The organism is Bordetella tumbae (assembly GCF_965139195.1).
In the GTDB taxonomy this organism is placed as follows: Bacteria; Pseudomonadota; Gammaproteobacteria; order Burkholderiales; family Burkholderiaceae_B; genus Bordetella_A; species Bordetella_A tumbae.
Genome location: NZ_CBCSJH010000012.1, coordinates 1 through 57,671, shown reverse-complemented (window position 1 = coordinate 57,671; position 57,671 = coordinate 1). Strand labels below are relative to the sequence as shown.

The window sequence follows — 57,671 nt, the reverse complement described above, 5'->3', positions numbered from 1 at the left end:
CCGATTTTGATATCGTCCATACCGACACCTCGTCCGAGTGCCTGCTGCGCAATTTGCATGAGCATCCTTGCGACGTCGCATTGGTCGATTTTTATCTCCCCAAGCAAACCGTGGACGGCGTGGATTTCATCCGGCGACTGCGCCGCCACCACCCAAAGATGGCGATCATCACCTTTTCTGCAGGTGCTGCCGACGAAACCGAATACGCTGCATTCCGGGCTGGTGCGACGGGATATCTGCCTAAATCCGCGTCGTTGCCTACACTGGTCGAGGTCATCCGCGCCTCGTGCAATACCAATCTCGATGGCTTCATCACCTACAAAAACGGCGCGCTGAACATGACGCCGCCTCGCCACCCCGATACACGGCTGACGCTCGCCGAGATCGAGGTCCTGCGCCTGATCTCTCAAGGCCTGTCGGTCACACAAGTCTCCACTCGCCTGCTACGCAGCAAAAAAACCGTCAGCACACACAAACGCCGCGCCATGGCCAAGCTGGGCGTCGCAGACGACCTGGCCTTGGCCTTGTACCTGAAAGAGAAATTCGATCAGCCTGCCGGTCCCTGACCCTATTTCAGCGCCGACTTATGCTGCATATAGAGACTATCCTGTCGCTGTATCCCGATGATGCCACCCGGCTGTCGCTTTTGTCGCAAGCACTGGCTCACTCGCAGGCCGACTTGACTTCGCTACGCTATGCCGTCGATACCGGCGATCGCGACGCGGCCCTGGCCCACACCCACAAGGCCAAGGGCACAGCCAGTTTCCTCGGCGCCGACAAACAGACCTTGCAGCAATTCGATCAACTGACTCTGCTATTGCGAAACACGAATGATCCTGCGATTCACGTCGCGATGCCCGCCGCCATTCATCACGCATTCCAAGCCGTAGAGTCGATTTTGCAAGACCTGGAAATGTCGATACAGACCATGATCAATGGACTGGAAAACAACAAAACCCGCCTTCGCGGCAACTCATCAAAACGCTCCAAATCTAAAGGATAGTGAAGTGTCAACGAATCTTTACGATTCAGACACGTTCTGTGAGATCTCGGCCGTGAGAGCATCATCTCATTTCAACTCGATGCTTACGTAATATTTTTCCTTTACTAGACTCGTCACGTCGATATTTCACATGGCAAGTCACATGAAACCGATTAATCGCACCGACCGCATTCAAACCCTGCGCCCACGCGTATTCGAAATCGATACAGGCCTGTTTCGTGGATATGTAGATATTCGAGAACGCCAATCCGGCGTGTCGGCCTCTTCCAGATCCGAATATTGCCCAAATACTGCAGTATCCCGAGACCTGGCCGAACGGCAAGCATTGGATTTGGCCAAACACATTCGCACGGCCTCGCAACGCGTCGGCATACGCTCACAGTTGTTATGCGACAGTCTCAGTGACGGCCATGCGGGCCGTCACGAACTGGACAGCATTCCGGCATTTTTGATACGCCGCTCGGCGGCCACCCCATCGACACGCAAGCATCTGCGCGCAGTCGCTTGATATATCAAAATGATAGAAATTCCCATTTCTAATCTTACAGATTGAAATAGTCTGCGTATAATAAGGGTCGTAAGCAGCAAACAACCTGATTGAGTCGTAAAGGAGAGCCGCCCATGAGTATCGGAAGCGCCAATCCTGGCTGGATAGATGACCTCCCCACCCCCGCGGAAGCGCGAGCGCAACGAACCNTGCAGGCAGCGGAGCGTCTACTTGTCAAGCCCACCCCCGCCGCCCCGGCCGCCCCAGCCGCTCCTGTCTCTGCAGAGCATCAATTGCGTGAATATATGCAGGAAATGAGCCTGACACGCTATGGTCATGCGGGCGCCCTGCTCACGCGGCTATACGGAAAATCGTAATCGCGAAACACCGACCAAGTAACAGGGCTGCAAATCCGGCCGAAAAAAGCCGCCGTGGTCGACCATGGCGGCTTTTTTTATTCAGGCCATACGAACCCGTTTAATCATCATTAAGGAATGACACTTGAGCGCCAGGGTTATTTCCGTCTGAATAAAAATATGACTCGCATCAACTGCATTCCCGTACAAGAACTCAGCGGCCCGCATCTGGTCGCGGAATACCGAGAATTGCCCCGCGTTTTTGCGCTGGCGCAAAAGGCAGCCGCGCGCGGCATAACATCCCAACCCCGTGCTTACACGCTTGGGAAAGGCCACCTGCTTTTCTTTTATACACGACTGGATTATCTCGCCCGCCGGCATGCTGACTTGATCGAAGAGATGCGCCGCCGCGGCTACAAACCCACCTTTACTGGCATACGACGCGAAGATTATCCGACCATCCCGGACGGCTTCTGGGAAAACTGGGAGCCCACGGCAGAAGCCCTGCGCTTGAACCGCCAGCGAATCAAAGAACGGCATCAAGACGCTGAAAACAAAAAGGCCGCCAAGTTGTGATGTGGCGGCCTTTTTGGGGTAGTGATGAACTACCAGGAATCCTGGTAGGCGGTATTGGAATCGAACCAACGACCTCTACGATGTCAACGTAGCGCTCTAACCATCTGAGCTAACCGCCTGCGCAAACTGCGAAGAAATGAGATTATGCACGAGTTTTTTTAGCTGTGCAAGTTGGAGCAAAATTTCCTTGCTGTCGGGGGCATCCCCAAGGAAAAAAGCGCTCTTGGGGTGAGCCCATACATGCCACGGATGCACGCATCAACGCTGCCCGCTGGCCTGCCTCTCGTACTGAATCATCAAACGTCGAAAAGCCGTCAACACTTGCCCGGGCCGTAGCCAACGACGCCAGAGTAGATCGCGCCATCGCCCCCCGGGGATATATGCGGGATACACAATGTGCGAAGGCGCCCAGCCAGGACGCCAGGCACGCGTACGAGTCGGCCTGCCCGTCACGGTCAAAGTCGGGATTCCCAGATTGGAAGCGAGATGCCCTATTCCGGACTCATTACCGATGAACCAGCCGCATTCGTGGATGAACTTTGCCACATCGGAGAGTGATTCCGATTGAAAAACAGCCAAGCCGTTTTCTTCGAGGCAGCGCCACTGCCCTCTCTCGTGCCCGGCGAGGATATAGACCGGGTCATAGCCTGCACGCTTCAGGCGCAAACCGAGTTCGACAAAGTGCGACGCCGCCCAGCATCGTTGCTCACTGGAGGATGAAGGATGTACCGCAACCCTTCTGGCGTATTGTCGATGACGCAGACCGTTCAGAGGAACCAGACCGTTGCCTACCTCGCTATTTTTTAGACCAAGCTGATCTATGCAGTAATCCCGGATTTGATTCAGCTTGACGAAGCCTCTGCCAGTGATGACGACATGCGCGTCATAGTAAAAATATCGCCGCGCGTAGTTGTGCAGAGCATAGGGCCACCCCACATGCATCTGCGCCACGCAATCGTACTCGGACAAGGCTTGCGCTGCCTCGGACTCGGGCAACGACGGACGAACATCGATATCAGGAAACCAGGCGCGCAGTTGATACACATAGTCGCCAAAGACCGTGACGTTGCGCCCATTGATGGCCAGATTTTGCGCCATGGTCATCATGAGCAAGGTATCCCCCAGGCGCGGGGCCATGAGTATGGCTACCCTGGTGGCTTGTCTTAGATGCTGTTGATGTTCGGCAGCCAAATAACGAGATGTGCCGGAAAGGAGGGTCGCCATGCGTCAAAAATACCTCTGCCAGGCCAGGAACGGCCGCAACAGGTCAGAGGATAGACAAAATCGGACTCCCGCAGATCTGTTTGGTTAGATTACAGCACGGACATGTGAAAAATGCACGATTCTCAATTACGCCATGATGAATTATTGGCGTTGCTCATCCGCCTGCCGTACGACACGCATCAGGGCGTGGATCTTGTCTGCGGACTTCAGACCAGGAGCGGTTTCCACGCCACTACTCAGGTCGATTGCCCAGGGGCGCAAAGCCTGGATGGCCGCCGCGGCATTATCGGCGTTGAGCCCCCCTGACAGGACAATGGGCCGCGAAGCCGTATCTGCCCGGACGGTCGATAGCAAGGCATGGTCAAAAGCCAGGCCACTACCACCGTAGGCGGCACTGTAGCTGTCGAATAGCCATCCCGCCGCCCCGCCGTAGGCTCGGCACGTCTCGGCTAAACCGTCGGGCGTCTCGAGCCCAGGGGCACCGACACGGAAAGCCCGCAAGAAACGCGCGCCGTAACGCGTGCAATCCTCGACGGATTCGTCACCGTGGAATTGCAGCAGGTCGGGACCGACCTGTTCCAGCACCGCGCGAACATCGGCGGGATCTGGATCCACAAACAAGGCCACTACATCGACAAAGGCGGGCACCGTGCGGCGCAAGGCTGCAGCCTGAGCCGGGGTGACGTAACGCTTGCTGCGCGGATAGAACACGAATCCGATCGCGTCCGCCCCGGCCTGCACAGCCGAGGCGATATCTGCTTCGCGGGTCAAGCCGCAGATTTTGACGCGAGTACGCATAACGCTATTTGAAAACCAGGTTGTAAAGATTACTTGAACGCGGCGCCAGGATCGCCACCCTCGTCACCGTAAATGCTGGTGCCATAGGTCGTGTCGATTTCGATCTTGACGCTGCTGGGATCGACCGTGGACTGGCCCGCCTTATAGTGCATCACCATACCAGGGAAAATCATAACAGCAGCCACCATCACCAATTGGATGATAATGAAAGGCACCGACCCCCAATAGATCTGACCCGTGGTGACCGGCTCGATACGCTGACCGGTGACTTTGTCGCGATAGGCGTCCTTGGGCGCCACCGAACGCAGGTAGAACAGCGCGAACCCGAACGGCGGATGCATGAACGAGGTCTGCATGTTCACTGCCAGGATGATCCCGAACCAGATCAGGTCGATGCCCAGCTTGTCGGCAACCGGCCCCAAGAGCGGCACGATGATGAATGCCAGCTCGAAGAAGTCCAGGAAGAACGCCAACACGAACGTGAGCACGCTGACCACGATCAGGAAGCCCCATTCTCCGCCAGGCAAGCCAATCAGCAGATGTTCGACCCACAAGTCGCCGCTGACGCCCCGGAAGGTCAAGCCGAATACCGTCGAGCCCACCAGGATGAACACCACGAAGCAGGACAGCTTGGTGGTCGTATCCATAGCTTGGCGCAGCAGATCCAAGGTCAACCGTCCGCGGATCAACGCCATGACGATGGCCCCGACGGCGCCCATGGCCCCGCCCTCGGTGGGCGTCGCGATACCGATGAAGATGGTCCCGAGCACGAGGAAAATCAGGAACAACGGCGGGATCATCACGAAGGTGACGCGCTCAGCCAATGCAGAAAGCATTTTCAGACGGAACACCTTGTTGACGATGGCGATGACAAAGGCGGTCAGACCCCACAGCAGCAAGCTCAGGACGACCTTCTCGTCAACCGGCGCGGTGTCTTTTTCCAGCCATTGCGTCAGCAAATACGCCGAGGCAGCCGAAATCAACATCAGCACCAATAGCGAACGGCCGCCGCGGGAGCCATTCGGCTCACGAAAGGTGCGCGCTTCTTCGGGCAACGCGGGGGCCGACGATGGCTTGATGAACGACATCAGTACGATGTAGGCGATATAGGAGCCCGCCAGCAGAAACCCAGGCACCATCGCAGCACGGTACATGTCACCGATCGAACGGCCCAATTGGTCAGCCAGAATGATCAGCACCAGCGAGGGCGGAATGATCTGCGAGAGCGTGCCGGATGCGGCGATCACCCCGGATGCCAGACGTCTGTCATAGCCATAACGCAGCATAATGGGCAGCGAGATCAGGCCCATCGAGATGACCGAGGCCGACACTACGCCGGTAGTCGCGGCCAGCATCGCGCCCACCAGCACCACGGCAATCGCCAAGCCGCCACGCAGCGGCCCGAACACCTGACCGATGGTCTCAAGCAAGTCCTCTGCCATCCCCGATCGCTCGAGCACCAGCCCCATCAGCGTAAAGAACGGCACCGCCAGCAAGGTATCGTTGGACACGATGCCGAACACCCGCTGAGGCAAGGCCTGAAACAGCGAGGCGCTGAACAGGTTCAATTCCATACCGATCAAACCGTACAGAATGCCGTTCGCAGCCAGTGCAAATGCCACGGGAAAGCCCAGCAACAAAAACACCACCAAGGTGCCGAACATGATCGGCGCCATATTTGCGATGAAAAACTCCATGATCATTGGCCCTTGTTTTGTTGTTGCAGGGCCGCCGCTTCGCGATCTTGCGCTTCGCGGGCGATCTCATCGGCCAATTGCTCTTCGGCGGATTTGCCCTCGGCGCGTGCCAGCGGATCCGGCGCCTGGCCGCACAGGTAGCCCACGCATTTGATCAAGCGCGAAATCCCCGCGAGCACGAGCAGCGCAAAGCCGACCGGAATCAACAGTTTGACCGGCCAGCGGACCAAGCCACCGGAGTTTGAGGACTGTTCGTTGGAGATGTACGAATCCATGAACATCGGCCAAGACAGGTACATGATCAAGATGGCCATGGGGAGCAAGAAAAACAGCACCCCGAAAATCTCGATGTAAATTTGCGTACGCTTGGAGAGCTGGGAGGACAGGATGTCCACCCGGACGTGTTCGTTTTTGAGCAGGGTGTAGCCGGCGGTCAGCAGGAACATGGCACCAAACATGTACCACTGCAGTTCCAGCCAGGCATTCGAACTGGTTCCGAATACCTTGCGGACCACCGCATTGCCGGCGCTGACCAGCACCACCAACAGGGTGACCCATGTCACGGCTTTTCCAACCCGCACATTCAGCGCGTCGATGGCGCGCGATAAAGCGAGTAATGCTTTCATGATGGGAATAATGAGCTAGATAGAAGGTCGCAACTAGCCAAATACGGCATAGCGCACGAGCATGCAGGGCCCCGCCCGGGGTGGCCGGGCGACAGACTTCGGCAATGCGCCACTCCTGTCGCCCCAGCTTTTGGCGGACACGAAAACGAGCGGAAACCTTAGATTTTATAACGTTACGCTCGTTTGCCCGCCGCCCTGCCCTTGAGGGCCTATTTACTTGCCTCGGCCAATGGTCCCCATAAAGCCGTCGAAACTGCCTTCGGCCACGCGGAACCATGGGATCTCGTTGTCACGGAACGCCACCATGTCGTCGTAGATCTTTTTGAAGGTGGCATCCTTGGCGGAGAGCTCTTGATAGACCTTGACAGCCTCGGCGTAGCAGGCTTCCATGACCGGCTTGGGAAAGGCCTTGAGCTGAGCGCCCTGCGAGACCAGGCGGCGCAGTGCAGCCGGATTTTCGGCGTCATAGGTGGCGATCATGTCGTTGGTGGCAGCCGCGGAAGCCTGCGCCAGGACGGCCTGATAATGTTTGGGCAGCTTGTTGTAGACCTCTTGGTTGACATACAAGGAGACCTGCAGCGTGCCTTCCCACCAGCCTGGGAAATAGTAGTTCTTGGCGACTTTGTGGAAACCGAGCTTTTCGTCGTCGTACGGTCCGATCCATTCGGCGGCGTCGATTGTGCCTTTTTCCAATGAGGGATAGATATCGCCACCCGCGATCTGCTGCGGCACCACGCCCAAACGGGACAACACGGCACCGGCAAATGCGCTGGCGCGGAATTTCAGGCCCTTGAGGTCGTCAACGGTCTTGATTTCGTTGCGGAACCAGCCCCCCATCTGGGTGCCGGTGTAGCCGCAAGGGAAATTCACGATGTTGTACTTTTGGAAGAGTTCGCGGGTCAGTTTCAGGCCATTGCCATGTCGCATCCACGCGTTCATTTGGCGCGTGTTCAGGCCGAAAGGCACAGCGCCGTCAAAACACAGCGCGGGGTCCTTGCCATAGTAGTAGTACGAGGCCGTATGACCGCATTCAATGGTGTTGTTCTGCACGGCGTCGAGCACCTGCAGCGCAGGCACGATTTCGCCTGCGGGAAAGGCTCGGATATTGAATTTGCCGTCCGTTGCTTCGGCAACGTATTTGGCCAGATTCTCACCGCCGCTGAAGATTGCGTCGGCGCTGCGGGGAAAACTGGACGCCAGGCGCCAGTTGAGCGTGGGGGATTCTTGCGCGAGAACGGGTGCGGCAAGCGCAGCACCGCCAGCGGCGGCACCTAACGTGGCCTTTTTGAGGAACGAACGACGTTGCATGAAGGGAGTCTCCTGATTGGACAACGCTGCAAACGCAGGCCGCTCGTGTGAAGCGGCCGCGCATTGTGGCAGCTCGTGTAAGAGGCTGCCGTTGTTGTGTAATGCTGGGGCCTTTTTAGGACGTCGCCGCATCGCAGCAAACGTGGCCTTTTGCGTTCGCAATCATATAGTGACAATTGATTGCTGCCCCCCTGCTGATAACCCTAAGCAGACGTAAAAGGCGACAGCAGATGGGATCCGCCATCCAACTCTTTCAGCTGGAATTCAGGAGGGTATTCGATCGCGGACAGGTAAAGTCCATCAGGAGAAAACGTGGGTGCGGCCAAACGGCGGTCTCGCGCCGCCAACAGTGCAGCCATCCAGGAGACGGATTCGCGGCCCTGACCGATTTGCAGCAATGCTCCCATCAGGTTGCGCACCATGTGGTGCAAAAAAGCATTGGCGCGCAATGTGAAGACGAGAAAAGGACCACGGTCCTGGATGTCGAGTTGATGCAAAGTACGCACTGGATGGCGAGCCTGGCACTGCGAGGAGCGGAAGCTGGAGAAATCATGTTCGCCAAGCAGCGTCGATGCCGCCTGTCTCATTGCGTCTACATCCAGCGGCTGAAAACACCAGCCTGCTCGCGCGGCCCACAGGGGCGGCCGCACGCGGCCGCGCCAAAGCAGATAGATGTAGGTGCGAGAGCGTGCCGCAAAGCGTGCATGGAATTCATCCGGAACCGATTGTGCCCACTGAACGGCAATGCTGGGCGGCAGAAAGGCGTTGACGCCGCGTACCCACGATTCGTCGCGACGCGCCAGAGGCGTATCCAGATGCACGACTTGCATGGCGGCGTGCACACCAGTGTCCGTACGGCCGGCGCAAATCGTGGGCACGATGCCGTCAATGCCGCTGAAACGGCCCAGCGCCGCCTCTAGCGTGTCCTGCACCGTTTGACGGTGCGGTTGTGTCTGCCAGCCTTGCCAGGGGGAGCCGTCATAAGCCAGCCCCAATGCCATACGCGCCATGAGTGTCAGACGCGAGGCCCGCGAGCGCGAGGCTCGTCGGTCGGCGGTTTATTCAGATCCAGGTCGATGCCGTCCAGCTTGCGAGTGAGCAAGCTGGCATCCAGCACCGGCTCTCCGCCATAAGACGCGTCCTCGTCCTCGTTTTCGTCTGCACGGCGAGCGCCGGCACGGCGCAGCAGCCATGCGATGATCAGTACGATCAACGCCAGGATGGAGGTCACGACAACCAGGAGATTGTCAGTCAGCCAATTGCCTGTGGTGGACGTGGAACCCGCGCTATTGGCGCCCGAGGCAGCGGCGAGGTCCTGAGCGGCTGCCTCGGTTCCGGCGGCCTCAGTTCCAGCAGCGTTGGACGCGCCCGTTGCATTGGAGCCTGATGTGCCGGCACCTGCCGCACCGGCCCCTCCGGCTGTTGAACCCGTTGCACCTGTGCCACCGCCCCCGGCCGCGGCACCACCAGTGTTTGCACCGGCAGTATTTGCATCGCCAGTTGCGCCTGCGACACCTGCTCCTGCACCTGCCGCGCCGCTGCCTGTGGTACCTGTCCCAGCACCCGCAGCACCGCCACCTGCATTACCGGCTGCGGCACCTGCGGTACCGTCAGCACCTGCAACGCCAGAGCCACCTGCCGCATTATTCTGATTCGCGTCACTCCCCGCCGTACCACTGCCCGCAGCCTGGCTCAGCGCATCGACGTTGCCTTGCAGGGTCTCGACACGCTGCTGCGCATCCTGCAAAGCATGCTGCTCGGAGGTACGCGCATCCGCCTGGGCGTCAGCCTGGGCTCCTGCGGCGTCGGAGGAACTGAGACGCAAACGGTCTTGTGAGGTTGCGGCAGCGCTGCCGCCTGAGGGCGACGCCTCGCTCACGCGGCCACCACCGGCATTGGCACCCTCGCCGACCGCGGCCGCACCGGCAACCGCCGCGCCCGCACGGCCGCGATAGCGTGCAAAGGCCTCGGCCTGCTCGACATAGATGCGACGCGCCTCGGCCGGATCGATTGCGCGGACCGTAGCTGCATCGGGGATCGTCAGCGTTTCTCCCGCACGCACCAGATTCATATTGTTCTGGATGAACGCCTGAGGGTTGGCGCGCCATATGGCTACCAGCATCTGATATACGCTGGCGTCCGACACGCCATTACGGCGGGCAATGCGAAACAGGTTATCTCCCGCACGCACGGTCTCTGCCGAGGCGGGCGCCGCGCGGTCTGCGCTGACGGATCCAGTACGCGCCGACTGAACCGGCGCTGCGGCCGCACGCTGCGGCACCAGAATGGTGACCTGGACCTGGCGATGGCCGGAGCTGGACTGCAGATCGAGCAACAGATCCACAGCCGATGTCGCCAAGGGCTGCGAAGATTCAATGCGAATGTTTTTGCCCGTGGTTCGCGGACCATCCTGCACACTCACACGCGCAGTGTTCAGGGGCACTGGCGGCTGCAATCCCGCACGCTGCCATGCGGCGGCGTCGGCCAGCGAGACCTTGAGTGAAGCCAGCTCCTCAGCCGTGACATTGTCGAGCGGCACTACGATTTGCAGCGGCGCCCCCGGCGCGGAGATGACGCGCGAATGCCCCACGGTCGCGGCATGCGCCGTTGCCCCCATCGAGGCGCCCAATGCAAGCGCGATGGCCCATTGCGAAGCTTTGATACGGTGGGTCGGCGAAAAACGACGTGAGCGCAATGTCATGTTGGGAAATCCTGCTGGACGAATCGGGTTACCGGCCAATGCTGGGCGAAAGTGTAATAGATCGACCTTGATTCACAAACCTGCCATCAAGGCTGCGGCAAGGACAAAATGGCAGAAAGGCACCCGCAGGTGCCTTTACCGAGCCCGGCCAAAACCGGACAAGCCTGAATGCGAAACGCCGCTGTCTCAAACCGTCAGCGGCGCTGCGTACGACACTCAGGCCTCGGACAATGCGATGCGCAACATGCGGCGCAACGGCTCGGCCGCCCCCCACAACAGTTGATCGCCTACCGTGAACGCGCCCAGGTATTCGGAGCCCATGGATAGCTTGCGCAAACGGCCGACCGGAATGTCGAGGGTTCCCGTCACCGCGACCGGCGTGAGCGCACGCACGGTGTCTTCTTTGGTGTTGGGGATGACCTTGGCCCATTGGGTGCCTTCGGCAATCAGGCCCTCGATTTCGTCCAGAGGCACATCACGCTTGAGCTTGATGGTCAGCGCCTGGCTGTGGCAACGCATGGCGCCGATCCGCACGCACAAGCCGTCGATCGGCGTAGCGGGCGTACCGAAGGCCTCGCCACGGCCCAGGATCTTGTTGGTCTCGGCTTCGGCTTTCCACTCCTCGCGCGACATGCCGTTGCCGAGGTCCTTGTCGATCCAGGGGATCAGGTTGCCGCCCAGCGGCACACCAAAGTGCTCTTGGGGCAAAGCGGGATCTTGTTGAGCGGTCAACACGCCGCGGTCGATTTCGAGAATGGCCGAGGCCGGATCGTCCAGCAGAGGCTTCACAGCCTGGTTCAGCAGGCCGAATTGCGTCAGCAGTTCGCGCATGTGCTGCGCGCCACCACCCGATGCGGCCTGGTAGGTCATGGAGGTCATCCATTCCACCAGGTCGTTGTTGAACAGGCCGGCCAGGCCCATCAACATGCAGCTGACGGTGCAGTTGCCGCCGACGAAATTGCGCACGCCGCGCTTGAGCGCCGCGTCGATCACCGGGCGGTTGACCGGATCGAGCACGATGATGGCGTCGTCCTTCATGCGCAGGGTGCTGGCAGCATCGATCCAGATGCCGTTCCAGCCCGCGCCGCGCAGCTTGGGGTAGACCTCGGTCGTGTAATCACCGCCCTGGGCAGTCACGATAATCGGCAGTTTTTTCAGAGCATCAATGTCGTAGGCATTCTGCAACGGACCAGCGCCCTCGGCCCACGTGGGCGCGGCACCGCCAGCGTTGCTGGTGGAAAAGAATACGGGATCGATCAGGGCGAAGTCGTTTTCGTCACGCATGCGCTGCATGAGAACGGAACCGACCATGCCGCGCCAGCCGACCAGGCCTACTGCTTGCGTCATGTTCAATGCTCTTGAGGTTGATAAATAAGAAAAAAAGCTAACGATTCCGACAATTTATCAGAATAAGCGGGATTATGTTGCGCTGCGGTGGTATTAGGGACAAACCACGGCCCACATTGGCGTTGCGAAAGCGCCACCAAGGCAGCTACGGGTGCACTCTGTGCGCGAAAAGTCTGGATCAGGCTGCGCCGCGCCTAATGGCACCGCCCCCGGACATGAGGTCATGCCCGGGGGCGGCTCAATCAAGCAGAGGAGGATCAGCCCAGTGCTTTCACCACGGCATCGCCCATTTGCGAAGTGGACACTTTGGTGGTGCCTTCTTCGTAAATATCAGCGGTGCGCAAGCCATCGGCCAGTACCTTGCGTACGGCAGCTTCGATACGGTCCGCTTGCGCGTTCTGGTTCAGCGAGTAGCGCAGCAGCATGGCAGCCGACAGAATCGTCGCCAGCGGGTTCGCAATGCCTTGGCCCGCGATATCCGGCGCCGAGCCATGGCTGGGTTCGTACAGGCCCTGCCCCGACTCGTTCAATGCAGCCGAAGGCAGCATGCCGATCGAGCCTGTCAACATGGCTGCCTCGTCAGACAGAATGTCGCCGAACAGGTTACCCGTCACGATGACGTCGAACTGGCGCGGGTTGCGTACCAATTGCATGGCCGCGTTATCGACATACATGTGCGAAAGCTCGACATCCGGATAGTCACGCGCGACTTCGATGACGATGTCGCGCCAGAACTGCGAGGTCTCGAGCACGTTGGCCTTGTCTACGCTGCACAGCTTTTTGTTGCGCTTGCGAGCCGATTCGAAACCGATGCGCGCGATACGGCGCACTTCGGAATCCGCATAGCGCATGGTGTCGAAGCCTTCGCGCTCGCCGGCGAAAACACCGTCTTCGGCAGTACGCACGCCGCGCGGGGTGCCGAAGTAAATATCACCGGTCAGTTCGCGAATGATCAGGATATCCAGGCCCGACACGATCTCGGGCTTGAGCGACGAGGCGCTGGCCAACTCGGGATACAAGATCGCCGGACGCAGATTCGCAAACAGGCCAAGCGCCTTGCGCAGGCCCAGGATGGCCTGCTCGGGACGGAATTCGCGCGGCAGGCTGTCGTATTTCCAGTCGCCTACGGCGCCGAACAACACGGCATGCGATTTGCGCGCGAGCTCCAGCGTCGCCGGCGGCAGCGGATGCTCGAATTGGTCATAGGCGGCGCCGCCCACGGGGGCTTGTTGAATATCGAGCGGCAAACCTAATGCACTCAGCACGCGCACAGCCTGCTCGACAATCTCGGGACCAATGCCATCACCAGGCAGCACTGCAATGTTATGTGTCATGAAAAAAACCTATGTAGGAAGACTCAAGCAATGGGCCGGCTTTCCAGCCAGGGATGACGCGCCAGGCGTTCTGCCTCGAACGCACGGATCTTGTCGGACTGACGCAAGGTCAGGCCGATGTCATCGAAACCATTGATCAAACAGTACTTGCGGAAAGGCTCGATATCGAACGACATTTCGCGGTTGTCCGCCGCGATCACGACTTGGCGCTCGAGATCGATGCGCAGCTTATAGCCGGGGAATGCCTTGACCTCGTCGAACAAACGCGCGACTTCCAACTCGGACAGCACAATAGGCAAGAGGCCGTTCTTGAAGCTGTTGTTAAAGAAGATATCCGCGTAGGACGGCGCGATGATGGCGCGAAAACCGAACTGCGTCAGCGCCCAGGGGGCGTGCTCACGGCTGGAGCCGCAGCCGAAATTTTTGCGCGCCAGCAATACCGAAGCGCCGCGGTAGCGCGGCTGGTTCAGCACGAAATCCGGATTCAACGGACGCTTGCTGTTGTCCATGCCAGGCTCGCCGTGATCCAGGTATCGCAGTTCGTCAAACAGGTTCGGACCAAAGCCGGTGCGTTTGATGGATTTCAGGAATTGCTTGGGGATGATGAGGTCGGTGTCGACGTTCTCGCGATCGAGCGGGGCCACCAGGCCTTCGTGAGTGGTAAATGCTTGCATGATGTCTGAGCTCTTAGCGGAAGTTGCGGACGTCGACGAAATGACCGGCTACGGCAGCAGCGGCGGCCATGGCGGGGCTGACCAAATGGGTGCGCCCCCCCTGTCCTTGGCGGCCCTCGAAGTTGCGGTTCGAGGTCGACGCGCAGCGCTCTTCGGGTTCGAGGCGGTCGGCGTTCATCGCCAGGCACATCGAACAGCCCGGTTCGCGCCATTCGAAGCCGGCTTCGATAAAGATCTTGTCCAGGCCTTCGCGTTCGGCTTGCTGTTTGACCAGACCCGAACCCGGCACCACCATGGCTTGCTTGACGTTGGAGGCCACGTGCTTGCCACGGGCGACGGCGGCGGCCTCGCGCAGGTCTTCGATGCGAGAGTTGGTGCACGATCCGATGAACACGCGATCGACGCGGATGTCGGTCAACGGGGTGTTGGGCTTGAGACCCATGTATTGCAAGGCGCGCTCCATGCCGCTGCGGCGCACGTCGTCTTTTTCGCGATCGGGATCGGGCACACGGGAATCCACCGACAAGACCATTTCGGGCGAGGTGCCCCAGGTGACTTGCGGTTTGATGTCTTTCGCATTGACCTCGACCACGCGGTCGAATTTGGCGCCCGCGTCGCTATGCAAGGTGCGCCAGTAGGCAACCGCCTGGTCCCACAATACGCCCGAGGGCGAGAACGGACGGCCACGGAAATATTCGATGGCCTTGTCGTCAACGGCAACCATGCCGGAACGTGCACCAGCCTCGATGGCCATGTTGCAGACCGTCATGCGGCCTTCCATGGACAAGCCGCGAATGGTGCTGCCGGCGAATTCGATCGCGTGGCCGGTGCCGCCTGCCGTGCCGATGATGCCGATGATATGCAGCACGACATCCTTGGCCGTACAGCCGAAAGGCAACTCGCCCTCGACCTTGATCAGCATGCTTTTGTTCTTTTTCATCAGCAGCGTCTGCGTGGCGAGCACGTGCTCGACCTCAGAGGTGCCGATACCAAAGGCCAACGCGCCCATCGCGCCGTGCGTGCTGGTATGCGAATCGCCGCACACCACCGTCATGCCCGGCAGCGTTGCACCCTGCTCCGGTCCGATGACGTGCACGATGCCTTGGCGCAGATCGGCCATGCGGAATTCGGTAATGCCGTATTTGTCGCAGTTGGCGTCCAGTGTGTCGACCTGCAGTTTCGAGATCGGGTCATCGATACCGCGATTACGGTTGATCGTGGGCACGTTGTGATCCGCGACTGCCAGGTTGGCACTGATGCGCCAGGGCTTGCGGCCAGCGATGGTCAGGCCTTCAAAGGCCTGCGGACTGGTCACCTCGTGCAACAGGTGCCGGTCAATGTAGAGCAAACAGGTGCCGTCGGATTCCTGGTTCACGACGTGCGCGTTCCAGAGTTTGTCGTAGAGGGTTTGGGCCATGAATAGACTCGCGGAATATCCGGCAGCGCCGGTGGGGACATCAGAATCGATGTCTCATTATGCCCATGCTCTCAACCTAGTACAACGGCAGCATTTATCCTAGTATTGGAACCACCACCTTTCTGATGAGCAATGGCGGGCGGCAAACCGGATGTCCTCAAACAGAACCGCCCCATCAGGTGGGGCAGTTCTGCTCAAAGCCCGCCGCAATTGCCATAGCGGAAGCACTCGCACCATTGCACCGCTATTTTTTGCCCTTTGCCTGGTCGTATAGCGGCATCACCCGTTCCGACGCAGCCTGCAATTCGCTGATGCGTGTCTCCGCCGAGGGGTGGGTCGATAGGAACTCGGGCGGCGCGCCACTGCTGGCGGTGCCCATTTTTTGCCACAGTGTCACCGCGGCGCGGGGATCATATCCGGCCCGCGCCGCGAGCTCTACGCCCATCATGTCGGCCTCGCTCTCGTGGGTCCGGCTGTTGGGCAGCGTGAACATGACGTCGGTGAGCTTGCTGCCCAGGTCCGTCGATACGCCCGTGGCAATCGACAGCACGGACAGGCCGACGTTGGTGACCATCTGCTGCGACATACGCTCGCGCGCGTGTTCGCGCAACGCGTGCGCGATTTCATGCCCCATGACGGCTGCCAGCTCAGCATCAGTGGGCTTGATTTGCGTCAACAGCCCGGTATAGACGGCCATTTTCCCGCCCGGCATGCACCATGCATTGACCTCGTCAGACGATAAGACGTGCACTTCCCAATCCCAATTCGCAGCATCCGGCCGGAATGCACCCACCTGCGCGATTAACCGCTGGGAAATCGTGCGCACCCGGGATACCTGGGAGGCATTACGGTCCAATGCCCCCTGGGCCTTGGCCTTTTGGATGAGGTCGGAATACTGCTGGCCGGCTTCTTGCTCAAGCTCTTTTTCCGGCACCATGCTGGACATGTACTGTGTACGCTCAACGCCCACTGTGCCGGATTGTGTGGTCTGCACGCTGGCGCAACCGCTCACGGCCAAGGTGCCAATTATTGCGGCCCCGCCAAGCAGTTGGCGAAACAGCATTCGGAATGTCACGCTCATGGTTCTCCCCCCTCGATAAACGTTGCCGACCCGACGCCACGCATCGCGACACGATAGGCTAGCGCACGACGCAGCGGACTCAGCTTCGCCAACTAGTCTGCATCACTCCTCGCGCGGCCCATTCTCATGACGTCTGCGGTCACGAAACGTGGTTTAACCGCACTGCGCCCGATGGCGCAAGGCGTGGTCCATCAAAACCAGTGCGAGCATGGCTTCGACAATCGGCGTGGCACGGATGCCGACGCATGGATCGTGGCGGCCCAGCGTTTGCACCATGATGGGTTCGCCCTCGCTATTGATCGAGTGGCGCTCGACGCGGATGCTCGAGGTCGGCTTGATCGCCAGAGATACCGTCACCGGTTGCCCGGTGGAAATCCCGCCCAGCACGCCGCCGGCGTTGTTCCCGATAAAACCTTCGGGCGTGATCTCGTCTCCGTGCTCGGAACCACGCTGCGTGACACAATCAAAACCCGCACCGATCGACACGCCCTTGACGGCATTCAGGCCCATCATGACGTGCGCGATATCGGCGTCAAGACGGTCGTACAGGGGCTCGCCCCAGCCGACCGGCACGTTTTCTGCGACGACCTCCACGCGTGCGCCTATCGAGTCCCCATCGCGGCGCAACTGATCCATATAGGCTTCGAGCTCGGGCACAACGCCGGCATTCGGCGCGTAAAAGGCATTATTGGGCACATCGTCCCAGGACACGAACGGAATGGGAATGGGCCCCAACTGGCTCATGTAGCCGCGCACCCGGATACCGTGCTGCTCGGCCAGCCATTTTTTGGCAATCGCCCCTGCCGCGACGGTAGGCGCGGTCAGACGCGCGGAGGAACGTCCGCCGCCACGCGGATCGCGCAGCCCGTATTTGCGGGTGTAGGTGAAATCTGCATGGCCGGGGCGGAAGGTATCCGCAATATTGGAATAGTCCTTGCTGCGCGCATCGACATTGCGAATCAGCAATGCGATGGGCGTGCCGGTCGTGACGCCCTGGTACACCCCGGACAGAATCTCGACCTGGTCGGCCTCCTGGCGCTGCGTCACGTGGCGCGAGGTGCCCGGGCGGCGGCGATCCAGTTCGGCCTGGATATCGGCAGCCTCCAGTGCCAGCCCCGGCGGGCAGCCATCCACCACACAGCCAATGGCAGGGCCATGGGATTCGCCAAAATTCGTGACGCAGAAAAGAGTACCGAGAGTATTGCCGGACATGGGACGTTAAGAAATCAGAAAAGCATTAGAAGGCAGGCCTGATTATGACATTGACGGGCGGCCGCCTGCGCAGGTGGATGCAAAAGAGGCGTTTATGACGAACAACTGACCTCGATCCCCCCCGCCCAATCCGGCGGCAGCCCGGCGTAGGCTTCGTAGCCGGCCCTCTCGGTATAGGGGTCGCGCAGCAACTGCAGCAGGGTATCAATTTCGCCGGCATCGCCGGTTTTCGCCGCGCGGATCGCCTGCTCGGCCAAGTGATTGCGCAGTACATACAGCGGATTGACGGCGTCCATGGCCTGGGCACGTGCCTGCGCAGCGATATCCGGCTGGCTCGCCCCGGCCGAGGGCGCAGCCTCAGTGGTTGAATCACGGGTTGCCTGCCTCGTTGAGCCGCCAGAGGCCTTGCCTTCATCAATGGGATCCTGCGCATGGCGCGCCGCCAAGCGCTCGTACCACGCGCGTGCCGCCTCACGGTCAATGAAGAGATCTTGAAACCCCTGCGTGCGGCCCCGCACGGCATCGGCCAGGCGGCGGAATGTCAGGGTGAAATCGGCCCGTTGATCGTGCATGAGCTTGAGCAGCGCATCCAGCAACGCCTCGTCATCTGCCTGCCAGCGATGGAGCCCGAGTTTCGCGGCCATCCGTTGGTGAAAAGCCTGGATAAAGATGGCCTCGTAGCCATCCAATACCCCGCGCAATGCTTCGACGTCGGCCACCAGGGTATGCAAGCTGCCCGCCAGACGATAGAGATTCCAGAGCGCCACCGAGGGTTGGCGGTTCCAGGAATAGCGGCCTTCGGTGTCTGAATGATTGCAGACGTGATCCAGCCTGAACGTGTCCATGAATCCGTACGGGCCATAATCCAGCGTCAGCCCCAAAATGGACATGTTGTCGGTGTTCATCACCCCGTGGCAAAAGCCGACGGCCTGCCAGTCCGCCATGAGCAATGCCGTGCGGCGGGTCACTTCGGTCAAGAGACGCAATATCGCGCCGTCGTTGCCCGGGGCACCACCCGTTTCGACGTCGCGGCATTGGGGATAAAACTTGTCAATGACATAGTCGGTCAACACCTGCAACTCGTCCGGCTGGCGGCGCGAGGACCAGTGCTCAAACGATCCGAATCGCACAAAACTGGGAGACATGCGGGTGACAATCGCCGCCGTTTCCATCGTTTCGCGTCTGACGGGATCATCGGAAACGACCAGGGCCAAGGCGCGCGTGGTCGGGATCCCCAAGCCATGCATAGCCTCGCTGGCCAGATACTCGCGCACGGACGAGCGCAGCACCGCCCGGCCGTCGCCCATGCGGGAATACGGCGTCATCCCGGCGCCTTTCAGCTGTAATTCCCAATTGCCATGCGGACCCACCACTTCGCCCAACAGATGCGCACGGCCATCACCCAATTGCCCGGCCCACACGCCGAATTGATGACCGCTGTATACGGCCGCCAGCGTGGCCCCGCCCGGCAAGGGCTGCTGGCCTGAACAGACGCGCAGAAACGTCTCGGATTGCAGGGCCTCGGGCGACAGGCCGATCAGCTCAGCAGCCTGCTCGTTAGCATGCAACAGCCTGGGGGCGGTCAGCGGCTGCGCCGCCAGCCGCGTGTAAAACGCAGGCGGCAGCGCGGCAAAGGAATTGTCCACCCGTAAGGCGTCCAGTTGATGCAGCAAGGTCGGTGAATCGGTCATAGTGGAAAATGAATCTTCAGAAATCGCGGAGGCTGCCGTGGTATCTCGGCCCGTGGACAGAGATCCAGACGCTGAACGGGATCAAGTATGGCCCGCCAGGCGACGCGTGGATCCCGGCCGGTACGTCATCGCGGCACGCCGGCACGCGCCCGGNCGCGCGCTTGGCAGGCCGTACATACAGGATAGCAGCGATGAAAAACACCAGCGACAGCGCAATTTCCAGGCCTGCCAGCGCAGCCGACATCGGCGCGGGGTCGGACATGGCGCGCACGACGCCCTCCATCAAATACAGCAATGCCAGCATCGAGGCCCACTGATAGGTGTAGAGATTGCCCCGCAACACGCCGCGCAGCGGAAAGGCCAACGGCAACGCCTTGAGAAACAGCCACGAACCACCCGGCCGGATCGGCGCCAGCACGGTTTCCCACGCCACGCACAAGACGATCAGGGCCAACAAGGCTGCCGACGCCAGACGCCGCAGATTGGGATTCAATTCAACGTTCATCAGTGGTCTCGAGAAGTCACGTCCCGGCTCAATACTGTGTGAAGCCGTCTACACCTGCCCCAAGCATCCCGGCATGCAGGCCTGGAGATGCCATGAAGGAAGCGCCCAAACTGCTATTATCGCCCGATGAGCCCCTCTGCCGAGCCCGCTACCGCTGCGCCGGAGCCGCCCCCAGTCACGCGCACGCGTACCTCCTGGATCACGCGCGTCGGTCGGGTGTTCCGTTTTGCCGCCCAACGGGCTGACGAGGAACGGCTGCTGCAGGTGGCATCCAGCCTGACTTTCACCACAGTTTTGGGGCTCGTCCCCATGTTGGCAGTGGTGCTGTCGCTGTTCACGGCTTTTCCGGTGTTCCAGGATTTTCGGCTTGCGCTCGAGGATTTTCTCACGCACAGCCTGATGCCGCCGGCCGTGTCCGACAACATCATGAATTACCTGAACCAGTTCGCCCGCCAGGCTACGCGGCTCACCGCGATTGGCGGCGCCTTTCTGGTGGTCACGTCGATCTTGCTCATCATGACCATCGACAAGACCTTTAACGATATCTGGCATGTGACGCGCCAACGCCCTATTCCGCAGCGCGCGCTGGTGTATTGGGCCGTCGTGACACTAGGACCGGTGGTGGCGGGCGCCAGCCTCTGGGCGACCTCTTTTGTGGCTCGCGAATCCATGGGGCTGGTGCGCGATGTGCCGGAGATCCTGAGCCTGATCATTTCGTTTGTCCCCGTCATCCTCACTGGGCTGGGTTTTGCGGCGTTGTTCGTGGTGGTGCCCAATCGCCAGGTGTTTTGGCGCGATGCAATGGCAGGCGGCTTCGGGACGGCGATTGTGCTCGAGCTCATGAAAGCCGCGTTTGCATACTATCTGACACGTTTTCCAACATACACCGTGATTTACGGCGCGTTTGCCACGCTGCCGATTTTCCTGCTGTGGATTTATCTATCGTGGTTGGCGGTACTGTTTGGCGCGACCGTTGCGGCCAGTGTGCCGCTGATCCGCCTGGGGCGCTGGGAAATCAACCGCAGTCCCGGTGCGCCCTACATCGACGCCATGGCCGTCCTGCGCTCGCTGCATGCCGCCCAGGGACGCCGGCCCGCCGGCCGCAGCACCAGTTCCTTGGCCAAACGCCTGCATCTGCACCACGACGAGTTGAATGCCGTCCTGGAAAAACTGGAACAATTGGACATCATCGCCCGCACGTCAGAACAACGCTGGATACTGGCCTGCGATCCGCGCAAGATCCCGCTGTCGCCAGTTGTTGATCATTTTCTGCTCGATCGGCAACAGCCCAGGCTGCAAGACGATCCGCACATTTTGGACGTCGCAGCGGCCGCCCTGGGCAGACAGGACACCCCCACACTGGAAGAACTCTCTCAGCTGGCGCACAATACGCCTATGGACGCGGCTGCGCCCGCGCCGCCGCATGCGGGCCAGAATACAAAATCGGGGCAACAGTCCCCAGGAGAAGCATCATGTTGAAAGTCAGTGAAATCCTACGAGTAAAGGGTGATACGCTTTATACGGCCTCGCCCGATATGCCCGTATCCCTGGCCGTCCAGACGATGAGCGAACAGGACATCGGCTCGCTGGTCATCATGGAGTCCGGCATGTTGACGGGCATGCTGACCTTTCGCGAAATCATCCGCCACTTGCATGACCACACGGACGGTGAATGGGGCAAGACCACCATCCGCGCCATCATGGACGACGCGCCGGTCAGCGTGACCCCCAACACCAGCGCCGACGAGGTGCAGCGCCTGATGCTGGAAAAGCATGCTCGCTACATTCCCGTCATGGACGGCCCCATGCTGATGGGGGTGATCTCGTTCTACGACATGGCCCAGGCCATCGTGGCTGCGCAGCAATTTGAAAACAATATGCTCAAGGCCTATATCCGCGATTGGCCCGTGGATGGCAACAACGCCTCCGCAGAACCCTCCTGAGCGGCGCCATGAGGTCCGTACAGGCAACGTACGGACCTCATGGCTGTCATCAAATTGATTACAGACAGCCCCCGCGACTGACGCAGTCAGTCTGTATGCGCCTGACGCTGTGAGCGGATTACGCGATCTGCAGCGGGTCTATCGGCCTAGCCGGCCGGCATCTCAGCGGCGGCCGGCACGTGCGAGGGGCTCTGCAGACTGCGCCACGCTTCGTAAATCAACCCTGGCTCGTTCCCTGCCAGACGCGCCGGATCGGACAACATGCGCCGCCAACGCCGCGCCCCCGACTGGCCATTGACCAGTCCCAACATAGGACGCGTCATCACACGCAGCGGCACCCCACGGCTCACCTGCTCCGCCGCGTAGCGCACCATGGCGTCGACGACCTGCGCGTCCGTGGGCAGACGGCCCGAGGGCCATAATTGCAGCGACACCTCCGACAACACGCGCGGCGTGTGCCAGGCGGCACGCCCCAACATCACGCCATCGAACTCATGCGCCGCAGCCACCGATTGATCCGCATCTGCCAAACCGCCATTGAGCACAAAAATACTGTCGGGAAAATCTGCCTTAAGCTGCTTTGCGACGTCATAGCGCAGCGGAGGGATCTCGCGATTGTCTTTGGGCGACAGGCCCTTTAATACGGCATTGCGCGCGTGCACGACAAATACCCGGCAACCGGTGTCGTGAATCATGCCCACGAAATCCCGCACAAAGGCATAAGACTCGTCGTAATCGAGACCGAGACGATGCTTTACCGTCACCGGAATATCGACCGCATCCTGCATCGCCTTGATGCAATCGGCAACCAGGGCGGGCTCGGCCATCAGACACGCCCCGAACGCGCCGCGTTGCACGCGCTCCGATGGGCAGCCGCAATTCAGGTTGATCTCGTCGTATCCCCATTGGCGCCCCAGCCGTGCCGCCTGCGCCAGCGCGTCAGGCTCACTGCCGCCGAGCTGCAGCGCCACAGGATGTTCGGCCTCGTCGAAATCCAGATGACGCTCCACATTGCCGTGCATCAGCGCACCGGTAGTGATCATCTCGGTATAGAGACGAGCGCGCGGCGCCAGCAGCCGGTGAAAATAACGGCAATGCCGGTCTGTCACATCGATCATGGGGGCGACACAGAGCCGCCAGTCAGAGGGGTTCAACATTACGTAACGCACAAGAGGAATGCCGTATTTTACGGCGTTCGCGAGAATCAGCCGCGTTGCCCGGCGGCTGGTCTGGCGCGTAGACTAAAATTGTCGCGCCGCTCCAGGCAGAGCCCCGTCAGGGCCCTGCCCCATGTCCACCCTTACTCGCTGATCCATGGCCGTTTTTACCTCTGTTTCCGATAACGACGCCCGCGCCCTGCTGGCGCATTTTGATCTAGGTGACCTGGTGTCGCTGCGCGGCATTACCGCCGGCATCGAAAACACCAATTATTTTCTGGTCACGACGCGTGGCGAGTATGTGTTGACGATATTCGAGGTACTGACCCAGACCCAGCTGCCCTTTTATATCGAGCTGATGCACCATTTGGCGTCGCGCGGTGTGCCGGTGCCGCAGCCTCAGACCCTGCGTGACGGCAGCCGCCTGACCACGCTGCATGGCAAACCGTGTTCCATCGTCACGCGCCTGCCCGGCGGCTATGAGCCCGCGCCGAGTGCGGCCCATTGTGCCTTGACCGGCGCCACCCTGGCTCGCGCGCATCTGGCCGCCCAGGACTTTCCCCTGCAGCAGCCCAATTTGCGCGGCCTGGCCTGGTGGACTGAGACCGCCCCGAAAGTCCTGCCGTTTCTGGATCCGGCCCAAACTCAGTTGCTGACCCAGGAATTGTCGGCTCAGCAACAGGCGGCCCAGAGCCCCGCATGGCAGAGCTTGCCCGCCGGGCCAGCCCATTGCGACCTGTTTCGCGACAATGTCTTGTTTGCGGGCACGTTTGACAGCCCGCTCATGGGCGGTTTTATCGATTTTTACTTTGCAGGCTGCGACACTTGGCTGTTCGACGTCGCCGTCAGCGTCAATGACTGGTGTATCGAGCGCGAGACGGGCATTTTCATCCCTGAGCTTGTACAAGCATGGCTGCAGGCTTATGCCGACGTACGCCCCTTCACCGACGCCGAACGGCAGGCCTGGCCGACCATGCTGCGCGCCGCCGCACTGCGTTTCTGGCTATCGCGCCTGTATGACTACTATCTGCCGCGCCCGGCCCAGACACTGAAGCCGCACGATCCGCGCCATTTCGAACGAGTGTTGCAAGCGCGCCACCGCGAAGCGCTGCCCGCCTTGCCCTAAACGAGCAGGCCCGCATAATAGAATGTAACGTGCCATCTAACGCTAATCGAGACTTATGCAAGCAGCATCCTTACCCGCATCCTATGGCTGGCAATGGGTACGAGACGGCCTGAAGCTGTTCATGAAACAACCGCTCGCGGTCTTTACCTGGGCATTGGCTATCAGTCTGCTGGTGATGTTTGCCAGTTTTACCCCGCCAGTGGGCCCATTGCTCTTTGTCGCGCTGATGCCTGTCGTGACCTTGATGACCTTGTCTGCCTGCAAGCATATCGAGGCGGGCCGCGTCATGCTGCCCTCGATGTGGCCGCAGCCGCTGATGCGGCCAGGCGTGTTTAAAAAACTGCTGATCATGGGCGCGTTGTATGCGGGGCTCAGCATTACAGCGGGCCTAGCCACATTTCTGCCCTTTTCCGCCGAGTTGACCGAAGGGCTGCGCATCGCCTCGATCGAGCAGAATTTGACGCCCTTTCTCAGCGCCATGACGATCCCGTTGACGCTGTTCGGTATCTTGTACATCATCATTGCGGCGCTGTTCTGGCACGCACCTGCGCTGGTGGCGTGGCACGGCTTGCGCTTGGGTCAGGCGCTGTTCTTTTCCGGCGTGGCGTGCTGGCGCAATAAATGGCCGTTCGTGGTGTACGGCATTACCTGGATCCTGGCATTCCTGCTCATCGATCTGTGTGCGGGAATCCTGGTCAGTATCGGGCTGTCCCCGCAGGTAGCCAGCACACTGCAAATTCCCTTCAATATTGCGGCGGGCGGCGTGCTGTACTGCAGCTTTTATCCCGTCTATACGTCGGTATTCGGGATTGAAGACACCCATGCCCATCCCGACCATCAATCGAACGACAGGCCTCAGTCGGAACCGTGAGATAAAGAGCGGCGACGCAGGCACCTGCTGCCGCTCTCGTGGCACTCGGCTTAGTAGCTCTGCGCGCCAGTGAAGTTCAAGAAGCGCGTGCTCGATCCCTGGAAGGTCAAGCGGACAGTACCGATCGGGCCGTTACGCTGCTTGCCGATGATGATCTCGGCCGTGCCTTTATCGGGCGAGTCGGGGTTGTAAACCTCATCGCGATAAATGAACAAAATCAAGTCGGCATCCTGTTCGATGGCGCCCGATTCACGCAAGTCACTCATCACGGGACGCTTGTTGGGACGCTGTTCCAGACTGCGGTTCAACTGCGACAGCGCAATCAAGGGGCAACCCAGTTCTTTTGCCAGGCCTTTAAGCGAACGGCTGATCTCTGAAATTTCGGTCGCACGGTTTTCCCCGCCGCCATTGCCTGCCATCAGCTGCATATAGTCAATGATGATGAGGCCCAGTTGCCCGCACTGGCGCGCCAAGCGGCGCGCACGGGCTCGGACTTCCATGGCGCTGAGTGCGGGAGTCTCGTCGATATAGACCTGGGCGTCCTGCATCAACTGCACGGCGTGTGTCACGCGCGGCCAGTCGTCTGCGACCAATTTCCCGGTCCGCATGCGATGCTGATCGAGCATCCCGACCGACCCCAGCATACGCATCGCCAACTGCACCGCACCCATTTCCATCGAGAACACCGCGACCGGCAGCCCCTGCTCGATCGCCACGTGCTCGCCGATGTTCATCGAAAACGAGGTTTTACCCATCGACGGGCGCCCCGCAACAATCACCAAATCGCCAGGCTGCAGGCCCGAGGTCATCTTGTCCAGGTCGGCAAAGCCCGTCGGCACCCCCGTGACGTCAGAATCTGCGTCGCGGTGATAGAGCTCATCGATACGCTCCACGACCTGGGTCAGCAGCGGCTGGATTTCCTGGAACCCGGCGGAGCCTTTTTCGCCCTCCTGGGCGATCTTGAAGACCTTGGATTCGGCCTCGTCCAGCAATTGGCGGGCTTCTTTGCCTTGTGGGTTGAACGCCGCGGCGGAAATCTCGTCAGCGATGGACACCAGCTTGCGCAACATGGAGCGCTCGCGCACGATCTCCGCATAGCGGCGGATGTTGGCCGCCGACGGCGTGTTGTGGGCCAGAGCATTCAAATAGGCCAGGCCGCCGGTGTCCTCGGCCTTGCCCGCACTGACCAGGGACTCGTTGACCGTAATCACGTCGGCAGGCCGCGCCAAGCCGATCAGGCGCGCAACGTGATGCCAAATCAGACGATGATCATGCCGATAGAAATCCTGTTCATCCAGCACATCGGCGATGCGATCCCAGGTGGTGTTATCCAGCAACAATCCACCCAAGACCGACTGCTCGGCCTCGATCGAATGTGGCGGGACGCGTAGATAATCTAGTTGGGGATCGGCAGGAGTATTCATAAGCAAGACAAGAATGCGGGGCGGCGACACATCGCGGGCAGGCGACTGATCCTCGGTATCTCAACACTCAATAGGATCGACTGCCCTGAGGCGGCGGCGAAAGACAGTGTCAATAATAAGTCACTTACGACTGGATTTCTCGCGAGAAATCACGTAGTCGCCAGCGGTACGGCTAGAACAGGGTATGCAGCGTATCCGCCACCTGAAAAAAACCCCGGATATCGCGCCCGGGCAGGCGTCCCGCCACAGGGCGCAGCATGGCCGCGCTGCCACAAATCACGCGCGCCAAGCGTTTTAAACGGGCACGGACCTCTGGAGCAGGATAGGCCTCAAAGTACGCAGCAAGCATCATTTTGCCAAGCCCTACGGGGTCTGCATCGTCCAGTTTGCGCAACCCCAGCAGAGACGACAATAATTGGTACAGATCATAGGCCTGGGCGAGCGGCAACGACAATGCGTTGCCCGTGTTTTCCTCGAAGTCGATGCGCCACATCAGGCCATCGCGCAATGTGACGTTACGAATCTGGGCTCCACCATGGCAGTGCCCCTGGGCATGAAACTGAGCCAGATCGATGGCCAGATCGCGCACCCATTGCATGCGCTGTTCGGGGCCTGCATGCCGGATCAAATTGGCGAAATCCTCGCCGACATGCTCCAGCACCAGCAACCCGGGGGCCTCCATCCACACGTCGGGGACGCGGCACCCAGCCTGGGACAACTGACGAAGGCGTTCGGCCTCGTAAGCCAGGCCATTACGCAACAAAACATTGGGGCTGGGAAACTCGCCCAGAAACACTTTGCAGCCCACTGCCAGGCCCAACGCCCGCAAATAGCGCAGACCGTAGCTCAGGCCCTGCATCACACTCGCCCGGCGGCGCTTTACTACGCACGCCACACCATCGATCTCGATTTCACGCACAGAGGGCTCGCGTGCAGCGTCGACGCTGTCCAGCCAGGCCTGCAGGCCTGCGGGTGCTTGGTGATGAGGGGACGTCGCAGATTGGTTAGGCAAAGGTCGGCTCGGAGGAACTCAGATAAATGAACACCGGCCGCGACGGATATGCCAATGCGTATACGCCATCGCGGAACAGGTCGAAAGAGATGGGACGGACATGAGATCGAGTGATCGATCAGCTGAAACCATAGGCTACCATTCTCAAGCAAAACAATATCAAGAGCCCCTACGCCGCGCCGGCCTCCGGCCCGGCAACAAAAAAGCCGGCACGGCCGGCTTTTTTGCAGGTGTGAACTGAGTGGTGCTTAGGAGATGTCGCCTTCGACCAGCACGTTCACGTCCACCAACACATCCGCGTGCAGCGCGACTTGGATGGGGTATTCGCCGACGGCCTTCAACGGACCGTTGGGCAGGCGGACTTGAGCCTTTTCGACGGCGTCAAAGCCGGCTTTCTTCAGGCCTTCGGCCACGTCGCCGTTGGTCACGGAACCGAACAAGCGACCGTCAACGCCGGCCTTTTGTTGGATCTTGAGTTGGTAGCCGTTCAGGCGGGCACCCAGTGCCTCGGCAGCAGCCAGCTTTTCAGCCTGGATTTTTTCCAGTTCGGCGCGGCGGGCTTCGAATTCCTTCAGGGCGGCGTCGGTAGCACGACGAGCCTTTTTCTGAGGGATCAGGAAGTTACGGGCGTAACCATCGCGCACGCGGACGACTTCGCCCAGGTTGCCGAGGTTGACGACTTTTTCGAGCAGGATAACTTGCATTTCAGTGCCCCGGATTAGTTGTGGTTGTCGGTGTAAGGCAACAGGGCCAGGAAGCGCGCACGCTTGATGGCGCTGTCCAGTTGGCGCTGGTAGTGAGCCTTGGTGCCGGTCAAACGAGCCGGGATGATCTTGCCGTTTTCTTGCACGAAGTCGCGCAGGGTGTCCAGATCTTTGTAATCGATCTCGTCGACGCCAGCAGCGGTGAAGCGGCAGAACTTACGACGCTTGAACAGCGGGTTCTGCTGCGTGAATTTACGTTTTTCTTTGCGTTTTCCGAAGAAAGCCATGATGTGCCTCTTAGTCTAGCTGGGCCAGGTTTTGTTTAGCCTTGCCCAAAATCTGATGTCTGAATCCGATGTTTCTGTTATGCCACCAACGGGTCATGCCCTGCACTGCCACCGACTTTACGGACCTGCTGCATATGCAGCTTGACCTTTACCGAGTCTTTGCGAGCAGCGGCCAGAAAGCCCTGTATCAGCAACTCGGTCCCCAGAGGGGTGCCGGCCAGCAGTTGTGCCAGATCGCCCAAGGCCACAGCGGTGATCGTGAGCTCGACGCGGCGCGGATGGCCTGCTTCGATGACTTCCGATTCGTGGGCCAGCAGCATTTCCAGCGCTGGCACGCCGGCGGGAGTGTGGCGCAAAGGCTCGCATTCGAGAACGCGGGCGCTGAGTTCCAGGGTATTCATCCGCCAGATCGTGGTGAAAAAACAGTATCGTCGGGTTTATTGAGCCTGAGCGGGAGCCGCAGCTTCGGCGCTGGCCTTGCGGGCCTCTTCACGCTCGACCGATTTCATCATGATCGAGGGCGTGGTCTGGGCTTTCTTGGTCTTGATGACCAGGTGGCGCAGAACAGCGTCGTTGTAGCGGAACGAGTGCTCGAGCTCATCCAGCGTGGCTTGGCCGCACTCGATGTTGATGCAGACGTAATGGGCCTTGACGAGCTTTTGAATGGGGTAAGCCAGTTGGCGACGACCCCAGTCTTCCAGGCGATGCACGGTGCCGCCTTGGCCGGTAACCAGCGCTTGGTAGCGCTCGACCATGGCGGGCACTTGCTCGCTTTGGTCCGGATGGACAATGAACACTACTTCGTAGTGACGCATAGGTAAAACTCCTTGAGGATGTCTCGGCAGAATGCGGCTGCTTTAAGCACTCAATTAAGCACACCATTCCCTGCCAAGTGGCAGCCCGCCGCCCAAAAAACATGGGCAATCGAGCAAGAAAGCCTTTGATTATTGCCGATTTTTTGCTTTGAAGCAATATGTAGCCGCCAAACCCCTACGGCATCGGGCAACGCCAGACTCATACCGAAACGAGACAAATCCGGCCCTATTTTTCGGCAGGCATCATGCCATGGCGCATTTTTTCCGCTACGGCTGCCGGGGAATTGACGAAATCGAGGAACTGCTTGACCACCTGCGACTTGCCCGAGGCAGTCATTGTCCCGGCCGAAAATACGGTCGTGGTCTGAATCGCTGCTGGCAACGGCCCCAGAATGGTGATGCCCTTTACGTGGAGCAGTTCGCTCAGTTGCTGAAAGCCGAGTTCGGCCTCGCCTTTGGCCACCAAGGCGCCCACCGGCACACCGGGAGGAGCTGGTACGACCCGAGGCTGAATATCAGCCGCTATCCCCCAACGCTCGAACAGTTTGGCCAGGTACACGCCGCTCGGCCCCGTGGAATAGCCCAACGTTCTAGCCTCGAGCACAGCTCTTTTGACGTCGTCTTCGGTGCTGATGCTTATTGAGGGGGCGCCCTCGCGCACGGCAATCGCCACTCCGGATTGCATCAGATCCACACGACTGCCGGCGCGGATCTGGCCGGACTGAATCAACGCATCGATGGCAGTGGACGCCAAAATCACGACATCGAATTTCTCGCCCGCGGCGACCCGTCTGGCCGCATCAACGCCACCGACCGACTCCAGGTCGATGCTGATTCCAGTCTGCGTCTCGAACTGTGCCGCCAGATCGCTGAGCACCTGTCGCGTCGCCATGGAGGAGATAACGTGCACGTTGAGATTATCCTGTGCCGCCACCGCGGCTATAGCCCGCAGGCCGGTTCACCACACTGACCATGACGTAGCTGATTATCATCAGGAGAAACCAGGATCCCAGCTTCGCCGGCGACACCCAATCCCAGCCATGCTGTTGATTGGGATAGCTCCAGGCCCGCGCAAAGGTGCCGATATTTTCGGCAAACCAGATAAACAGCGCCACCAGCACGAAACCCAATAGCAAAGGCATGCGCCGATGCACTCGCCAGATGCGGTAATACACCCAGGTGCGCGCAAACAGCACACCCGTCAACACGAACAGGACGACACGCAGATCAACGATGTAATGGTGCGTGAAAAAATTGGCGTAGATCAGCACCGACAACAGCAGCGTAGCGGCCAGCGGCGGGTGAGAAGTGAACTGGAAATCAAACAGGCGCCAGACCCGCGCCAGATAACTGCCCACTGCCGCGTACATAAAGCCGGTAAAGAGCGGTACCCCGCCCACACGCAGGACGCTGTCCTCTGGATAGACCCAGGATCCGACCGAGGTCTTGAACAGCTCCATGATGGTGCCGACCACATGGAACATCAGAATCACTCGAGCCTCAGCCCAGGTTTCCATGCGCAGCATCAACAAGGCGGCCTGAATGCCCAGGGCCGCCAAGGTCAGAAAATCGTAGCGCGCCAGCGCGGCATCGGGCGGATACCACCAATGCGTCGCCAGAAGCAAAGCGCACATCAGCCCGCCAAATAGGCAGGCCCAGGCTTGCTTGATGCCAAAGCGGAAAAATTCGTAGGACGCCGTACGTACCCGGCTGTGGCCAGCCCAGCGCTCGGCCAATCCGGTTTCCCAGCCTTCCAGCCGCGCGATCAGCGGCCAGTCGCGAGCAGCAGGATCGGCCGCACCAGGCTCGGGGTGCGCGGCTGCGGCCGAGCCCGTGGGGGGCCGGCCAATAGCCGGCGACGGGCCCGAGCCAGAAGCGGACGAGCCGCTCATTCGCGCACTTAGCCCTCTACGACGGCGTAAGCGGAATGGTTGTGAATGGATTCGAAGTTCTCGGCCTCGACGCGGTAGCGTGCCACGCCGGGATAGGCTGCCACGCGTGCGGCCACGTCACGCACCAGGTCTTCGACAAATTTGGGATTGTCGTAGGCGCGCTCGGTGACGTATTTCTCGTCGGGCCGCTTGAGCAGACCCCACAACTCGCAGGAGCCTTCGTCTTCGACCAGACGGATGATGCGATCCATCGCGACGTCGCCGTTCAACACGGCCGATACCGTCACGTGCGAGCGCTGATTGTGCGCGCCGTATTCGGAAATCGCCTTGGAACACGGGCACAGGCTGGTGACGGGGACCTGCACAACCAATTCGAACTCGACTTGATCGCCAGCGGCGCGCGCAATCCACTGCACCTCGTAATCGAGCAGGCTTTGCACGCCCGATACAGGAGCGGATTTGTTGATGAAATACGGGAAAGCCGCCGTAATGTCGCCACGCTCGGCGTGCAACAAGGGCAACATGTCGCGCGCCATCTCGGAAAACAGCGCCGGCGTCATCGGCACGGTGCGGTATTTTTCCAACAATGCCACGAAACGCGACATATGCGTGCCCTTTTCCTCGGCGGGCAGAGCCACCGTCAGGGTCCAGTTGGCCACCGTAGGCTGCGGACCGTCAGCCGCCGCCACCAACATGGGATGACGCACGCCACGGATGCCTACGCGCTGAATCGGGATGTGCCGCGTATCAGCCGAGCTCTGGACATCGGGCATCACGAGGGCGGAATCGATCGGAGAATTCATAGGGTTACCTGTCAGGGCACAAAAAGAAAAATCCATTGCCCTGAAATATGTCAAGGGGGCCATTATTACCGAAAACATGGCGTTAGGGCCGGGAAAACCCTCTTGCCAGTAGGTTGGCCCGCCCGACTGGCAACCCCGGAGTTTACGCCGAAGCGCTGGATCAGCGCCACGGTATAGGTGGCCAAGCGGCCGTCCGGAGGCTATGACTGCGCGGGTTACGACGCAGCAGCAGCGGCGTCTTGCTGCACAAAACGGACACGGATGGCGTGCTCGATACCCGCTGCATCCAAGCCGACGCCCGCCAGCAAGGCCGCCTGATCGCCGTGATCAATGAACTGATCTGGCAAGCCCAACTGCAATACCGGCATCTGCACGCCCTCTTGATTGAGCAACTCAGTCACCGCACTGCCCGCCCCGCCCATGATGGCGGCTTCTTCGAGTGTCACCAAGGCATCGTGGCGCGCTGCCAGATCGAGGATCAATTCGCGATCGATGGGCTTGACGAAACGCATGTCTGCCACTGTCGCATCGAGCGACTCTGCTGCGGTCAGCGCGGCGTGTAACAGCGTGCCGAACGCCAGAATGGCGATGCCCTTGCCCTCGCGCCGGATCACGCCCTTGCCCACCGGCACCGTGTCCAGGCTGGAGGTAATCTCGGCACCGCACCCAGCCCCGCGGGGATAGCGCACCGATGCGGGACCAGGATATGCATAGCAGGTCGACAGCAACAGTCGCGCCTCGTTTTCGTCCGAAGGCGTCGCGACCACCATATTGGGAACGCAACGCAGATAGGCAATATCGTAATTGCCGGCATGCGTCGCCCCGTCAGCCCCGACCAGGCCCGCGCGATCCAGCGCAAAGGTCACATCCAGATTCTGCAGCGCCACGTCATGCACGAGCTGATCGTAGCCGCGTTGCAAAAAGGTCGAGTAAATCGCCACCACAGGCTTTTGGCCCTCACAGGCCAAGCCTGCGCCAAACGTCACAGCATGCTGCTCGGCAATGCCCACGTCGAAATAACGGCGCGGAAAACGTTTCTCGAACTCGACCAGGCCACTGCCCTCGCGCATCGCAGGCGTGATGCCCACCAGGCGTTCGTCTTTCTCGGCCATGTCGCAGAGCCACTGCCCGAACACCTGAGTGAAGGTCTTGCGCGACGAAGGCTTGCCCTGCTGGATACCGACCGTCGGATCGAATTTTCCGGGGCCGTGATACAGCACCGGATCGGCTTCGGCCAGCTTGTACCCCTGCCCCTTGCGCGTGACCACGTGCACGAACTGCAAGCCTTGCAACGCCTTGAGGTTTTGCAAAGTCGGAATCAGGGCGTCCAGATCGTGGCCGTCAATAGGGCCGACATAGTTGAAGCCGAATTCTTCGAACAACGTCGCCGGCGTGACCATGCCCTTGGCATGCCCCTCGAAGCGGCGCGCCAACTCGAGCACGGGCGGCACATGTTGCAGCACTGCACGTCCGACGTTCTTGGCCGTCGCATAAAAGCGCCCGGACATCAAACGCGCCAGATAGCGATTCAATGCGCCCACCGGCGGCGAGATCGACATATCGTTGTCGTTGAGCACCACCAGCAAATTGATATCGGGCGTAACACCGGCGTTGTTCATCGCCTCAAAGGCCATCCCCGCCGACATCGCCCCATCACCAATCACGGCGATATGCTGGCGCTGGATGCCGGCGTTGCGCGACGCGACGGCCATGCCCAACGCAGCCGAAATCGAGGTGGACGAGTGCGCCGTGCCAAACGCGTCGTATTCGGACTCGCTGCGTTTGGGAAACCCGGAAATGCCGCCTGCCTGGCGCAAATGCGCCATGCCGGCGCGCCGGCCCGTCAGGATTTTGTGCGGATAAGACTGATGGCCCACGTCCCACACGATGCGATCATGCGGCGTATCAAAAACGCGATGCAGCGCCAGTGTCAGCTCGATAGTACCCAGGTTCGACGACAAATGGCCGCCCGTCTTGGATACCGATTCCAGTACAAAGCCGCGCAGCTCTTGCGCCAGAATCTTGAGCTCACGGCGATCTAGTTGGCGCAGGTCCGCCGGGGTGTGGATACGGTCCAGTATTTCTGTCGTCATGCTCGGTTCAGCGATCTCTGAGTACGATGTAGTCGGCCAGACGGCCCAACATCGAGGCGGAATCCCCTAGCGGGACCAATGCCGCATGGGCCGCAACGCGCAGCTCTTCGGCCAGCGCACGCGCGTCATCCAGTCCCAATAAAGAAACATAAGTGGGCTTGTTGCCCGCGGCGTCTTTGCCCGCGGTCTTGCCCAGGCTGGCAGTATCGGCAGTCACATCGAGAATATCATCGACCACCTGAAACGCCAGCCCAATGGCGTGGGCGTAGTCATCGAGCGCCTCGCGCGCAGCGGAACTGGCGCCGGCCACAATGCCACCCAATGCCACGCTACACGCCAGCATAGCGCCGGTTTTCATCGTATGCATAGTTTGCAGCTCGTCACGTGACAGCGAGCGGCCCACACTATCCAGGTCGATAGCCTGCCCGCCTGCCATTCCCAGACTGCCGGAAGCCTGGGCCAGCGCGCGCGTAGCCTGCACGACCAGGGCAGGCGCGATAGGCATTTCGGCCAACAGCTCAAACGCCAGAGGCTGCAGGGCGTCACCAGCCAGCATGGCCGTGGCCTCGTCAAACTGCACATGCGTCGTAGGACGGCCGCGGCGCAACACGTCGTCGTCCATGCAGGGCAAATCGTCGTGGATCAAAGAATAAGCATGAATGAGCTCGACCGCCGCAGCAGCGCGATCCATCGAGGCCTGTACGGCGACGGTACTGCCATTGACCGGACATGCCTTGCCTGCCGCATAGACGAGCGCTGCGCGCACCCGCTTGCCACCGCCCAGTACGGCATAGCGCATGGCCGCATGCAAACGTGCCGGTTGCATGTCTGCCGCTGGCAGACAGTCGTCCAGTACGGTTTCAATATGCTGTGCGCGGCTCTGCAGCCAGTCCGCGAACGCAAGATGTTGTTGAGTCATTCGGTTTTATTCTTCGTCCAGCGCATGGGGATCCAGCGGCCGCAGCAGCCCGTCCTCGAGGACTTTGACCTGCTGCTCCGCCTGCGCCAGGCGCTCTTGGCAAATACGGGTAAGCTCGACGCCGCGGCGATAGGCCGCCAACGATTGCTCTAGCGGCAACGATCCTCCCTCCATCGTGGCGACCAGCGTTTCGAGTTCGGCCAACGCCGTCTCGAAATCCTGAGGCAAAGGACGGTCGTCTTGAGGAGTATCGGTGTGCGAGGAAGTGGCCAAACGGGGCTCCGAGCGCAAAAAGAGTCATTAATTTCTGAATTGTACGAGATCGCGAACCCCGGCCGTTTGTACAGAGACGTGTGAAATAAATAAAGTGTCTATGTCGCCCTTTCGGCTTGCCGTTCGTACCAGGCGCCCTTTTCCATCCTGAGACGCTTTGTAAAAAATCACGCCAGCAAACGCCATGCCCGGGCCCTTATTTGCATTTGCATGCCACGGTTAACGGCTGGAAACACTGCCCCCCGGCGGCGCTGCTATGGTGAGAGCATGCCGCAACGTTTGAACGCTTCCTCCCCTTCCGCCGGGCCGGCCCTTTCCCTCTCTCCTCTTAACGACCGCCTGGACCGGCTTGATGCCGCACGCTGGCTGGCCGCGTTGGCCGTCGTATTGCTACATTGTGCCGCGCAGGCGGTATCGGATGCGCAGGCCTATGGCAGCAAAGATTGGCTCGCGGCCAATCTCTACGACTCGGCGGTGCGTTGGTGCGTACCGGTCTTTGTCATGATCAGCGGCGCGCTGCTGCTCAATCGCGACAGGCCCCTGGATGCCCGGCAGTTTTATGCGCGGCGCGCCGCGCGCATTTGCGCCCCCCTGATTTTCTGGACTTTGTTTTATCTGGCGTGGCGCAGCGTGCTGGACTGGTGGGACGACGGCCGCATCGATTTTTCGTTCTGGCCGCGCAAGATCGCGGAAGGCGCCCCCTATTACCACCTCTGGTATCTCTACATGATCGTCGGGTTGTATCTTTTTACCCCGATGATCCGGGCGCTCTACCATCGCAGCCAGCCTGCCGCGCGACGCCTCTGGGTGGTCGGGATTCTGGGCGTAGCGATTCTGGATGCTCTATATCGTCAGGCATTGGATGCCGGCCAAGGCTTTTTCCTGACGTGGTTCCTGCCCTACCTGGGCTATTTTGTCGCCGGCCGCATGATCTACGACGCAGAATTGCGTATTCCCCGCCCCGGCTTGATGCTGATACTGAGTGTCCTGGCCACGGCGTGGGGAGTCTTTACGCTGTCGGAGTCAGGCAAACTGAATCTGTATTTCTACGACTATTTCAGCATTACCGTGCCGTTCATGTCCCTGGCGGCTTTCCAATGGATCATGGACACTCCCCGGTTGCCGCCGCTTTCGACCTTGGCTCCGCTGACGTTCGGGGTCTATCTGATCCACCCCTTATTTCTGGACCTGGTAGACCGCACCGGTCCGGCCATCATGCCAAACGCCGCCTGGAGTTTGCCCGTGCAAACCGTCACCGTATTCGGCCTGTCGGCTGCGAGCTGCTGGCTGTTGCGCCGTCACCCCGCCACGCGGAAACTGGTGTGACAAAGTGATTTATGACACATTTTTGACGTAACCCCCTCTAATTTTTGTCATTTTTTTCTGAGTTGATTCGCATTTCGGTGTCGTTTTTACCCCCCGGACTTCCTGAATAGGGTAAACTCCAACGTTTGATCGGCCGGACCGATTTTTCTTCGCGCCAGAACGGAAACCCTGCCGTCCTGGCTTTTTTATCCGAGCGGAGGGAATCATGACCGACATTGGTCGGATGGCGCATGTTGTGCCGGCTCGCACCCAGCTACCCGTCAACGCTTATTTTGACGAAGCCCGCTTCAAGCGCGAGCAAGAACTCATTTTTAACCAGTCCTCTTTATACGTCGGCAACCAGAAATTGGTACCCGAGGTCGGCGACTGGCGTACGTTGCCCCAAGAAAACGGAGGGCGCGTGCTGGTTCGCAACCAGCAAAGCGTTGAACTCATCTCAAATGTCTGCCGTCACCGTCAGGCATTGATGCTCGGCGGCGAGGCCGGAAATGTTGCAGGCAACTGCAACACGCAAGGCAACCTGAAATCCACAGGCGGCAATATTGTCTGCCCCCTGCACCGTTGGACGTACAACAACCAAGGCGAGTTGTTGGGCGCGCCTCAGTTCGAGCAAACGCCCTGCATGAATTTGCAGAAGTACCGTTTGCGCGATTGCCATGGCCTGCTCTTCGAGGGTCCGCGGGATCCGGCGTCGGATATGGCGCCGCTGTTTTCGCGCCCCGAATTCGACTTTGGCGATTATGTGCTGGACCATGTCGAGATCCACCAGTGCAATTACAACTGGAAGACCTTTATCGAGGTCTATCTCGAGGATTATCACGTCGGACCGTTCCATCCTGGTTTGGGCCGCTTTGTGACGTGCGACGATCTGACGTGGGAATTCAACGACTGGTACAGCCTGCAGAAAGTCGGCGTACACAATGCGTTGGCGCAGCCCGGCTCGGACGTCTACAAGCAATGGCACGATCGCTTGCTGTCATTCCGCGAGGGCGATGCGCCGGATTTCGGCGCGGTGTGGGTGACGTATTTCCCGACGCACATGATCGAGCTGTACCCGCACGTGTTGGTACTGTCGACGTTGTATCCCAAGAGCCCGCAGGAAACCGTGAACGTGGTGGAGTTCTACTACCCTGAGGAGATCGCGGCTTTCGAGCGCGAGTTCGTCGAGGCGCAACGGGCGGCTTATATGGAAACGGCGGTCGAGGATGACGAGATTGCCGAACGCATGGATGCAGGGCGCAAGGCGTTGATGCTGCGTGGGGTTAATGAGACTGGGCCTTATCAATCGCCGATGGAAGATGGCATGCAGCATTTCCATGAGTGGTATCGGCGGGTGATGCAGGAAGGGTGAGCTTTCTTGCGGTGGGTCGTTATCGCGTTCTTGTTTGCAGAGGGCATCTCGATTGAGGTGCCCTTTGTTTTTGGATCGTTGTTAGATGGTAATCACTGGAGGCGTCGGTTTTAGTGTTTTTAGATCGTTGACTAACAACGGTGATCGCTATTGAGACGTCCCTGCCGGGGGCCGGGAAGCTGCACCGGGCCTATCGCACGGACTCGGCCCATGACCAGGGGCCTCGGTCCGCTACGCGGACTAAATCCGCGCTCAACGGCCCGGTGCAGCTTCCCGGCCCCCGACAGGGACTCGCAGTAGTGGCATGCGTCGAGGTGATGGAACTCGCCGTGGCGGCATTCATTGAAGCAGCGGGACTCATCGCTGCATGCGGTGGCGTGTTTGATGGCAGCGACCGATGTGGAGTGTGCGGTGGGGCTGGCCTAAGAATGGTTAAGGGTGGGCGCGGTCAAAGCGTTGTTCGGTCACGGTTGTTCCCCATTGGCTGCCCTCGGACTCTTGTGTCAATTGGAATCCGAATGACTCGTACAAGTGGCGGGCGGCGTCCAAGCCTTTGAATGTCCAGAGATAGGTGTGTTGAAAGCGCTCGTCTACGAATTGCATGGCGCGGGCCAATAATTGCCGGCCAACGCCTGTACCACGCAGCGAGTCATCAACGATGAACCAACGCAAGTGGGCGGTACCCGTGTCCAGGTCGCCGTCGATAGCCAACGATGCCAATACCCGGCCATGTTCGCGATATAGCCATAAAGCTTTCCCGTCGGCGGGCAAGGCTGCCGCAAAGCTGGCCAGTTCTGTTGCCACCTTTTTTTCGAAGAACGCGCCAAAGCCCCAATGATCTGCGTAAAAGCGCGCGTGCAGACTGGCGATGTCGCCTATGCATCCGGGCTGGTAGCCCTCTTGAATGGAAAGCATAGCCGGCTCCGCTGTATCGGGAGCGTCTGTGTTGTTCGACAAGGCATCGGCGTACAACGCCATGGTGCGCAAGAGCGTCTCTTGGTCCTCAGGCACAATGCGGCGCAGAGCGGTAGATACCTGTTTGGTCCCAAACTGATCGATACGCTCTCGCAAACGCTGCCCGTCGTCCGTCAGATATAGCGCCGACGAACGGCCATCGTCATCCGCAGTCACGCGTCTGATAAAGCCCCCACCCTCCAGTTTGGCAAGCTGCCGGCTAGTGTTGGACTTGTCCAGCCGCAACAGCTTGCCCAGATCCTTGGCATTGATGCCGGGCGACGCTCCGATTTCAATCACCGCATGCACCGCCGATGGCGCCAGATCGGTACCGGCCAGTGTAGTCCGCATGAACCCTAGTTCACGAACCAGTTTCCGAGAAAAGTCCCGCAACGCCAAAATGGTCGCATCACGTGACCGAGTAGAAGTATGGCCAATATCCATGGAATCTCACCTAGTTGCGCAACACAACCAATATAGTTGCGCAACGCAATAATGGCAAGCCAAATAAATTTGGCGCCTCCCCTAACCATGACATCGTGAGACTTCGCGAGCCGGAGGCATCGGCCCGTTGAACGCGGGGCAGTCCTCGCAGGGGACCTCGGCCCCTGCTAATGGGCCGAGCCCGCGTGATAGGGCCGGCGCCGCCTTGCCGCCGATGCCTCCGGCGCTTCAAGAACCCGAATCCATGCAGGCAGCAGCCCCCTTTCCTACATCAGCAACCCACGGTCACTCACGCGAAATCAAGCTCGATTTCCACCTCATCACCCACGCTCAATCGCCCGCTCTCCGGCACACTCACAATCGCATTCTGGCCAAAGACAACGCCGATTTCTAATTGGCGATACGTCGCCAACGTATGTCCAGGCTCGTCATAGCGCTCGCCTGTCAGTTGATCAATATTGGGCATAGGGCAACGGGTGCACGGTTTGACCAGGGCCAGGCGCACATCACCGATCGACACCAGAGCGGTGAGATCCTCGTCAAAGGCCTCCCATTCGCCCTCAATGACGATATTGGGCCGGAATCGATCCATAGGCACAGGAGACTGACCTTTGGCAATCAACCGGGCATTCAGATCATCGAGCGAAGCCTGATTGGCGATCAAGAGAGGAAAGCCGTCCGCGAATCCGAACACGTGATCGCCAGCAAAGTCCTCGGCAAACTCGGGGTGAGCCTCTCGCCAGCGATCGACCCAGTCGACCTTGGCAGGCCGTTGCGCTTGCACATCGACCTTGACGAGTACGCAGCTCAGGCCGAGCGCCTGACTGAGCCACGCGGCCGCGGCGGGGCTCTCCTCGCGGGCAAGGACGGTGTCTTTCCAGACGACCACATTGCGCACAGTGTCACGCAATTGCGAACCGTCGAGCGGAATTTGCAGGATGGGCTGACCGGGCGCCTGCAGCTCGAGATGAGTGTCAGTGAGAGCCGGCCGGATGCGCGCCATCGCAGGCCACTGGCGCTGCGTCATGAACTGACCCTCGGCAGTCAGGATCATCCAACGGCGATCACCGAGCAGGCCTGCGCGATCGATGGACGACGTCGATAAATCAATAGCGGCACAAGATTTAATGGGATAGATATGCAGGCTGAGTATGCGAGCAGTCATGAGGGATGCCAATGAGCGAGGAGGAATGCGCCAAGCTTAGCATCGGCGCGCATCTCGCAGGATGACGAGCAGGCCTGCGCCCCGCCTATTTACCTTGGCGCAACTGACGCAGCATTTCCAACGCCGTTTGCAGCGCGGCCTCCGCAGCAGCCAGGGATGCGGCGCCCTCCGGGGCCGTATCAGCCGCAGACACCGGATGTTTGGCACTATCGGGCAAGGCCGCATGAATATGCTCGCCGGCGGGCGTCACATCGACGTCGAACACCAGCTTTTCGCCGCGATGCCACGTCGTGAACCATTCGAGCGCCTGGCCATGCTGGTCGTGCCCCTGGCCTTCGAGCATGAGCAATGGACTGCCTGTCTTGACCTCTAAAGCATCGGCCAAGGCCGCATCGGCACCCACCGCGCGGATGCGATTGCGGCCGCGACCAGGATGCAGACCAAAGCGTTGTACCAGGATGCGATGCAGCGAAGCATCCTGCAAGTGATCGGCCGTCAGCCCCGGCAAGCGCGCACGTGGCAACCACGTGCGGACAAAGGCCAAGGGCTCGTCATCGACACGACGCAAACGCTCTAATAGCAATGTGTCTTCAGTGCCAAAAAACGCCGCGACCTCGGGCGGTGGCACAACGGGCTCGAACCGTAACACCCGCGTGCGCAGCGTCGTCCCGGTGCTGGCAAATTGCTCGAACAAACCCGTGGAACGCTGCACCATACGATGGTGCTCCAACGCAGGCGCCACCATAGGCGCCCGGCCGGGCTCTCGCCGGATCAATCCCTCAGTCACCAGCGCCGCCAAGGCCTGGCGCACGACACTGCGCGCCACGCCAAACTGACGGCACAACCCTGCCTCGCTCGGCAGCGCCGTCCCCGGCGCCAATTGCCGCGCCTGAATATCGTGGCGCAAGGCCTGGGCCACTTGTACATGCAGCGGGGCGCCGCTGGATCGATCTAGCGGCGCCCCGAGGTCGGCGCTCAACGCCATGAAATCAGCCTCCGGTAGTGGAGCGCGCAGTTTCCCATACTTGCGACCAACCGGGGGCCAAATGTGCGGCACGCTCGGCAGCCAAGACCAGACTGTCTTCGCGGGCGATGCCCTTGCCGGCGATATCAAAGGCCGTCCCGTGATCCACGGACACGCGCACGACGGGCAGGCCGACGGTGATGTTGACGCCATCGTCACCGTAGACCGATTTGAACGGGGCATGCCCCTGATCGTGATAGCAGGCAATCACGAACTTCCATTTGCCGCGCACCGCCTGTGGAAACAAGGCGTCGGCGGGAATGGGGCCAGCGGCGAGAATACCGGCAGCGTTGGCTTCGGCCACGGCCGGCGCCAGAATATCCGCGTCTTCCGTGCCGAAAATGCCATTCTCGCCCGCGTGCGGATTCAGGCCCGCGACGGCGACTGGCTCATCGCTGCGGCCCAAGGCCTTGGCAAACGAACCGGCCAGACGCAATACGGCGCGCATGCGCTGCGGCGTCACATCGTCGATGGCTTGGCGCAGGGACACATGTGTGGTGGCATGAAAGATATACAGATCGCCGGCGGACAACACTAGAGAAAAGGTCTTTACCCCGAACTCATGGGCCAGCAACTCGGTGTGGCCAGGCCACTTGAGGCCGGCCAAATGCATGGCAGCCTTGTTCAGCGGCGGCGTCACAATGCCGTCGATGCGGCCTTGACGGGCCAACTCGCAGGCCGTGGTCACAAAGCGCACCGACCCCGCGCCCGCGTCGGCGCTCAATTGGCCAAACGGCACATGCTCCAGCGAGGGGCCAGCCTGAATCACTTCGATGATGCCGGGCGCGTTCTGTACTTGCTCCGGCCCCTCGACCACGCGCACGCGGGACGCATCGGCGCCCAGGGCCTGGGCGGCTTTGCGCAATGCCCCAGCGTCGCCCACCACGACCAGGCGCGCACGTTGACGCAGATCGTCATGGCCCAGCAGCATTTTGGCGGTGATCTCCGGCCCAATCCCTGCAACATCACCCAGCGTGACCGCCAGGGTGGGAATACGGTTGGGGGTTGCGTCTTGCGTCATATTCAGAATCTCCGTTCGCGGACCGCACGCGCGGCCCGGATCAATACATCGTCAGTGCCAAAGCCACCGGCCTTGGTCACAATGGGCAGCCCTGCGGCCGGCCCGCCGGTCAACGTACCCAGCGGCACGCCTCCGGTGACTTCGTCTACCAATGCGATACCGCCGGCCTGCAGCGCCGCCAGCACCGCGCTGGCGCCATCGCCGCCCGTGGCGACTACACCTGCGACTTTGCCGGCACTGTTATTCGCTGCGGCAGCGATGGTCGCGTCACGGCCCAGGCGGGCTGCACTGCCCTCGGCGTGCGTGAGGGCGCCATCGCCTGCCGGATGGGCATTGCCCTCGTCCACCTGACTGACTACCGCCTCGCCCGCGCGCTTGTCTACATCGGTGCTCAAACCGCGCCGAATCAGTTGACCGGCCAATTCTCCCAGGCGAGCCGCAACGGCATCCGAATCCAGTCCCGCCAAGCGGCCCTCGGGCGCCAGTAATAATAAAGTTGCTTGTGATGACGTCGAGGCGGCGGATTGGCAAACTTCGGCAGACCACTCTGCCCACGCCGCATCATCGGCCAACTGCGCTAACGTCGGGGACCATGTGTATGCACCATCGGCCTGCAGCGCCGCGGCCTGGCGGCGCGCGGCACTGTGCTGCGACGTCACCACGACAACGACCGAACCCCGGGTTTCGGCCCCGGCCCACAGACGCGCCAGCGGCGCGGCCAAGCCGCCCGAACCGACAGGCAACGCGCGTTCACCGATCAACGCAATCGCGCGGGCCAAACGGTCCATGTCCTGCGTTGTCGCCGCATCGACCACGACCACATCCCCGGCCGCCAGAATCCGATCGGCCAATGAACGGGGCGTTTCGTCCGCTACGATCTCGACCTGTGCCCCGCCCAACAGCGTGGGGATATGGCTTTCGGTCACTGGGGTCACCGGGTCCGTCGCCGCCGAAGTCTCCGTCACGGGCTTGTCGTTCACATAAAGCACACCGCCACGCACCGTACGGCCGGTATCCGGAAACGCCGGACAGACCACGGCGATCGCATCGTCACGCCATGCCTGGCGGGCAGCATCGATCTCGGCCTTGAAGGCGCCGCGCAAGGTCGAGTCGACCTTTTTGTACAAACGTTTTACACCAGCGGCCCGCAAAGCAGCCACATCCTCGCGCACGACAGCCGCGGCCTGCTCGGCCGGCAACGCCCGGCTATGCGTCGTCACGGCGACCACCTCGGCCTGGCTGGCGGCGGGATCGGCCAGCGCCTGCTCGGCTCGGCCGACCGACAATTGCGTAGGCCAGCCGGCCCGCACAAATTGCACAGCGGTGTCGCCGGAACCGGTCAGGTCATCGGCAACGATAGCGATGAACAACGTCACGATTACACCTTTGCGTCGGCAATCGCCGGCGTGCTTTCGCCCATCATGGCCGCGACATCATCAGCGGGTTTCAATTCACCGGCACGCTTCAGGAAATACGATGCCAACAACGGCGCCAAGATCGAACTGATCAGCACACATGCCGCCACCTGCGCAGTCGCCGTCCCGACATAATGCTGCAACGACGGATCGGCCGCAGCAACGACGGCGGGAGTCGCGATCGCATTACCTGCAGTCGTACCGGCCGCAAAACCAATACCGCTCTTGCCGCCACGGCGCAGAATATAGCGATACCCCAGGTACACCAGGAACCCCGTCACCGGGCTGATCAACAGGCCCAGGATCAAGCCGGTCATCCCGCCTGACACCACCGAGCCGAGGTTGATCCCCGTTCCCAATGCGAAAGCAAAAAACGGAATCACGATATTCGGCACCGGCTTGAGCACATTACGCCATTGCACGTCCAGGTTGCCAACCACCACGCCCAGCAGGAAAGGCACCAGGGCAGCGATCAAAGCGGTAACAGGGATATCGGCCAGCCCCGAGGCGCCGAGAAACAACAGGCTGAAGAACGGGCCATCATTCACGGCGCTGGCGACGTACGCACCGCGGTCACGGCTGTCGCCATATTGCCCGGTATAGGCCAACCACAGGCCGCCATTGCTGTTATCGAAAGCCGCCAGCATGGCCAGAATCGACACCCCCCATATCCCGTCCAGCCCGACAAAACTGCCCAGCAGGATGATCAGTGAGGCGGGCACGATCGTCTTCATCAACAAGATCGTGCCCGCCGTCGCCAGAATGGGGCCACCGGTACGCATATTGACCTGGGTGCCCGTCGCGAAAATCAGCAGCGCGATCAAAGGCATGGCACTGTTCTTGAACAAGGCCGTGGTAAAGCCTCCCACCGCCAGCGCGTCAGGCGCAAACGTACCGATCAGGGAGCCAAGAATCAGGGGTAGCAGCATCAACCCGCCCGGCACCTTCATCATCGCCGAGAACATGGGGAAACGGGAAATTTCGGGGTTCATAGAGAGGCGTCTCCAACGCTTTTGTCATAGGCCGGCCCGTCCACTGTAAACCGGATGCCGGATGCGGAAAACGCGTAGTGTACAACCTATACGTACAAGATGTACGTACAGAATTTGTAAATGGATGACTCGTGAATTTGCTGCAAAACCTTGAGCCGCCTCAGGTTGTTTATGCCGAATTGAGGCCAAAAATCGATCAAAAAAATCCATTACAGCTAAAAATGGAAAAATATTTCCAACAAATCCGGGTTTATCCCAGGTATTGACAGGCGCAGAATGCAGTCATCGGGAAACAAACACGAACCACGACGGAAGACCGCCGGATTCCATCCCAAATTTAGACAAATGGAGGTCTTATCATGAAAACCCTAACTTCTGCCCTGCTAGTTTCGATGAGCCTGTTGAGCGCCGGCGCCTACGCCGCCTCGCCCAATATCGAACCTAACAACGTGCCTTTCCAAGGCGTGTATGGCCAAGTCGATGCCAACGCCCCGACCCGTGCCCAAGTCGTCGCCGACCTGGCCCAAGCCAAGGCCGCTGGCCTGGTGACCTACGGCGAAGAAGAGTACCCCGTAGAAATCGCCAGCCACTCGAACAAGAGCCGCGACCAAGTCGTTGCCGAGCTGGCTCAAGCCAAAGCCAATGGCGAATACTCCTTTGGTGAACTGGACTATCCGATTGTTCGCTAATCACGAGCAATAACGCCCCCAAAAGGAGCGTTTAAGTAAGTGGTAGTAGCAAGAAAAACCCTGCCTGTGCTGCGCGCGGCAGGGTTTTTGTCATCGCGACGCGGCAAGACGTGCACGCGCCCCATCCGGACTCACTATGTGCGTATCAAGTCGACCAACCTGGCCATGACTGCCCTGTCTCGCATCCTCGTTGCGTGCCCGAGTGCGTCCGAGAGATCAGCCCCCCAAGAAAGCAACACCAGCGCAACGTCATCACGCTTTTGTGCAAGGGCCTGCGCTAATGCCGCGGCGATATTGGTTCCCAGGGACACCAGCCATTTCGCTGCGTCGATCTCGGCATTCGAAATCGCCAGCACTACAGTTTTCCCGATGTCGACACCGGCCCCGATCAGCGCCCCCATCAAATCCCTATCGTTCTCTACCGCCGCACGGATCAACTCACGCTGCCCGTCTGTAATCGCCGGAATAAACTGCTTCAGTCTCGAGACTTCGCCACGCGCTGCCAGATATTTGAGCGTTTTAAAGACGTCGAGTCTTTCCCTCTGGATGAGGGCCTGAGCCAAACCGTTTCCTGCCGGTCTCATCAGAAGGTTCGCCAGCACAGTACTTTCATTGCTACCCGCGCGAATCAAGAAGGACAGGCGCTCGAGATTATTGTTATCGGCCGCGTCGACAATGACATGGTAGGGCTCTGCGCCCGCATCCAACAACAAACGCGCCAGCGGCAGGCAATCCAGCCTGGCTAACAGCATGAGCACCTCGCTGGCGGCAGTCCCATCGGCATCCACTAACTTGTTGATTAGCACCCAATCGACTTTCTCTAGGGCGTACAGCAGCGCGGAAACATTGCGGCGATCGTCCCCGGTATGCATTGTCATCGCTTGGATGATCGTCTTGTACTCTTTCCCTATAGGGCCGGCGATGTAGTCCTGAGCCACGATGATCTTTGATGCCAGCGTTGCATCGACGTCGCCGACGCTCGCCATCTGCTCGCCCGTCCGAGCCACCTCTTTATACGCCTGCGCCAGCGTCCGCGCCAGATCAGCACGCTCAAGCACAGGAGCGTACAAGAGTGCGTCGTCAATCGTCGCCCTGGCGGCAATCAGTATTTTGACCGCAGTTTTCCTCTGTTCCTTGGCCATGTCATACAAGGCCGGGGCAGAATCGACGTCAAGCAAAATCAACGTTCCCAGTGATTCGATCTCGTTCGGGTGATCGACGGCGCCCATCGCCAGCGTTCGCAATAGCCCCGAGACGTTTACGCCAGCGCGAATCAATACTTTCGCTTCATCTTTGTTTCCGAGCCTGAGCTGCTGGAGCAGGAAATCGTATACATACACACCTTCATCAATCAACAATCTCACGGCACCCTGACAGCCGCCAGCAGTCAAGGCCATCAGCACCTGCGTTTTGTCCAGCTTGTCACTGATCGAGGCTTCGCCGAGCATCAACCGTACGGCCGTCACATCACCGTTTTTGGCCTGATTGATCAGCGTGCCTTCGGCCTTGACGCCTGATTTCACTAACAGGACCATCGCCTGCAGATCATGAGCCTCGGCAGCGCGGATCAGCGCTGGCTCTCCTGGTGCTCCCAGCAACAGCAATGTGCGCACCGCCTCGGCGCTGTTGGCTGCGACGGCATGGTTCAACGCCGAGGATAGGTCGACACCTGCTGCAATCAGGTAGCGCACGGCTCTGACACGCGCGGCGGACAATGGGGAATGCTGTTCCAGCAACCTCATCAACACAAACGAGGCGTCCACGCCCGCATCCATCAATGCCTTTACTTTGACTGTGTCTCCCTCTTCACAAGCACGACGCAGTGCGGCATGGTGCCCGGCAAACAGCTTTTCAAAACTAAGAAGGTCAACCTTGAGCGCCCACGTATGCGCTGCGGCGACATCTCCCTTCGCCGCGAGTAATGCCACTGCATTAGCGTGCGTATCGGGCGCGACCTCACCACCGACGGAGATCGTCCCGCCCATCGCAATCAGCGCTTTGATCAGCCGCAGATTTCGGCTGTCTGTCGCCAGCTTTTCTACCGCTAGCGCCAGCGGTGTATAGCCGCTTCGGTTCTCTGCATTGATCGCAGAGCGCATGTCATTGAGTGGATTTTCCAATAGCGCGATCGCGATACCGATTTTGCCTAGCGCAATGGCCAGATGAAGAGGGGTTTGCCCCTGACTATCGACTGCCAGCATATCGAACTGGAAACGCGCCACGGCATTACGAACTGAATTCGGGCTGCCCTGCTCGATCATCGAAAACAATGCGCCAGGAGGCGGGGGCTCGTCTATTGGAGCAAGAAACCCGTAGATCTGACCCGTTTCAGAAATTCTTGGAGGATTGTATTGTTCGGCTTGCACAGCCAGGCACCTTTTTTATTGGATTTGAGGGTAATGCGCCGTCTGTTTTTTGTTTTGAAAAACCAATTGCAGAATCAGCCACTATGCTAGGTGACGGGATATCGAAAGCAGTTCCGTCCAATAGCGATCAAAGGGGTGAGGCCGCAAATCCGCAAATAAAAAATAGGACCAACCTTCGGCTTGGATCGAGTATGAATTCGATCCAAGCCGAAGGTTGGTCCTATACGCCAAACGCGCGAGCCAATTGATTATTAACGTTGACTGACTCGCGCTGCCTTTAGTCTGGAGACGGNGGNAGCATGATCGCTGCCGCCCCCGCGCATCGCGCTACGACTCCACCAGCTTCAACGCATCCAACGGCGTCACCGCTTTGAATGCCTGGCGGGTCGCAATATGCTCCGGCCGAGGATCCAAGCCATACTTCGGCGGATTCAGCGTGTTTTCCATGCTGTTGTAGACCATGAACACATTCGCACGCGGCCACGGCGAAATGTTGCTGTTCGAGCCATGCATCGTATTGCAATCGAAGAACACCACCGAGCCAGCCTTGGCCGTCATGGTACGAATGCCGCCCTGCTCCACCAGCAGCTGCAGGCTGACGGCATCGGGCACGCCATATTCCTGTTTTTTCAGCGAGTGCTTGTAGTGCTCTTTCGGCGTTTCGCCCACGCAGGAAATGAAATGGCGATGCGATCCAGGCACCAGCATGAGCGGACCATTGCATTCATTGTTGTCGCTCAACAGCACCGAGCAACTCAGTGCACGCATCGACGGCATGCCGTCCTCGACGTGCCAGGTCTCGAAATCCGAATGCCAGTAGAACTCTTTGCCCTTGAAGCCGGGCTTCATATTGGCGCGAGACTGGTGGATATACACCTCAGAGCCCAACAATTGGCGTGCAACATTGGCCAGACGCGGATCGCGGGTCAAGCGTCCCAACATGGCATTGAGCACGTGGACACGAAAGATCGAACGCACGGCATTGCTGCCCGGCTCGGTAATGGATTCCTCGCGACGCACAATCGCCGGATCGCGCGTCATGCGATCGACCTCGGCAATCAGTGCCTGGACCTCTGCCTCGGAAAACACGTTTTCCAGCAAGAGGAAACCATCGCGGTCATAGCTTTCAACTTGTTCGCTCGACAACGCGTCCGCATAAGTGCCATCGCCATACACCACAGGGTCTTGGCGGGCGATGATGGCTGAACTGCGATCCGTACGTGAGGCGTACGGATCCTGTGCAGGTGAGATCATCATTAGCCTCCTTAATTCGTTAATCACTGGGTTGATCGCTGCGCCCTCGATCACCAGCCGTAGACATCAGAGTCCTGGACTACGAGCCGGTGATCGCCGGGCGATCGATCGATTACGCTGCTTCCGCAGTCGCGGGCAATGCATACACGCCTTCGGCGTCGTGCACTTCCTGGCCCGTCAGCGGCGGATTGAACACGCAGATGACGCGCAGCGGCTCTTTGCCACCGCACAGCCAGTGCTCATCGTTTTCGTTCAGAGCGTAAACGACACCGGGGCCCAAGTCGTACTTTTTGCCGTCGGCGATGGTTTCGATAGAGCCATCACCCTCGATGCACCACACCGCTTCAAGATGGTTCTTGTAGTGGATGTGGGTCCGTCCGCCCGGAAAAATGGTGGTCTCGTGAAACGAAAACCCCATTCCGTCCTTCTTCAGCAGCACACGGCGGCTGACCCAGGTGTCGGTCCGGACTTCGTCTTGGGTTCCGATCACATCTTTCACATTGCGTACGATCATCGGCGTTTTCCTCCAAATTTCAGAACACGGGCAGATTGCCCAGACTCACCCAGTGCTTCGGCCACAGAGGCCTCGATCGTTTCGAGACCGCGCGTCAGCAGCTCGTCTTCGATCGTCAGCGCCGGCAACAGCTTCAGGACTTCGTCCTGAGCACCCGAGGTCTCGATCACGACACCCCGTTTAAAGGCTTGCTGCGCAATACGGTTGGCCAGCGCCGGCTCGGCAGTAGCGACCACGCCTTGAATCAGGCCACGGCCACGTACGGCCAGCCCCGCGTTGGGATAGCTGTGGGCCAGGTTTTCCAGCCAATCACGCACCAGACGCTCTTTGCGTTGGACTTCGCTGGCAAACGCATCGCTGGCCCAGTAGGAGTCCAGTGCCTGCGTCGCCGTGACGAACGCCAGGTTGTTGCCACGGAACGTGCCGCTATGCGCGCCGGGTTTCCAGATGTCCAGCTCAGGACGCATCAGGACCAGCGACATGGGCAAGCCAAAGCCCGACAGCGACTTCGACAACGTGATGATGTCAGGACGAATCCCGGCCGATTCAAAGCTGAAGAAGCTGCCCGTACGGCCGCAACCGACTTGAATATCATCGACGATCAACAGCATGTCATGACGGCGGCAGAGCTTTTCCAGCTCTTTCAACCAGCGCAGGGTAGCGACGTTGACACCGCCCTCGCCCTGTACCGTTTCGACAATCACGCCAGCGGGCTTATCCAAGCCGCTGCTGGGGTCATCAAGCATACGTTCGAGGTAAGCGATGGTGTCGACGTCGGGACCGAAATACCCGTCATAAGGCATGAACGTCGTATTGCCCAAGGCGTAGCCGGCCGCATCGCGGAACTTCATATTGGCGGTCGCCGCCAATGAACCGCCGCTCACGCCATGGAACCCATGGGTGAACGAAATGATGTTGGATCGGCCTTTGACCTGGCGGGCGATTTTCAGTGCCGCCTCGACCGCGTTGGTACCGGTGGGGCCGGTGAACTGCAAGGTGTACTGCCAATTGCGCGGCTTGAGCAACACGCGATCGACGGTCTCCAGAAACTGTTTCTTGGCGCTGGTGGCCATGTCCAGGCCATGCACCACGCCATCCGATTCCAGATACTCGAGCAGTTTCTCTTTGAAGACAGGGTTGTTATGCCCGTAGTTCAGCGTCCCTGCCCCGCTGAAGAAGTCGATATATTCACCGCCCTCTTCGTCGATCAGGAGCGAGCCGCGCGCCTGGCTGAATATGACCGGAAACGACCGGATGTAGCCACGCACCTCCGACTCCATCCGGTCAAAAATTTTCAAGTCCATAGAATCCTCCCTTCATCTCGTGAATTGACAGACGCAGACGCACCGATGCCATAGAGGGCATTCGGGCAACACTGCGTCCCGGTTCCAACAGACCGCAGACACGCTCCCCTATTGGGGCGGCAGCGTGAACGGGCCTATCTTCAACAACATCTCGTCGTCATGGTCTGCGCCGCCGAACAACTGCCGATCGAAGAACGGCTGCTCGGAGACGTGCGCACCCAGCTCGCCGGCCAAGCCGGTAAACGTGCGGCGCGAGGCCTGGTTATCAGGGCCTACCGTGGTTTCAAGATGACGAACATGCTTGAGCTCATCGCGTTGCAAGAGCTCTCGAAGCATGGCGCGGCCTAACCGTTGGCCACGTGCTCGGGCGTGCACGGCAACCTGCCAGACGAAAATCACGTCGGGCCGGGTTGGCGGCACATATGCGGATATGAACCCATCAATGCGGCCGCCTGCACTCTCGGCTACCACACACGTGGCGCTGAAGTGCTCGCACAGCAACAGATAGGCATATAAAGAGTTGACGTCGAGTGGCGGGCACTCGGAGACCAGACGATGCAATGCGGCACCGTCGGTGCGGCGCGGCTGCCTGAACTGCAGACGCGTGGATGAATTGGCCGGCTGAACGGCCGATGCTGGCAGAGAGGGGGTCAGGTCTTGCCCCCTCATACGACCAACCCCGACTCGGGCGGCGCACCGCCAGTGGGGACCTCGAGAATGGGCGAGGACACGTCGCCATGTACTTCGGTCACATGGCCTTCTTGTTCCATTAGATTCACTATGCGCTCCAGCGCCAGGGTAATAGTGGCCTGCTCCAGTTCGGGCAAGGCATTCAGACCGTCGGCCAGATGTTTCTGCAGCGGCGACGGCGCCCCGGCCGCGAGATCGCGGCCAGCGTCGGTCGCAGTTACGAAAACAATGCGGCGGTCTTCGCGGCCGCGTTCGCGGCGGACGAATCCCTTGTCCTCGAGGCGGTCAAGAATGCCCACCACAGTACTGGGGCTGACGTGGATTTCCCGGCTGATTGCCGTCGCCGTCATGGGGCCATTGGCAATGACCGTGCGCAGGCACATCAACTGCGGCGCAGTGATGTGGCTCACGGCGGCCAGTTGGCGCGAATGCAGCGCAATCGAGCGCGTGATGCGGCGCAAGGCACGCAGGATGCGCAGGTCGTACTGCTGTGACGGATCGGGCGTAGGTACGGTGTTCATGACTGAAAATAGTTCAGCAGGATTAATTTCTACTCAAATGATTCTACCCAGATAATATGCGGATGAGCCGACTGGGTCAACCCGTGTTATCCAGAAAAAATGAATAAATAAGCTCATATTTACAGAAGATAAAGAAAAATATGAACTTTTTTATTTTTCCAGGGGAAAAGCATTCGTACGAATCGGATGCCTTGACCCCGGCCTTCCCCTTGGCGTGATCCCCGTCCCCGGAGATACCGATCCACAATCCGCCGGAAGATCGGCAATTTGCGCATACCTCAGGAATACCCTGATTGCAAAAAAAACAAACGTTTTCTACATTTCACATCTGTTCTCATGTGTTTTTTTCGTAGCGGGCTGCCCTCCTCACATGCCTCCTCCCTCTGCTCCACCGCTGGTATTGCAGCGCCTGCAAAGTCTGTTGGATCAATTGCCGCCCGAGCTGCGGCGGGCGGCGCATTGGGTGGTGGACCATCCCGCCGAGGTCAGCCTGTGGTCGATGCGGCGCCAAGCCCAGGGCTTGGGTGTTGCGCCAGCCACGATGCTGCGTCTGGCGCGCGCGGCGGGATACGACAGTTATGAGGCCTTTCGGGCGCCATTCCAGGCAGCCCTGGCCGGCGAACGTCCCACCACACTGCGCGAACGCGCGGCAGAACTGCAGGCGACTCAAGATCAAAACAATGTGCCGGGCCATGACAGGCTGACCGAGATACAAGCCAACGCCATCGGATCTATCGTCTCGATGAACAGCCCGGCGACATTCGACGCGGCTGTCAAAACGTTACTCACCGCGCGTCACGTCGGTTTTTTGGGCACACGTTCGGCTTTTGGCATTGCGTTTCAAATGCACTATGCCTATCAACTGGTACGGCGCAACAGCATCCTGATAGACGGACTGGGCGGTTTGCAATCCGAGGCCATCGACAATCTGTGCGAAGGCGATGCGTTGATTGCCATTTCACAAGCCCCCTATCCGTCCGCCACGGTGCGTCTGGCGCGCCAGGCGGCCCAACAAGGCGTGGCCATCATTGCCTTGACCGACGCCCCGTTGTCCCCGTTGGCCACAGACGCCCGGCACGTCCTGACGTTCGATCGTGCGGATCGCGAACAGGTCGGCCAGCGGCCCGCACGACGCGGCCCCGGATCATTTTTCCATACGACAGCGGGATTGCTCGGATTGGCCGAGCACCTCATTGCCCGCCTCACTGCTCGCGGCGGTGAAGCGGTATTGAATCGACTGAGTGAAATCGAAGCGCGCATGCACGCCGACAAAGTGTTCTGGTCGGCGTCTGCCGCAGCACCGGATCGTTAACCATCACGCGACGCCGGGCATCCGGCGCCACACCCATCACGCACCCTGGCTCGGGTGCATTATTTGCCGGAACACCGGCGGTTTTCACGGGGAAAATCCTCAAAAGGAGTTTGTATGCGTCAGTTCGTCAAACCCACTTTGGACAACAAGAGAACAACGGGAACGCTGGCCGCCATGTGCGCGGCAATAGCCTTGGCGTTTGCCGCGCCATCGCCCGCCTCGGCACAGCAGAAGTTCGTCAGCATCGGCACCGGTGGCGTGACAGGGGTGTATTACGCCGCGGGCGGTTCGATCTGCCGTCTCGTCAACAAAGACCGTTCATCGCACGGCGTGCGCTGCTCTGTCGAATCCACCGGCGGGTCGGTATTCAACGTCAACACTATCAAAGCTGGTGAACTGGATCTGGGCGTCGTGCAATCCGATGTCGGCTACAACGCCTACAACGGCGTGGGCCAATTCAAAGATGCCGGCAAATTCGAAAAGCTGCGCTCGGTGTTTTCGATCCACCCCGAGCCGTTTACTGTCGTAGCTCGCAAAGAAGCCAACATCAAATCGTTTGAAGATTTCAAAGGCAAGCGCTTCAACGTCGGCAATCCGGGCTCGGGCACACGCGCCTCCATGGAAGAGCTGCTGGCCACGATGGGCTGGACGCTGAAAGATTTCTCGCTGGCCTCTGAACTGCGGCCCGACGAGCACGGTTCAGCACTGTGCGACGGCAAGATCGATGGCTTCTTCTATGGCGTCGGCCACCCGTCTGCCAACATCCAGGATCCTGCTACGACCTGCGGCGCGCAATTGGTGTCCTTGACCGGCCCCGCCGTGGACAAACTGGTCGAGAAATACGCGTATTACGCACAGGCCACCATCCCAGGCGGACTCTACCCAGGCAACCCCAATGACACCAAGACCTATGGTGTCACGGCGACCTTTGTGACCTCCGCCGACGTGCCGGAAGAAACGGTGTACGTCATCGTCAAAGCCGTCTTCGATAATCTGGAAGACTTCAAGAAACTGCACCCGGCCTTTGCCCACCTGAAGGCCGAAGACATGGCCAAGAATGGCCTGTCGGCGCCGTTGCATCCCGGCGCCGAGAAGTACTTCAAAGAAAAAGGCCTGCTGTAAATACGGATACCGTCTCGAGGCGCGTGCTCAGCGCGGCGCCCCGAGACGGCATTCAGCAACTCGCCTGGCCGCGTCCAAGACCTATCACATCGCGCATGCCTGCCAGGCCGATCAACCATGTAGGGGAATCCGATGAAAACTGAGCCGTCCACCACAACCACTGATCTAGAGCAGTTGGTTGCGGACGTCGATCGAGGCGGACGCCAAGCAGGCGGCATCGCCGGCGCCACATTGGCGATAGGTGCGCTGATATGGTCGCTGTTCCAGCTCTGGTATGCCTCACCACTGCCGTTCTCGCTGCGCTGGGGCATTTTCAATGACACCGAGGCGCGCGCACTGCACCTGGGTATCGCGATGTTTTTGGGCTACTTGGCCTATCCCGCACGCAAGAGCTCGCCGCGCGATCGCATGCCGTGGCACGACTGGATACTCGCTATCGTCGCAGCCTTTTGCGGCGCCTATCTATTCCTGTTTTACAAAGAACTAGCGGGCCGCCCTGGCCAGCCCACCACGATGGATGTGGCCACCGCCGCCATCGGCCTGGTGCTGCTGCTGGAGGTCACACGCCGCTCGCTCGGTCTGCCCATGACGGTGCTCGGCGCCGTGTTCGTGCTGTACGTGCTGGCGGGCCCCTGGCTGCCCGACGTGCTCGCGCACCGTGGCGCCTCGATTGAGCGACTCGCCTCGCATATGTGGCTGACGACAGAAGGCGTCTACGGCGTCGCGCTGGGCGTGTCTGTCTCGTACATTTTTATATTTGTCTTGCTGGGTTCGCTGCTGGACAAATGCGGTGCGGGCAACTACATGATGCAAGTCTCGTTCGCGCTGCTGGGTCACTTGCGTGGCGGTCCCGCCAAAGTCGCCGTCGTCTCATCCGCCGTCAACGGGCTGGTCTCTGCCTCATCGGTCGCCAACGTCGTCACAGGCGGGATTTTCACCATCCCCTTGATGAAAAAAGCCGGCTATGGCGGTATTCGTGCAGGGGCAATCGAAACCGCATCATCGGTCAATGGACAGATCATGCCCCCAGTCATGGGTGCAGCAGCGTTCCTGATGATTGAATATGTGGGCATCCCCTACACCGATATCATCCGCCACGCGATTCTGCCGGCCTCGATCTCGTACATCGCCCTGTTCTACATCGTCCATCTGGAAGCTCTCAAACTCGGCATCCAGCCCATGATGTCCGGCGGCAAACCCCGTACGCCACTGCAAAAACTTGCGGGCTGGGGCATGGGGATTTGCGGCACGCTGATCGTCATGGGATTGGTGTACTGGATCGGCATGGGCGTCAAAGCCGTAGCAGGCGCCTCTGCGGTCTGGATACTGCTGGCGCTGCTGGTGATCCTGAACGTCTGGCTGCTGCGCATCGCGGCACGCTATCCGGATCTATCCGAGGAAATCAACGTCAAAAATCCGGTGCGTCCCGAACCCTGGCCGACCGTACGAGCCGGCCTGCATTTCCTGATCCCCATCGGTATTCTCGTATGGTGCCTGAGCATCGAAGAACTCTCTGCCGGCTTGTCCGCATTCTGGGCGGCCGTCGCGATGCTAGTGCAGATGATCACGCAACGCCCTCTCACCGCGTGGTTCCGGCAACAAGCGGTCGCGCCTGCTTTGCAGCGCGGCTGGCGTGAGGCCATCGGCGGGTTGGAAGACGGCGCCCGCAACATGATCGGCATTGCCATCGCCTGCGGTACTGCGGGGTTGATCGTGGGCGCCATTACGCTCACCGGCCTGGGCTTGCGCATGACTGCGTTCGTCGAATTGGTTTCGATGGGCAACGTGCTGCTGATGCTGATCTTTACCGCCATCGTGTGCCTGATTCTGGGCCTGGGCATGCCGACCACCGCCAACTACATTTTGATGGCCACCTTGATGGCCCCGGTCGTGGTCGAACTCGGCGCTCAGAACGGTCTCGTGATTCCGCTCATCGCCGTGCACATGTTCGTGTTCTATTACGGAATCATGGCCGATATCACACCGCCAGTGGGGTTGGCCACTTTCGCTGCGGCGGCTATTTCAGGGGAGGATCCCATCAAGACCGGCATCAAAGGTACGACTTACGCGTTGCGCACAGCCGTGCTGCCCTTTATGTTTGTCTTCAATCCGCTGTTGCTGCTGATCGATGTGCACGGATGGTGGGAGCTGCTGTTGGTGATCTCCGGCGCGACCCTGGCGTCCCTGACCTTTGCAGCAGCGACACTGGGTTGGTTCCGTGTGCGCTGCTCAGTCGTCGAGATCGCTGTTCTGCTGCTGGTGACGTTCATGCTGTTCCGGCCGGACTGGTTCATGAACCATCTCTATGGCAAATACGAAAGCTTGCCGGCGTCCCAGATAAATCAGGTCGCATCCGAACTGCCTGACAGCGGTCGACTCGTCGCGGTCTTGCATGGCATGAACATCGAGGGCGATGAGCTCACGAAAACCGTTGCAGTAACGCTATCGCCGTTACCCGAAGGCGATACCAGCACCGGTGTCGCGGCAGGACGCAAACGGCTCAGCGACGCGGGTCTCATGATCACAGCCTTGGGTGACCAGGTTCAAATCGGCGCTGTGCAATTCGGCAGCCGCGCGCGCAAAGCGGGATGGGAGCAAGGATGGGATGTGGTCAGCGTCCAGATTCCGAATCCGCATCGGCCGTCGGAGTTCTGGGTGTATATCCCGGCGTTGGCGCTGTTGGCCGCGGTGTGGGGATTGCAGGGACGTCGGCAGCGTAGGGGGTTAACGCCTTCTGTGGCGTAGTTGATGAGTTGATCGTCTGCTTGCGCGGACGTTCTCTGTGAACACGTTCCTGTCGGGGGCAAAACGCCGCGCCGGCCTAATCGCAACGGCTCGGCGCAAGACCAGG

54 protein-coding genes and 1 tRNA gene (1 of these 55 running past the window's edge) are annotated in these 57,671 nt (G+C 59.9%); 14 read left to right on the top strand and 41 right to left on the bottom strand.

The genetic code is table 11. The annotated features are described in order from the left end of the window. From ACNA0J_RS14745 to ACNA0J_RS14730, 4 genes are all read left to right on the top strand, one after another. Positions 1-566, top strand: partial view of a response regulator transcription factor gene (locus tag ACNA0J_RS14745; protein ID WP_415819630.1) — the 3' portion only. Its footprint begins 166 nt before the window's first position; only the last 566 of its 732 coding nucleotides appear in the window; the start codon falls outside the window, past its left edge; its stop codon occupies positions 564-566. 20 nt (positions 567-586) lie between these two features. Beyond that, the gene (locus ACNA0J_RS14740; RefSeq protein WP_415819629.1) at positions 587-1,003 is read left to right on the top strand and encodes a hypothetical protein; all 417 of its coding nucleotides are present in this window, start codon (positions 587-589) and stop codon (positions 1,001-1,003) included. 142 nt (positions 1,004-1,145) lie between these two features. Further along, positions 1,146-1,511, top strand: a complete 366-nt coding sequence (locus ACNA0J_RS14735; protein ID WP_415819628.1) for a hypothetical protein — start codon at positions 1,146-1,148, stop codon at positions 1,509-1,511. Positions 1,512-2,026: 515 nt separating this feature from the next. After that, positions 2,027-2,422 carry a pyrimidine dimer DNA glycosylase/endonuclease V gene (locus tag ACNA0J_RS14730; RefSeq protein ID WP_415819627.1) on the top strand — a complete coding sequence of 132 codons (396 nt, stop codon included), beginning with the start codon at positions 2,027-2,029 and terminating at the stop codon, positions 2,420-2,422. 42 nt (positions 2,423-2,464) lie between these two features. Here ACNA0J_RS14730 and ACNA0J_RS14725 read toward each other — a convergent pair. The 16 genes from ACNA0J_RS14725 to ACNA0J_RS14650 all read right to left on the bottom strand — a co-directional run. After that, positions 2,465-2,541 (bottom strand) — tRNA-Val (locus tag ACNA0J_RS14725). 139 nt (positions 2,542-2,680) lie between these two features. Then, entirely contained in the window at positions 2,681-3,646 is a 966-nt protein-coding gene (locus ACNA0J_RS14720; protein ID WP_415819626.1) for a glycosyltransferase family 9 protein, read from the bottom strand. 141 nt (positions 3,647-3,787) lie between these two features. After that, positions 3,788-4,444: a phosphoribosylanthranilate isomerase gene (locus ACNA0J_RS14715; protein ID WP_415819625.1), complete on the bottom strand. Its 657-nt coding sequence runs from the start codon at positions 4,442-4,444 to the stop codon at positions 3,788-3,790. A 29-nt stretch (positions 4,445-4,473) separates the two neighbouring features. Continuing rightward, positions 4,474-6,141, bottom strand: coding sequence for a TRAP transporter large permease (locus tag ACNA0J_RS14710; protein WP_415819624.1), 1,668 nt, complete (start codon positions 6,139-6,141; stop codon positions 4,474-4,476). A gap of 2 nt (positions 6,142-6,143) precedes the next feature. Beyond that, complete coding sequence (locus ACNA0J_RS14705) at positions 6,144-6,767, bottom strand: TRAP transporter small permease subunit (RefSeq protein ID WP_415819623.1); 624 nt, start codon at positions 6,765-6,767, stop codon at positions 6,144-6,146. Positions 6,768-6,980: 213 nt separating this feature from the next. Next, entirely contained in the window at positions 6,981-8,075 is a 1,095-nt protein-coding gene (locus tag ACNA0J_RS14700) for a TRAP transporter substrate-binding protein (protein WP_415819622.1), read from the bottom strand. Between the two features lie 203 nt (positions 8,076-8,278). Continuing rightward, positions 8,279-9,085: a tRNA pseudouridine(38-40) synthase TruA gene (gene truA, locus ACNA0J_RS14695; RefSeq protein ID WP_415819621.1), complete on the bottom strand. Its 807-nt coding sequence runs from the start codon at positions 9,083-9,085 to the stop codon at positions 8,279-8,281. A gap of 5 nt (positions 9,086-9,090) precedes the next feature. Further along, complete coding sequence (locus ACNA0J_RS14690) at positions 9,091-10,776, bottom strand: type IV pilus assembly protein FimV (protein WP_415819620.1); 1,686 nt, start codon at positions 10,774-10,776, stop codon at positions 9,091-9,093. A 216-nt stretch (positions 10,777-10,992) separates the two neighbouring features. Beyond that, positions 10,993-12,123, bottom strand: coding sequence for an aspartate-semialdehyde dehydrogenase (asd, locus tag ACNA0J_RS14685; RefSeq protein ID WP_415819619.1), 1,131 nt, complete (start codon positions 12,121-12,123; stop codon positions 10,993-10,995). A gap of 257 nt (positions 12,124-12,380) precedes the next feature. Further along, the gene (leuB, locus tag ACNA0J_RS14680; protein WP_415819618.1) at positions 12,381-13,457 is read right to left on the bottom strand and encodes a 3-isopropylmalate dehydrogenase; all 1,077 of its coding nucleotides are present in this window, start codon (positions 13,455-13,457) and stop codon (positions 12,381-12,383) included. Positions 13,458-13,480: 23 nt separating this feature from the next. Next, positions 13,481-14,131, bottom strand: a complete 651-nt coding sequence (gene leuD / locus ACNA0J_RS14675; protein WP_415819617.1) for a 3-isopropylmalate dehydratase small subunit — start codon at positions 14,129-14,131, stop codon at positions 13,481-13,483. 13 nt (positions 14,132-14,144) lie between these two features. Next, complete coding sequence (leuC, locus tag ACNA0J_RS14670; protein ID WP_415819616.1) at positions 14,145-15,548, bottom strand: 3-isopropylmalate dehydratase large subunit; 1,404 nt, start codon at positions 15,546-15,548, stop codon at positions 14,145-14,147. Positions 15,549-15,792: 244 nt separating this feature from the next. Then, the gene (locus tag ACNA0J_RS14665) at positions 15,793-16,611 is read right to left on the bottom strand and encodes a M48 family metallopeptidase (RefSeq protein ID WP_415819693.1); all 819 of its coding nucleotides are present in this window, start codon (positions 16,609-16,611) and stop codon (positions 15,793-15,795) included. A gap of 171 nt (positions 16,612-16,782) precedes the next feature. Next, positions 16,783-17,841, bottom strand: a complete 1,059-nt coding sequence (gene aroC / locus ACNA0J_RS14660) for a chorismate synthase (protein WP_415819615.1) — start codon at positions 17,839-17,841, stop codon at positions 16,783-16,785. A gap of 92 nt (positions 17,842-17,933) precedes the next feature. After that, positions 17,934-19,532: a protein adenylyltransferase SelO gene (locus ACNA0J_RS14655; protein WP_415819614.1), complete on the bottom strand. Its 1,599-nt coding sequence runs from the start codon at positions 19,530-19,532 to the stop codon at positions 17,934-17,936. A 154-nt stretch (positions 19,533-19,686) separates the two neighbouring features. Beyond that, positions 19,687-20,037 (bottom strand): DUF2069 domain-containing protein (locus ACNA0J_RS14650; RefSeq protein ID WP_415819613.1); only part of this gene is annotated, 351 nt, incomplete at its 3' end. 126 nt (positions 20,038-20,163) lie between these two features. Here ACNA0J_RS14650 and ACNA0J_RS14645 point away from each other — a divergent pair. Then, entirely contained in the window at positions 20,164-21,516 is a 1,353-nt protein-coding gene (locus tag ACNA0J_RS14645) for a YihY family inner membrane protein (RefSeq protein WP_415819612.1), read from the top strand. Continuing rightward, positions 21,510-21,980, top strand: coding sequence for a CBS domain-containing protein (locus ACNA0J_RS14640; protein WP_415819611.1), 471 nt, complete (start codon positions 21,510-21,512; stop codon positions 21,978-21,980). Before ACNA0J_RS14645 ends, ACNA0J_RS14640 begins: the two co-directional genes overlap by 7 nt. A gap of 146 nt (positions 21,981-22,126) precedes the next feature. On the opposite strand, the gene dusA is transcribed toward ACNA0J_RS14640, so the two are convergent. Further along, a complete protein-coding gene (gene dusA, locus ACNA0J_RS14635; RefSeq protein ID WP_415819692.1) occupies positions 22,127-23,134 on the bottom strand; it encodes a tRNA dihydrouridine(20/20a) synthase DusA in 1,008 nt (335 codons plus the stop codon). 160 nt (positions 23,135-23,294) lie between these two features. Here dusA and ACNA0J_RS14630 point away from each other — a divergent pair, with 160 nt between their 5' ends. After that, a complete protein-coding gene (locus tag ACNA0J_RS14630) occupies positions 23,295-24,263 on the top strand; it encodes a homoserine kinase (RefSeq protein WP_415819610.1) in 969 nt (322 codons plus the stop codon). A gap of 55 nt (positions 24,264-24,318) precedes the next feature. After that, positions 24,319-25,134, top strand: coding sequence for a BPSS1780 family membrane protein (locus tag ACNA0J_RS14625; protein ID WP_415819609.1), 816 nt, complete (start codon positions 24,319-24,321; stop codon positions 25,132-25,134). Positions 25,135-25,184: 50 nt separating this feature from the next. On the opposite strand, the gene ACNA0J_RS14620 is transcribed toward ACNA0J_RS14625, so the two are convergent. The 12 genes from ACNA0J_RS14620 to ACNA0J_RS14565 form a co-directional block, all read right to left on the bottom strand. Continuing rightward, on the bottom strand, positions 25,185-26,558 hold the full coding sequence (locus tag ACNA0J_RS14620; RefSeq protein WP_415819608.1) for a replicative DNA helicase: 1,374 nt from the start codon (positions 26,556-26,558) through the stop codon (positions 25,185-25,187). A 172-nt stretch (positions 26,559-26,730) separates the two neighbouring features. Next, entirely contained in the window at positions 26,731-27,570 is an 840-nt protein-coding gene (locus ACNA0J_RS14615; RefSeq protein ID WP_415819607.1) for a BUD32 family EKC/KEOPS complex subunit, read from the bottom strand. Positions 27,571-27,818: 248 nt separating this feature from the next. After that, on the bottom strand, positions 27,819-28,274 hold the full coding sequence (gene rplI, locus ACNA0J_RS14610) for a 50S ribosomal protein L9 (protein ID WP_415819606.1): 456 nt from the start codon (positions 28,272-28,274) through the stop codon (positions 27,819-27,821). A gap of 14 nt (positions 28,275-28,288) precedes the next feature. Next, on the bottom strand, positions 28,289-28,561 hold the full coding sequence (rpsR, locus tag ACNA0J_RS14605; protein WP_415819605.1) for a 30S ribosomal protein S18: 273 nt from the start codon (positions 28,559-28,561) through the stop codon (positions 28,289-28,291). Between the two features lie 77 nt (positions 28,562-28,638). Beyond that, on the bottom strand, positions 28,639-28,962 hold the full coding sequence (gene priB / locus ACNA0J_RS14600) for a primosomal replication protein N (RefSeq protein WP_415806007.1): 324 nt from the start codon (positions 28,960-28,962) through the stop codon (positions 28,639-28,641). 36 nt (positions 28,963-28,998) lie between these two features. Continuing rightward, positions 28,999-29,376 (bottom strand): 30S ribosomal protein S6, encoded by a 378-nt coding sequence (rpsF, locus tag ACNA0J_RS14595; protein ID WP_094822015.1) that lies wholly within the window; start codon positions 29,374-29,376, stop codon positions 28,999-29,001. Between the two features lie 226 nt (positions 29,377-29,602). Beyond that, complete coding sequence (locus ACNA0J_RS14590) at positions 29,603-30,286, bottom strand: substrate-binding domain-containing protein (protein WP_415819604.1); 684 nt, start codon at positions 30,284-30,286, stop codon at positions 29,603-29,605. A gap of 7 nt (positions 30,287-30,293) precedes the next feature. Continuing rightward, complete coding sequence (locus ACNA0J_RS14585) at positions 30,294-31,268, bottom strand: DUF817 domain-containing protein (protein WP_415819603.1); 975 nt, start codon at positions 31,266-31,268, stop codon at positions 30,294-30,296. A gap of 8 nt (positions 31,269-31,276) precedes the next feature. Beyond that, the gene (folE2, locus tag ACNA0J_RS14580; protein WP_094822016.1) at positions 31,277-32,071 is read right to left on the bottom strand and encodes a GTP cyclohydrolase FolE2; all 795 of its coding nucleotides are present in this window, start codon (positions 32,069-32,071) and stop codon (positions 31,277-31,279) included. Positions 32,072-32,286: 215 nt separating this feature from the next. Next, positions 32,287-34,164 (bottom strand): 1-deoxy-D-xylulose-5-phosphate synthase, encoded by a 1,878-nt coding sequence (gene dxs / locus ACNA0J_RS14575; protein WP_415819602.1) that lies wholly within the window; start codon positions 34,162-34,164, stop codon positions 32,287-32,289. 7 nt (positions 34,165-34,171) lie between these two features. Continuing rightward, positions 34,172-35,083, bottom strand: coding sequence for a polyprenyl synthetase family protein (locus ACNA0J_RS14570; RefSeq protein WP_415819601.1), 912 nt, complete (start codon positions 35,081-35,083; stop codon positions 34,172-34,174). Between the two features lie 6 nt (positions 35,084-35,089). Further along, positions 35,090-35,356, bottom strand: a complete 267-nt coding sequence (locus ACNA0J_RS14565) for an exodeoxyribonuclease VII small subunit (protein ID WP_254924127.1) — start codon at positions 35,354-35,356, stop codon at positions 35,090-35,092. 267 nt (positions 35,357-35,623) lie between these two features. Between ACNA0J_RS14565 and ACNA0J_RS14560 the strand changes: the two genes are divergently transcribed. Continuing rightward, on the top strand, positions 35,624-36,682 hold the full coding sequence (locus tag ACNA0J_RS14560) for an acyltransferase (RefSeq protein ID WP_415819600.1): 1,059 nt from the start codon (positions 35,624-35,626) through the stop codon (positions 36,680-36,682). Between the two features lie 205 nt (positions 36,683-36,887). Beyond that, complete coding sequence (locus tag ACNA0J_RS14555) at positions 36,888-38,033, top strand: aromatic ring-hydroxylating oxygenase subunit alpha (RefSeq protein WP_415819599.1); 1,146 nt, start codon at positions 36,888-36,890, stop codon at positions 38,031-38,033. Positions 38,034-38,465: 432 nt separating this feature from the next. Here ACNA0J_RS14555 and ACNA0J_RS14550 read toward each other — a convergent pair whose 3' ends face one another. The 6 genes from ACNA0J_RS14550 to ACNA0J_RS14525 all read right to left on the bottom strand — a co-directional run bounded on the left by ACNA0J_RS14550 (position 38,466) and on the right by ACNA0J_RS14525 (position 45,048). Then, positions 38,466-39,431 (bottom strand): bifunctional helix-turn-helix transcriptional regulator/GNAT family N-acetyltransferase, encoded by a 966-nt coding sequence (locus ACNA0J_RS14550; RefSeq protein ID WP_415819598.1) that lies wholly within the window; start codon positions 39,429-39,431, stop codon positions 38,466-38,468. Between the two features lie 289 nt (positions 39,432-39,720). Further along, complete coding sequence (locus tag ACNA0J_RS14545) at positions 39,721-40,596, bottom strand: MOSC domain-containing protein (RefSeq protein WP_415819597.1); 876 nt, start codon at positions 40,594-40,596, stop codon at positions 39,721-39,723. A gap of 85 nt (positions 40,597-40,681) precedes the next feature. Next, positions 40,682-41,581, bottom strand: a complete 900-nt coding sequence (locus ACNA0J_RS14540) for a GntR family transcriptional regulator (RefSeq protein ID WP_415819596.1) — start codon at positions 41,579-41,581, stop codon at positions 40,682-40,684. 4 nt (positions 41,582-41,585) lie between these two features. Next, positions 41,586-42,641, bottom strand: a complete 1,056-nt coding sequence (gene pdxA / locus ACNA0J_RS14535) for a 4-hydroxythreonine-4-phosphate dehydrogenase PdxA (RefSeq protein WP_415819595.1) — start codon at positions 42,639-42,641, stop codon at positions 41,586-41,588. Between the two features lie 2 nt (positions 42,642-42,643). Beyond that, the gene (locus tag ACNA0J_RS14530; protein ID WP_415819594.1) at positions 42,644-44,017 is read right to left on the bottom strand and encodes a four-carbon acid sugar kinase family protein; all 1,374 of its coding nucleotides are present in this window, start codon (positions 44,015-44,017) and stop codon (positions 42,644-42,646) included. A gap of 2 nt (positions 44,018-44,019) precedes the next feature. Further along, on the bottom strand, positions 44,020-45,048 hold the full coding sequence (locus ACNA0J_RS14525; protein WP_415819593.1) for a 2-keto-3-deoxygluconate permease: 1,029 nt from the start codon (positions 45,046-45,048) through the stop codon (positions 44,020-44,022). Between the two features lie 359 nt (positions 45,049-45,407). On the opposite strand from ACNA0J_RS14525, the gene ACNA0J_RS14520 reads away from it, so the two are divergent. Beyond that, positions 45,408-45,737, top strand: coding sequence for a DUF4148 domain-containing protein (locus ACNA0J_RS14520; RefSeq protein ID WP_415819592.1), 330 nt, complete (start codon positions 45,408-45,410; stop codon positions 45,735-45,737). A 134-nt stretch (positions 45,738-45,871) separates the two neighbouring features. Here the strand turns inward: ACNA0J_RS14520 and ACNA0J_RS14515 are convergent, their stop codons facing one another. The 6 genes from ACNA0J_RS14515 to ACNA0J_RS14490 all read right to left on the bottom strand — a co-directional run bounded on the left by ACNA0J_RS14515 (position 45,872) and on the right by ACNA0J_RS14490 (position 52,386). Beyond that, positions 45,872-47,998: an ankyrin repeat domain-containing protein gene (locus ACNA0J_RS14515; protein ID WP_415819591.1), complete on the bottom strand. Its 2,127-nt coding sequence runs from the start codon at positions 47,996-47,998 to the stop codon at positions 45,872-45,874. Between the two features lie 432 nt (positions 47,999-48,430). Continuing rightward, the gene (gene thpD, locus ACNA0J_RS14510; RefSeq protein ID WP_415819691.1) at positions 48,431-49,357 is read right to left on the bottom strand and encodes an ectoine hydroxylase; all 927 of its coding nucleotides are present in this window, start codon (positions 49,355-49,357) and stop codon (positions 48,431-48,433) included. A 112-nt stretch (positions 49,358-49,469) separates the two neighbouring features. Beyond that, complete coding sequence (locus ACNA0J_RS14505; RefSeq protein ID WP_415806023.1) at positions 49,470-49,871, bottom strand: ectoine synthase; 402 nt, start codon at positions 49,869-49,871, stop codon at positions 49,470-49,472. Further along, positions 49,868-51,175 carry a diaminobutyrate--2-oxoglutarate transaminase gene (gene ectB, locus ACNA0J_RS14500; protein ID WP_415819590.1) on the bottom strand — a complete coding sequence of 436 codons (1,308 nt, stop codon included), beginning with the start codon at positions 51,173-51,175 and terminating at the stop codon, positions 49,868-49,870. Before ectB ends, ACNA0J_RS14505 begins: the two co-directional genes overlap by 4 nt. Before the next feature lie 108 nt (positions 51,176-51,283). Further along, positions 51,284-51,844: a diaminobutyrate acetyltransferase gene (gene ectA / locus ACNA0J_RS14495; RefSeq protein WP_415819589.1), complete on the bottom strand. Its 561-nt coding sequence runs from the start codon at positions 51,842-51,844 to the stop codon at positions 51,284-51,286. After that, on the bottom strand, positions 51,841-52,386 hold the full coding sequence (locus ACNA0J_RS14490; protein ID WP_415819588.1) for a MarR family winged helix-turn-helix transcriptional regulator: 546 nt from the start codon (positions 52,384-52,386) through the stop codon (positions 51,841-51,843). Before ACNA0J_RS14490 ends, ectA begins: the two co-directional genes overlap by 4 nt. A 370-nt stretch (positions 52,387-52,756) precedes the next feature. Here ACNA0J_RS14490 and ACNA0J_RS14485 point away from each other — a divergent pair, with 370 nt between their 5' ends. The 3 genes from ACNA0J_RS14485 to ACNA0J_RS14475 all read left to right on the top strand — a co-directional run bounded on the left by ACNA0J_RS14485 (position 52,757) and on the right by ACNA0J_RS14475 (position 57,565). Beyond that, a complete protein-coding gene (locus ACNA0J_RS14485) occupies positions 52,757-53,698 on the top strand; it encodes a MurR/RpiR family transcriptional regulator (RefSeq protein WP_415819587.1) in 942 nt (313 codons plus the stop codon). Between the two features lie 114 nt (positions 53,699-53,812). Then, a complete protein-coding gene (locus ACNA0J_RS14480; protein ID WP_415819586.1) occupies positions 53,813-54,820 on the top strand; it encodes a TAXI family TRAP transporter solute-binding subunit in 1,008 nt (335 codons plus the stop codon). Positions 54,821-54,952: 132 nt separating this feature from the next. Then, positions 54,953-57,565, top strand: a complete 2,613-nt coding sequence (locus ACNA0J_RS14475; RefSeq protein WP_415819585.1) for a TRAP transporter permease — start codon at positions 54,953-54,955, stop codon at positions 57,563-57,565. Positions 57,566-57,671: the final 106 nt, after the last annotated feature.

Excerpts from the sequence above, each read along its gene's own strand:
- ACNA0J_RS14740 (WP_415819629.1), top strand. The coding sequence starts at position 587 with ATGCTGCATATAGAGACTATCCTGTCGCTGTATCCCGATGATGCCACC.
- ACNA0J_RS14735 (WP_415819628.1), top strand. The coding sequence starts at position 1,146 with ATGAAACCGATTAATCGCACCGACCGCATTCAAACCCTGCGCCCACGC.
- ACNA0J_RS14730 (WP_415819627.1), top strand. The coding sequence starts at position 2,027 with ATGACTCGCATCAACTGCATTCCCGTACAAGAACTCAGCGGCCCGCAT.
- ACNA0J_RS14720 (WP_415819626.1), bottom strand. The coding sequence starts at position 3,646 with ATGGCGACCCTCCTTTCCGGCACATCTCGTTATTTGGCTGCCGAACAT.
- ACNA0J_RS14715 (WP_415819625.1), bottom strand. The coding sequence starts at position 4,444 with ATGCGTACTCGCGTCAAAATCTGCGGCTTGACCCGCGAAGCAGATATC.
- ACNA0J_RS14710 (WP_415819624.1), bottom strand. The coding sequence starts at position 6,141 with ATGGAGTTTTTCATCGCAAATATGGCGCCGATCATGTTCGGCACCTTG.
- ACNA0J_RS14705 (WP_415819623.1), bottom strand. The coding sequence starts at position 6,767 with ATGAAAGCATTACTCGCTTTATCGCGCGCCATCGACGCGCTGAATGTG.
- ACNA0J_RS14700 (WP_415819622.1), bottom strand. The coding sequence starts at position 8,075 with ATGCAACGTCGTTCGTTCCTCAAAAAGGCCACGTTAGGTGCCGCCGCT.
- truA (WP_415819621.1), bottom strand. The coding sequence starts at position 9,085 with ATGGCGCGTATGGCATTGGGGCTGGCTTATGACGGCTCCCCCTGGCAA.
- ACNA0J_RS14690 (WP_415819620.1), bottom strand. The coding sequence starts at position 10,776 with ATGACATTGCGCTCACGTCGTTTTTCGCCGACCCACCGTATCAAAGCT.
- asd (WP_415819619.1), bottom strand. The coding sequence starts at position 12,123 with ATGACGCAAGCAGTAGGCCTGGTCGGCTGGCGCGGCATGGTCGGTTCC.
- leuB (WP_415819618.1), bottom strand. The coding sequence starts at position 13,457 with ATGACACATAACATTGCAGTGCTGCCTGGTGATGGCATTGGTCCCGAG.
- leuD (WP_415819617.1), bottom strand. The coding sequence starts at position 14,131 with ATGCAAGCATTTACCACTCACGAAGGCCTGGTGGCCCCGCTCGATCGC.
- leuC (WP_415819616.1), bottom strand. The coding sequence starts at position 15,548 with ATGGCCCAAACCCTCTACGACAAACTCTGGAACGCGCACGTCGTGAAC.
- ACNA0J_RS14665 (WP_415819693.1), bottom strand. The coding sequence starts at position 16,611 with ATGCTGTTTCGCCAACTGCTTGGCGGGGCCGCAATAATTGGCACCTTG.
- aroC (WP_415819615.1), bottom strand. The coding sequence starts at position 17,841 with ATGTCCGGCAATACTCTCGGTACTCTTTTCTGCGTCACGAATTTTGGC.
- ACNA0J_RS14655 (WP_415819614.1), bottom strand. The coding sequence starts at position 19,532 with ATGACCGATTCACCGACCTTGCTGCATCAACTGGACGCCTTACGGGTG.
- ACNA0J_RS14645 (WP_415819612.1), top strand. The coding sequence starts at position 20,164 with ATGAGCCCCTCTGCCGAGCCCGCTACCGCTGCGCCGGAGCCGCCCCCA.
- ACNA0J_RS14640 (WP_415819611.1), top strand. The coding sequence starts at position 21,510 with ATGTTGAAAGTCAGTGAAATCCTACGAGTAAAGGGTGATACGCTTTAT.
- ACNA0J_RS14630 (WP_415819610.1), top strand. The coding sequence starts at position 23,295 with ATGGCCGTTTTTACCTCTGTTTCCGATAACGACGCCCGCGCCCTGCTG.
- ACNA0J_RS14625 (WP_415819609.1), top strand. The coding sequence starts at position 24,319 with ATGCAAGCAGCATCCTTACCCGCATCCTATGGCTGGCAATGGGTACGA.
- ACNA0J_RS14620 (WP_415819608.1), bottom strand. The coding sequence starts at position 26,558 with ATGAATACTCCTGCCGATCCCCAACTAGATTATCTACGCGTCCCGCCA.
- rplI (WP_415819606.1), bottom strand. The coding sequence starts at position 28,274 with ATGCAAGTTATCCTGCTCGAAAAAGTCGTCAACCTCGGCAACCTGGGC.
- rpsR (WP_415819605.1), bottom strand. The coding sequence starts at position 28,561 with ATGGCTTTCTTCGGAAAACGCAAAGAAAAACGTAAATTCACGCAGCAG.
- priB (WP_415806007.1), bottom strand. The coding sequence starts at position 28,962 with ATGAATACCCTGGAACTCAGCGCCCGCGTTCTCGAATGCGAGCCTTTG.
- rpsF (WP_094822015.1), bottom strand. The coding sequence starts at position 29,376 with ATGCGTCACTACGAAGTAGTGTTCATTGTCCATCCGGACCAAAGCGAG.
- ACNA0J_RS14585 (WP_415819603.1), bottom strand. The coding sequence starts at position 31,268 with ATGAGCGGCTCGTCCGCTTCTGGCTCGGGCCCGTCGCCGGCTATTGGC.
- folE2 (WP_094822016.1), bottom strand. The coding sequence starts at position 32,071 with ATGAATTCTCCGATCGATTCCGCCCTCGTGATGCCCGATGTCCAGAGC.
- dxs (WP_415819602.1), bottom strand. The coding sequence starts at position 34,164 with ATGACGACAGAAATACTGGACCGTATCCACACCCCGGCGGACCTGCGC.
- ACNA0J_RS14570 (WP_415819601.1), bottom strand. The coding sequence starts at position 35,083 with ATGACTCAACAACATCTTGCGTTCGCGGACTGGCTGCAGAGCCGCGCA.
- ACNA0J_RS14560 (WP_415819600.1), top strand. The coding sequence starts at position 35,624 with ATGCCGCAACGTTTGAACGCTTCCTCCCCTTCCGCCGGGCCGGCCCTT.
- ACNA0J_RS14555 (WP_415819599.1), top strand. The coding sequence starts at position 36,888 with ATGACCGACATTGGTCGGATGGCGCATGTTGTGCCGGCTCGCACCCAG.
- ACNA0J_RS14550 (WP_415819598.1), bottom strand. The coding sequence starts at position 39,431 with ATGGATATTGGCCATACTTCTACTCGGTCACGTGATGCGACCATTTTG.
- ACNA0J_RS14545 (WP_415819597.1), bottom strand. The coding sequence starts at position 40,596 with ATGACTGCTCGCATACTCAGCCTGCATATCTATCCCATTAAATCTTGT.
- ACNA0J_RS14540 (WP_415819596.1), bottom strand. The coding sequence starts at position 41,581 with ATGGCGTTGAGCGCCGACCTCGGGGCGCCGCTAGATCGATCCAGCGGC.
- pdxA (WP_415819595.1), bottom strand. The coding sequence starts at position 42,641 with ATGACGCAAGACGCAACCCCCAACCGTATTCCCACCCTGGCGGTCACG.
- ACNA0J_RS14525 (WP_415819593.1), bottom strand. The coding sequence starts at position 45,048 with ATGAACCCCGAAATTTCCCGTTTCCCCATGTTCTCGGCGATGATGAAG.
- ACNA0J_RS14520 (WP_415819592.1), top strand. The coding sequence starts at position 45,408 with ATGAAAACCCTAACTTCTGCCCTGCTAGTTTCGATGAGCCTGTTGAGC.
- ACNA0J_RS14515 (WP_415819591.1), bottom strand. The coding sequence starts at position 47,998 with ATGATCGAGCAGGGCAGCCCGAATTCAGTTCGTAATGCCGTGGCGCGT.
- thpD (WP_415819691.1), bottom strand. The coding sequence starts at position 49,357 with ATGATCTCACCTGCACAGGATCCGTACGCCTCACGTACGGATCGCAGT.
- ACNA0J_RS14505 (WP_415806023.1), bottom strand. The coding sequence starts at position 49,871 with ATGATCGTACGCAATGTGAAAGATGTGATCGGAACCCAAGACGAAGTC.
- ectB (WP_415819590.1), bottom strand. The coding sequence starts at position 51,175 with ATGGACTTGAAAATTTTTGACCGGATGGAGTCGGAGGTGCGTGGCTAC.
- ectA (WP_415819589.1), bottom strand. The coding sequence starts at position 51,844 with ATGAGGGGGCAAGACCTGACCCCCTCTCTGCCAGCATCGGCCGTTCAG.
- ACNA0J_RS14490 (WP_415819588.1), bottom strand. The coding sequence starts at position 52,386 with ATGAACACCGTACCTACGCCCGATCCGTCACAGCAGTACGACCTGCGC.
- ACNA0J_RS14485 (WP_415819587.1), top strand. The coding sequence starts at position 52,757 with ATGCCTCCTCCCTCTGCTCCACCGCTGGTATTGCAGCGCCTGCAAAGT.
- ACNA0J_RS14480 (WP_415819586.1), top strand. The coding sequence starts at position 53,813 with ATGCGTCAGTTCGTCAAACCCACTTTGGACAACAAGAGAACAACGGGA.
- ACNA0J_RS14475 (WP_415819585.1), top strand. The coding sequence starts at position 54,953 with ATGAAAACTGAGCCGTCCACCACAACCACTGATCTAGAGCAGTTGGTT.